Origin of the sequence: Fusibacter ferrireducens (genome assembly GCF_015352425.1) — a bacterium.
In the GTDB taxonomy this organism is placed as follows: domain Bacteria; phylum Bacillota; class Clostridia; order Peptostreptococcales; family Acidaminobacteraceae; genus Fusibacter_A; species Fusibacter_A ferrireducens.
Genome location: NZ_JADKNH010000007.1, coordinates 230,686 through 288,356, shown reverse-complemented (window position 1 = coordinate 288,356; position 57,671 = coordinate 230,686). Strand labels below are relative to the sequence as shown.

General features: G+C 39.0%; 48 protein-coding genes (1 of these 48 running past the window's edge). 39 read left to right on the top strand and 9 right to left on the bottom strand.

Features of this window, described 5'->3' with window-relative positions; all coding sequences use genetic code 11:
* Positions 1-128 precede the first annotated feature (128 nt).
* From ISU02_RS13300 to ISU02_RS13280, 5 genes are all read left to right on the top strand, one after another.
* On the top strand, positions 129-362 hold the full coding sequence (locus ISU02_RS13300; RefSeq protein ID WP_194702323.1) for a hypothetical protein: 234 nt from the start codon (positions 129-131) through the stop codon (positions 360-362).
* A 248-nt stretch (positions 363-610) separates the two neighbouring features.
* Positions 611-1,798, top strand: a complete 1,188-nt coding sequence (locus ISU02_RS13295; protein WP_194702322.1) for a pyridoxal phosphate-dependent aminotransferase — start codon at positions 611-613, stop codon at positions 1,796-1,798.
* Positions 1,799-2,065: 267 nt separating this feature from the next.
* A complete protein-coding gene (gene helD, locus ISU02_RS13290) occupies positions 2,066-4,342 on the top strand; it encodes an RNA polymerase recycling motor HelD (RefSeq protein WP_194702321.1) in 2,277 nt (758 codons plus the stop codon).
* A gap of 298 nt (positions 4,343-4,640) precedes the next feature.
* Complete coding sequence (locus tag ISU02_RS13285; protein ID WP_194702320.1) at positions 4,641-5,717, top strand: MGDG synthase family glycosyltransferase; 1,077 nt, start codon at positions 4,641-4,643, stop codon at positions 5,715-5,717.
* A 12-nt stretch (positions 5,718-5,729) separates the two neighbouring features.
* Complete coding sequence (locus ISU02_RS13280; protein ID WP_194702319.1) at positions 5,730-6,788, top strand: lysylphosphatidylglycerol synthase transmembrane domain-containing protein; 1,059 nt, start codon at positions 5,730-5,732, stop codon at positions 6,786-6,788.
* Between the two features lie 157 nt (positions 6,789-6,945).
* Here the strand turns inward: ISU02_RS13280 and ISU02_RS13275 are convergent, their stop codons facing one another.
* The 4 genes from ISU02_RS13275 to ISU02_RS13260 all read right to left on the bottom strand — a co-directional run bounded on the left by ISU02_RS13275 (position 6,946) and on the right by ISU02_RS13260 (position 11,487).
* On the bottom strand, positions 6,946-8,556 hold the full coding sequence (locus ISU02_RS13275) for a sensor histidine kinase (RefSeq protein ID WP_207736304.1): 1,611 nt from the start codon (positions 8,554-8,556) through the stop codon (positions 6,946-6,948).
* On the bottom strand, positions 8,546-9,226 hold the full coding sequence (locus tag ISU02_RS13270) for a response regulator transcription factor (RefSeq protein WP_194702317.1): 681 nt from the start codon (positions 9,224-9,226) through the stop codon (positions 8,546-8,548). Before ISU02_RS13270 ends, ISU02_RS13275 begins: the two co-directional genes overlap by 11 nt.
* A 133-nt stretch (positions 9,227-9,359) precedes the next feature.
* Positions 9,360-10,460, bottom strand: coding sequence for an MGDG synthase family glycosyltransferase (locus ISU02_RS13265; protein ID WP_194702316.1), 1,101 nt, complete (start codon positions 10,458-10,460; stop codon positions 9,360-9,362).
* Positions 10,461-10,716: 256 nt separating this feature from the next.
* Positions 10,717-11,487, bottom strand: coding sequence for an ECF transporter S component (locus ISU02_RS13260; RefSeq protein ID WP_407646441.1), 771 nt, complete (start codon positions 11,485-11,487; stop codon positions 10,717-10,719).
* A gap of 136 nt (positions 11,488-11,623) precedes the next feature.
* On the opposite strand from ISU02_RS13260, the gene pdxR reads away from it, so the two are divergent.
* Positions 11,624-13,027 carry a MocR-like pyridoxine biosynthesis transcription factor PdxR gene (gene pdxR, locus ISU02_RS13255; RefSeq protein ID WP_194702314.1) on the top strand — a complete coding sequence of 468 codons (1,404 nt, stop codon included), beginning with the start codon at positions 11,624-11,626 and terminating at the stop codon, positions 13,025-13,027.
* Positions 13,028-13,090: 63 nt separating this feature from the next.
* Complete coding sequence (locus tag ISU02_RS13250) at positions 13,091-13,999, top strand: hypothetical protein (RefSeq protein WP_194702313.1); 909 nt, start codon at positions 13,091-13,093, stop codon at positions 13,997-13,999.
* 120 nt (positions 14,000-14,119) lie between these two features.
* On the opposite strand, the gene ISU02_RS13245 is transcribed toward ISU02_RS13250, so the two are convergent.
* The 3 genes from ISU02_RS13245 to ISU02_RS13235 all read right to left on the bottom strand — a co-directional run bounded on the left by ISU02_RS13245 (position 14,120) and on the right by ISU02_RS13235 (position 18,677).
* A complete protein-coding gene (locus ISU02_RS13245) occupies positions 14,120-15,205 on the bottom strand; it encodes an MGDG synthase family glycosyltransferase (protein ID WP_194702312.1) in 1,086 nt (361 codons plus the stop codon).
* 69 nt (positions 15,206-15,274) lie between these two features.
* A complete protein-coding gene (locus ISU02_RS13240) occupies positions 15,275-17,281 on the bottom strand; it encodes a diguanylate cyclase domain-containing protein (RefSeq protein WP_194702311.1) in 2,007 nt (668 codons plus the stop codon).
* 157 nt (positions 17,282-17,438) lie between these two features.
* Positions 17,439-18,677, bottom strand: coding sequence for a uracil-xanthine permease family protein (locus tag ISU02_RS13235; protein ID WP_194702310.1), 1,239 nt, complete (start codon positions 18,675-18,677; stop codon positions 17,439-17,441).
* Positions 18,678-18,941: 264 nt separating this feature from the next.
* Between ISU02_RS13235 and ISU02_RS13230 the strand changes: the two genes are divergently transcribed.
* The 9 genes from ISU02_RS13230 (at position 18,942) to ISU02_RS13190 (ending at position 27,663) form a co-directional block, all read left to right on the top strand.
* Positions 18,942-19,658 carry an acyl-[acyl-carrier-protein] thioesterase gene (locus ISU02_RS13230; RefSeq protein WP_194702309.1) on the top strand — a complete coding sequence of 239 codons (717 nt, stop codon included), beginning with the start codon at positions 18,942-18,944 and terminating at the stop codon, positions 19,656-19,658.
* Positions 19,659-19,775: 117 nt separating this feature from the next.
* On the top strand, positions 19,776-20,753 hold the full coding sequence (locus ISU02_RS13225) for an ABC transporter ATP-binding protein (RefSeq protein WP_194702308.1): 978 nt from the start codon (positions 19,776-19,778) through the stop codon (positions 20,751-20,753).
* A 32-nt stretch (positions 20,754-20,785) separates the two neighbouring features.
* Positions 20,786-21,553, top strand: coding sequence for an ABC transporter permease (locus ISU02_RS13220; RefSeq protein ID WP_228727815.1), 768 nt, complete (start codon positions 20,786-20,788; stop codon positions 21,551-21,553).
* A gap of 1 nt (position 21,554) precedes the next feature.
* Positions 21,555-22,337 carry an ABC transporter permease gene (locus ISU02_RS13215; protein WP_194702306.1) on the top strand — a complete coding sequence of 261 codons (783 nt, stop codon included), beginning with the start codon at positions 21,555-21,557 and terminating at the stop codon, positions 22,335-22,337.
* A 105-nt stretch (positions 22,338-22,442) separates the two neighbouring features.
* Positions 22,443-22,637 carry a hypothetical protein gene (locus ISU02_RS13210; RefSeq protein WP_207736302.1) on the top strand — a complete coding sequence of 65 codons (195 nt, stop codon included), beginning with the start codon at positions 22,443-22,445 and terminating at the stop codon, positions 22,635-22,637.
* 166 nt (positions 22,638-22,803) lie between these two features.
* A complete protein-coding gene (locus ISU02_RS13205; RefSeq protein ID WP_194702304.1) occupies positions 22,804-23,490 on the top strand; it encodes a response regulator transcription factor in 687 nt (228 codons plus the stop codon).
* 9 nt (positions 23,491-23,499) lie between these two features.
* Positions 23,500-24,537, top strand: coding sequence for a sensor histidine kinase (locus tag ISU02_RS13200; RefSeq protein ID WP_194702303.1), 1,038 nt, complete (start codon positions 23,500-23,502; stop codon positions 24,535-24,537).
* Between the two features lie 127 nt (positions 24,538-24,664).
* Complete coding sequence (locus ISU02_RS13195) at positions 24,665-25,348, top strand: ABC transporter ATP-binding protein (protein ID WP_194702302.1); 684 nt, start codon at positions 24,665-24,667, stop codon at positions 25,346-25,348.
* Positions 25,345-27,663, top strand: a complete 2,319-nt coding sequence (locus ISU02_RS13190; protein ID WP_194702301.1) for an FtsX-like permease family protein — start codon at positions 25,345-25,347, stop codon at positions 27,661-27,663. The genes ISU02_RS13195 and ISU02_RS13190 overlap by 4 nt, the downstream gene beginning before the upstream one ends.
* An 85-nt stretch (positions 27,664-27,748) precedes the next feature.
* On the opposite strand, the gene ISU02_RS13185 is transcribed toward ISU02_RS13190, so the two are convergent.
* Complete coding sequence (locus ISU02_RS13185) at positions 27,749-28,441, bottom strand: hypothetical protein (RefSeq protein ID WP_194702300.1); 693 nt, start codon at positions 28,439-28,441, stop codon at positions 27,749-27,751.
* Positions 28,442-29,116: 675 nt separating this feature from the next.
* Between ISU02_RS13185 and ISU02_RS13180 the strand changes: the two genes are divergently transcribed.
* The 16 genes from ISU02_RS13180 (at position 29,117) to ISU02_RS13105 (ending at position 47,684) form a co-directional block, all read left to right on the top strand.
* Positions 29,117-31,111 carry a sigma-54-dependent Fis family transcriptional regulator gene (locus ISU02_RS13180; protein ID WP_194702299.1) on the top strand — a complete coding sequence of 665 codons (1,995 nt, stop codon included), beginning with the start codon at positions 29,117-29,119 and terminating at the stop codon, positions 31,109-31,111.
* Positions 31,112-31,607: 496 nt separating this feature from the next.
* Positions 31,608-32,633, top strand: a complete 1,026-nt coding sequence (locus ISU02_RS13175) for a molybdopterin-binding protein (protein WP_194702298.1) — start codon at positions 31,608-31,610, stop codon at positions 32,631-32,633.
* An 82-nt stretch (positions 32,634-32,715) separates the two neighbouring features.
* A complete protein-coding gene (locus ISU02_RS13170; RefSeq protein ID WP_194702297.1) occupies positions 32,716-35,472 on the top strand; it encodes a molybdopterin-dependent aldehyde oxidoreductase in 2,757 nt (918 codons plus the stop codon).
* Positions 35,473-35,577: 105 nt separating this feature from the next.
* Positions 35,578-37,896, top strand: coding sequence for a pyridine nucleotide-disulfide oxidoreductase/dicluster-binding protein (locus tag ISU02_RS13165; RefSeq protein WP_194702296.1), 2,319 nt, complete (start codon positions 35,578-35,580; stop codon positions 37,894-37,896).
* Positions 37,897-37,906: 10 nt separating this feature from the next.
* Positions 37,907-38,116: a DVU_1557 family redox protein gene (locus ISU02_RS13160; RefSeq protein WP_194702295.1), complete on the top strand. Its 210-nt coding sequence runs from the start codon at positions 37,907-37,909 to the stop codon at positions 38,114-38,116.
* Positions 38,113-38,769 (top strand): DVU_1556 family methyltransferase, encoded by a 657-nt coding sequence (trsM, locus tag ISU02_RS13155; protein ID WP_194702294.1) that lies wholly within the window; start codon positions 38,113-38,115, stop codon positions 38,767-38,769. Before ISU02_RS13160 ends, trsM begins: the two co-directional genes overlap by 4 nt.
* Positions 38,770-38,785: 16 nt before the next feature.
* A complete protein-coding gene (locus ISU02_RS13150; protein WP_194702293.1) occupies positions 38,786-39,241 on the top strand; it encodes a DVU_1555 family C-GCAxxG-C-C protein in 456 nt (151 codons plus the stop codon).
* Positions 39,238-40,281, top strand: coding sequence for an XdhC family aldehyde oxidoreductase maturation factor (locus tag ISU02_RS13145; protein WP_194702292.1), 1,044 nt, complete (start codon positions 39,238-39,240; stop codon positions 40,279-40,281). The genes ISU02_RS13150 and ISU02_RS13145 overlap by 4 nt, the downstream gene beginning before the upstream one ends.
* The gene (locus tag ISU02_RS24350) at positions 40,271-41,437 is read left to right on the top strand and encodes a DVU_1551 family NTP transferase (protein ID WP_194702291.1); all 1,167 of its coding nucleotides are present in this window, start codon (positions 40,271-40,273) and stop codon (positions 41,435-41,437) included. The genes ISU02_RS13145 and ISU02_RS24350 overlap by 11 nt, the downstream gene beginning before the upstream one ends.
* The gene (trsS, locus tag ISU02_RS13135) at positions 41,412-42,767 is read left to right on the top strand and encodes a radical SAM (seleno)protein TrsS (protein ID WP_194702290.1); all 1,356 of its coding nucleotides are present in this window, start codon (positions 41,412-41,414) and stop codon (positions 42,765-42,767) included. The genes ISU02_RS24350 and trsS overlap by 26 nt, the downstream gene beginning before the upstream one ends.
* Before the next feature lie 30 nt (positions 42,768-42,797).
* Entirely contained in the window at positions 42,798-44,126 is a 1,329-nt protein-coding gene (locus ISU02_RS13130) for a DVU_1553 family AMP-dependent CoA ligase (protein ID WP_194702289.1), read from the top strand.
* Between the two features lie 4 nt (positions 44,127-44,130).
* Entirely contained in the window at positions 44,131-44,748 is a 618-nt protein-coding gene (gene cobC, locus ISU02_RS13125) for an alpha-ribazole phosphatase (RefSeq protein WP_194702288.1), read from the top strand.
* 18 nt (positions 44,749-44,766) lie between these two features.
* The gene (locus ISU02_RS13120; protein ID WP_194702287.1) at positions 44,767-44,967 is read left to right on the top strand and encodes a hypothetical protein; all 201 of its coding nucleotides are present in this window, start codon (positions 44,767-44,769) and stop codon (positions 44,965-44,967) included.
* Complete coding sequence (locus ISU02_RS13115; protein ID WP_194702286.1) at positions 44,964-45,287, top strand: hypothetical protein; 324 nt, start codon at positions 44,964-44,966, stop codon at positions 45,285-45,287. The genes ISU02_RS13120 and ISU02_RS13115 overlap by 4 nt, the downstream gene beginning before the upstream one ends.
* A gap of 257 nt (positions 45,288-45,544) precedes the next feature.
* Complete coding sequence (locus ISU02_RS13110; protein WP_194702285.1) at positions 45,545-46,678, top strand: FIST signal transduction protein; 1,134 nt, start codon at positions 45,545-45,547, stop codon at positions 46,676-46,678.
* Positions 46,679-46,682: 4 nt separating this feature from the next.
* Entirely contained in the window at positions 46,683-47,684 is a 1,002-nt protein-coding gene (locus tag ISU02_RS13105; protein ID WP_194702284.1) for a methyl-accepting chemotaxis protein, read from the top strand.
* 141 nt (positions 47,685-47,825) lie between these two features.
* On the opposite strand, the gene ISU02_RS13100 is transcribed toward ISU02_RS13105, so the two are convergent.
* Positions 47,826-49,187, bottom strand: coding sequence for an MATE family efflux transporter (locus ISU02_RS13100; RefSeq protein WP_194702283.1), 1,362 nt, complete (start codon positions 49,185-49,187; stop codon positions 47,826-47,828).
* Positions 49,188-49,347: 160 nt separating this feature from the next.
* On the opposite strand from ISU02_RS13100, the gene ISU02_RS13095 reads away from it, so the two are divergent.
* The 7 genes from ISU02_RS13095 to ISU02_RS13065 all read left to right on the top strand — a co-directional run.
* The gene (locus ISU02_RS13095) at positions 49,348-50,046 is read left to right on the top strand and encodes a response regulator transcription factor (protein WP_194702282.1); all 699 of its coding nucleotides are present in this window, start codon (positions 49,348-49,350) and stop codon (positions 50,044-50,046) included.
* A 44-nt stretch (positions 50,047-50,090) separates the two neighbouring features.
* A complete protein-coding gene (gene pnpS, locus ISU02_RS13090; RefSeq protein ID WP_194702281.1) occupies positions 50,091-51,857 on the top strand; it encodes a two-component system histidine kinase PnpS in 1,767 nt (588 codons plus the stop codon).
* Positions 51,858-52,178: 321 nt separating this feature from the next.
* Complete coding sequence (locus tag ISU02_RS13085; RefSeq protein ID WP_194702280.1) at positions 52,179-53,225, top strand: PstS family phosphate ABC transporter substrate-binding protein; 1,047 nt, start codon at positions 52,179-52,181, stop codon at positions 53,223-53,225.
* A gap of 85 nt (positions 53,226-53,310) precedes the next feature.
* Entirely contained in the window at positions 53,311-54,222 is a 912-nt protein-coding gene (pstC, locus tag ISU02_RS13080; RefSeq protein WP_194702347.1) for a phosphate ABC transporter permease subunit PstC, read from the top strand.
* The gene (gene pstA, locus ISU02_RS13075) at positions 54,222-55,145 is read left to right on the top strand and encodes a phosphate ABC transporter permease PstA (RefSeq protein WP_194702279.1); all 924 of its coding nucleotides are present in this window, start codon (positions 54,222-54,224) and stop codon (positions 55,143-55,145) included. The genes pstC and pstA overlap by 1 nt, the downstream gene beginning before the upstream one ends.
* Before the next feature lie 26 nt (positions 55,146-55,171).
* Positions 55,172-55,951: a phosphate ABC transporter ATP-binding protein PstB gene (gene pstB, locus ISU02_RS13070; RefSeq protein ID WP_407646440.1), complete on the top strand. Its 780-nt coding sequence runs from the start codon at positions 55,172-55,174 to the stop codon at positions 55,949-55,951.
* 32 nt (positions 55,952-55,983) lie between these two features.
* Positions 55,984-57,671, top strand: the 5' portion of a protein-coding gene (locus ISU02_RS13065) for a methyl-accepting chemotaxis protein (protein ID WP_194702277.1). Its footprint extends 454 nt past the window's final position; the window shows 1,688 of its 2,142 coding nt (coding positions 1-1,688); it begins with the start codon at positions 55,984-55,986; the stop codon falls past the right edge of the window.

Sequence of the window (57,671 nt, the reverse complement as noted above, 5' to 3'; positions counted from 1 at the left end):
ATTATAAAAAGTACTTCCCTTTTCTTCAGAGTCTGATATAATGATTTAAATGTCAGATTAATAAAATAAAGTTTTTTAAAGATAAACTTTATAATAATAAGAACATAGTGACTGAAGGAGGGATTGTGATGAATAAAATTAAGAAAGGTGACCTAGTGACTTTATCGACTACTGGTGTTCAATCTTTGGAAAATGATCGTATGTCTATATATGAACGTGTCAACTTAACACGCCTTCAGACAAATGGCGGTCAAGTGATTAGTCTATATGACGATTACGCTAAAATTGGAATATTTGATCAGGAGAGAGCAGAAATTGTGGATCATTGGATTCTTGAACAAACGAGAATTGCACAACTTTAGTGTTATCTCAACCAGATCGTGTTATTAAAAAGCCTTTGGCAGATAGAGTTTATCTGTACAGAGGCTTAATTTTTACAAAAAAAGCGGCATCCTTAAAAATTTTTAGAGTTACAAAATTATTTTAATCTCTACAAAAAAATTGCAAATACAATTCATTCTGATATAATCATATATAGATAATCAAAGTTTATTTATTTTATAGAAATAGCTTATTTATGTGAAAATACATTCAAATAAAGGAGGTAACAATGATTTCAAGAGAAGTGGAAGAAAATTTAAAAAAGTCATCTTGGATTAGAAAAATGTTTGTGGAAGGTGCTGAACTTAAAGCAATTCACGGCGAGAATAATGTGTACGATTATAGTATTGGTAATCCATATTTTGAACCGCCTAAAAAAGTTGTTGCTAAGCTGAGAGAAATTGTTAATTCTGATGAACTCGGGACACATAAGTACATGGACAATGCAGGTTTTCCAGATGTGAGACAAAAAGTTGCAGAAGATATCAATAAAGATATCATTGAACCGATTTCACATGAGCACGTGATGATGACAGTAGGTGCGGCTGGTGGTATGAATGTCGTCATGAGAACGATCTTGGATCCAGGTCAAGAAGTCATCATTATAGCACCTTATTTTGCAGAATATATTTTTTATATTAAAAATAACAACGGTGTTCCTGTTGAAGTTTCCACTGATCCAGCTACTTTTGAACCAGATCTTGAGGCACTAGAAGCAAAGATCACAGATAAAACGAGAGCAATCATCATCAATACACCGAATAATCCAACGGGGGTTATTTATTCAGAGGCAAGCCTTAAAGCATTGGCTGCAATTGTGGCTAAAAAAGAAGCCGAAATTGGACATGAGATTTTTGTGATCTCTGATGAGCCTTACAAGGCAATTATTTATGATAACATGAAGGCACCTAATGTGCACAATATCTTCAAGAATTCTCTGATTGTGAATTCATATTCTAAATCACTTGGACTTGCAGGAGAACGTATTGGCTATATTGCAATGAACAGTAAAATAGAAGATACCAATATGCTCATGAGCGGCTTCTCTTTTGCAAATAGAACTTTGGGATTTGTAAATGCACCTGCACTATGGCAAAGAGTCATAGCGGATTCTTTGGATGATTCTGTTGATATCAAGGAATATGAAAAACGTAGAGACGTGCTTTACAATCATCTTAAAAGTATTGGATTTGAAATGGTAAAACCAGATGGTGCTTTCTATCTTTTTCCAAAGGCAATGATTGAAGATGATGTTGCATTTGTAATGGAAGCTAAAAAGTACAATTTACTTCTAGTACCTGGAAGTGGCTTTGGATATCCGGGTTATTTTAGAATTTCTTACTGTGTAGATATGGAGATGATAGAGCGTTCATTGCCAGCTTTTACAAAACTTGCAGAATCATATAAAAACAAGTAAATAAGCAAGTAAAATTGAAAAATTAGAATTCAATCATAAATAATAGCACTCTCTTATAGTGGGGTGCTATTTTTGTCTTTTTATAGGGCTATATGGAATTGTTTTTGCGTTGGTTTATTTAATTTTTTATTACATAATGATTTTAATTGTTGATTTTTCAAATTTGAAAGGATATGATATAATTCCTGCGTTTGTAGAGACGTGGAACAGGGACAAATTACAATTGAATAGGGCTGACATCACATGGAATCAAAAGGAGGTATCGTAATGAATGCAAAGGAACATCCTGATTACGAACATGAACAAGAGAAACTGGCAATGATTCAAAACATGATCTCGAAAGAGCGTGAAGAATTAATTATTAAGTCTCAAGATTACGGTAGATTAGCTAAAGAGGTCATTGCTGACCCTAACGTACTTGAGCAATTACGGAAGATAGACAGTAACCGTTTGAACATCTTAGAGACGTTAGCGAAGAAACCGTATTTTGGCAGGGTGGATTTTTGCGAACTTGGTAAGGACAAAGAGAGCTATCTCATTGGTAAAACAAGTGTAGATCATCCAAAAACGAAAGCGCTTGTGGTCTTGGATTGGCGTGCACCTCTGGCGGGCATCTACTATAGTGGCGAAATTGGTGAAGTCATGTACAACTCGCCAGAAGGGACTATAATAGGTGATTTGGAATTAAAACGACAGTATGAAATTATTGATGGAGAACTGATCAATATATTTGATAAAGGACTCACACCAATGGATGAATTTTTACAAAAGGCGTTATGGGAAAAGAAAGATAACCGACTTGCGGACATTGTCACCACAATTCAAGATGAGCAAAATCAGATTATCAGAGCTCCAAAAGATGGTATTTTAATTATCCAAGGGGTGGCTGGAAGTGGTAAGACAACCATTGTACTGCACCGAATTGCCTATTTGATGTATACCTATCAAGATCTGTTTCAAGCAGAGAAAATTTTAATGATTGTCCCGAACAGATTGTTTCTAGACTATATAAGTGACGTCCTGCCCGATCTTGGCGTTCATGATATTGAGCAAGTGACTTTTGAAATGTTATTCGAGAAAGCATTTGGAAAGACTTTGCCAACAACAACAGAAATGAATAAGCTCAAAGACCTCATAGATTTGGATCAAAGAGATAAAGGGCGCCAAAATCTTGAATATATTTCTTCGTTTAAAGGCTCCATGAAATTGAAACGCATTATGGATCATTATGTGACTCAACTTTTGGAAGAGGCTTTACCCAAAACGTCTATAGAAGTCTTAGGAAAAACGCTGTATACCTATGAAGAATTGGAGACGCTTTTTAGCACTCAATATGCTTATATGACTTTAGCCAAGAGAAAAGAGAAGCTATACAGATACATTAAGGATACTATTGAAGATAGACTTTTAAAACTCGAGAACAGAATTATAAGTCATTTAGACCGTAAGATTATAAACATCAAATCAGACTCAGAATTAGACGAACAAACACGTCAAAAAATGATTTCTAATATTGCCAGTCAAAAGATAAACTACTTGGGAACACTTAACGAGAGCATCAAAGAGATTCCTAAAGCCTATCTTGCCAAATGGGAGAATTTAAATATTGAAAAACTTCTTTTGAATCTACTGGGCAATGTAACGCTTTTAGAAAAGCATGCTCAGGGGATTCTCTCCAATGACGAAATCCGTACCGTCATCCAATATACTCAGAATGTTGTCAAATCCAAAATAGAATATGAAGATATTCCAGCTTTGCTCTATTTAAAGTTTGCAGTGGAGGGATCAGAACTTCTCAAAAAATACACACACATTATCGTAGATGAGGCACAGGATTTTAATCCTCTTCAGATGCATGTGTTGACCATGATGAGTTCAAATCATTCATTTACAGTTGTTGGGGATGTTGCACAAGGCATTAATGCCTATAGAGGTATTTCCAATTGGAGTGAATTAACACAGCAAGTTTTCAAACCCAAGGCGACGACCTATAAGACCATAAGCATTTGCTATCGTTCCACAAAAGAGATTATAGACTTTGGCAATGCAGTGATCTCTTCATTAAATGACGCACATATTGTATTGGCAAAACCGGCTTTGAGGGCAGGGCGTAAACCCAGTCTGATATCATGTGGTGATGAGGACAGCATGATTGCCGATGTCTGTGAACGCATAATGGCACTAAGACGAAGTGGCTATAAATCTGTTGCAATCATGTGCAAGACAGAATTAAGCAGCAGATCTGTTCATGATAAAATGAGTGCGTTGATGACGGAGGCTATTCAATTGCTCACTGGGCATGAGGAACATTACAAAGGAGGCATCACACTGCTCACCCCTCAGTTGTCCAAGGGACTTGAATTTGATGCAGTGATCATATTGGACTCTCATATGGACCCGTATACAGATGATCCGCTTCACATAAAGCTCTTATATGTGGCTGTTACAAGAGCACTTCATGAATTATTTATATATCATGTAAACAAGCCCACTGAACTGATTGCAAGAATAGATACGCAATTGTATGAAAAAATAGCAATATAATGTACTCAATTTTGCTCAAAATGCATAAATGTCAAAATTTTAATTGAATTCTAATGGAGAGTTGACGTTGTTCTAATATTCATTTTATATGATGAAGTTATAGTAAAACATAACTTCATCTTTTTTTTAAAACAACAAGATTTGAGCCGAAAGCTGTGCTGAGGGATGTTCAACCTCAAACAGCGTCAGCGAAAATCGGTTTGAGGCATCAAAGGATGGCTCAAATGTTGTTTAAACAAACAAGCATACAAATTATTATTGAGTATATAAGAAATATGAGAGCAATTAGGAGGCTCAAATGAACGAGAAAAAAATAGTGATTCTTACTGCAACATTTGGGATGGGACATCACTCGGTTTCAAGGGCTTTAAAATCAGAAATTGAACGTGTTTATCTGGATTATACCATCGAAATTGTAGACATCTTTGATATTATTAAACCTTCATATAAAAAAATTGCGCAAGGTATCTACAATTATTTGACGAGAGAATTTGAAACCCTCTATAATTTCTTTTATAATTATAAGAAGGATAGTCGCAAGAATCTGATTGATGAGTTGCTTTATGCAAGGTATAATCGACGCTTCAAAGAATACATGGATAGAGAGCAACCCTCTATAGTGATCAGTACTTTTCCAATGACTTCTGGGTTTATGTCTAGATATAAGTTGAAAACCAACTGCAACGTGCCTCTAATGACGGTTATTACAGATGTTGTGGATAGTTGGGAATGGGTACATGAAGGTACAGATCAGTATTTTGTGCCCTCTATTGAAGTAAAGGATTTATTGAGACTAAAAGGTATTGATAAAGACTCAATTTTCGTCACTGGAATTCCAGTGGGAGCTGATTTTAAGGTAGAAAAGAGTACCGCATCACATACACAAATGAAGCAAGTACTCATAATGGCCAGTGCCATGGGTAAAATTAAATTTGATGACGTGCTATTGAAACAATTAGAAAGTGTGGAAAACACGAAATTTATAATTGTGACAGGTACAGATTATGAACTTGCAGAAGCCTTATCAGATAAATCTTACAAAAATATTCAAATTCTTGGATATGTCTCTAATATTGCAGAACTTATGGAAGCCTCAGATCTTATTTATACTAAGCCAGGTGGGGTGACACTTTTTGAAGCGATTAACAAAGAAATCCCAATTCTTATTCAGCAGACAACAGTAGGACAAGAACATGCTAATATTGAGTTTGTAAAAAATCGTGAAATCGGTATTATTTTAGATCGTAAAACACACTTTGCAGATGAAATTGAAAATATTATTAATGATGATGTCAAGCTTTTCCAGTTGAAATCCAATATGTATGAGCTCAAAAAAGAATTTAAGGCTGAAGCCATTCTAAGAGCTGTTAGATGAGAGGATCAAAACATGACGAGACAACAAAAGTGGATTAATTTTACCATTATGCTTATATTGATAGGAGTTACGGTTTTAATATTGAAGCGACAAATCAATGTGTCTCAAATGATGCAAGTAGCTCAAACTGTTAAAATCGGCTACATAGCAGGGGCCATTGGCTTGATGTTTGGATTTTGGGGACTGGAGTCTCTAATGATTGGTTTATTACTTGATCATGTGGATGACAAGGTCGATAGAAAGCATATTCCTTGGATAGCAATAAAAACGACTTTAATTGGTCAGTATTATAGCAATATTACACCTTTTGCCAGTGGGGGACAACCGATTCAACTCTTATTGCTTCGTAAGCATAAGGTTTCCACCAGCAACGGGACTGCGGTTTTAGTTGGCAAGTTTCTCGTATTTCAAGTGACTGTTACGCTGTATGCACTTGTACTTTCCATTTTAAATTTCAAATATATTTTTAACGAAATGAGCTTAATTACAGGATTCCTAGCATTGGGACTCGTGATTAACACCATAGGTCTTTCGCTAATTATCTTTTTGGCATTCAAGCCAGATTGGATTAAATATTTAGGTAAAAAAATAAATGCACTGCTCTCACATATCAAATTGATTAAGAGTCGAGAAAAATCTGAAAGTAGATGGGTAGGCTTTGTTGAAGAGTATCAACAGGGAATAGATAAGTTGAAATCAGATCCTAAAAAGACATTTGTTCTTTTTATTTTGAGCATATTACAGGTAACCTTATTCTTTGGGATTACTTATGTAATTTATAGAGCGTTAAATCTTTCCGGTATCAGTCCTTTAAAAGTGATCACACTCCAAGCAATACTATATATGTGCGTTAGTTTTGTGCCGATACCTGGGACTGTAGGTGCTTCAGAAGTAGGCTTTTCAATGGTGCTTGGATCGGTATTTACAACTCATTTTGTAGGCGCTGCAATGTTGCTTTGGCGTCTCATAAGCTATTATTTTGGACTGCTCTTCTGTGGTCTCTTCACGTTAGTCATTTCAATTTATGAACATAAAGTGAAGGCTAAAATACCTGAACATAAGCTCGTCTGATTCCATTGTTGGCGGATTGATTTTCATAAATCAATCCGCTTTATTAATGCAACAAGATTTGAGCCAAAAGCTGTGCTGAGGGATGTTCAACCTCAAACAGCGCCAAGGAAAATCGTTTTGAGACATCGGAAGATGGCTCAAATGTTGTTTAATGTTGCTATTTCATAAATTGATCCTTTGGAAACAATAGAGATATTTTCGTTCCCACATGCTCTTGGCTTTCAATTTGAATTCGACCCCCTTGAACTTTCATTAAGCTTTCGACAATGGCTAGGCCAAGGCCGACACCACCTGTTTTGCGATTTCGGTCTTCATCCACTCTAAAAAATCGGTTCGTCAGATTGGGAATATTTTCTGCTGGAATGCCGCGCCCAGTGTCTTGAATGGCGATTTCATAGTACTTACGAAGTTCTCTTGAAGTGACGGTGATGGTCCCAGGAGGTTCTGTGTACTTAACCGCATTATCCACAAGCGCCCTAAAAATTTGAACGATCAGTTCTTTGTCAACAATGATATCCCCTGTGTAATTGAGTTCAGAATCAAATGTATAATCTTCATAGATGATTCTACATTCATGGATCAGTTTATCTGAAATCTCTTTAACAGAAATACGATCAAAGTTGACTTCAAATGTCCTATTTTCGACTCTGGCGAGCAACAGTAGTTTTTCCACTAAATTTTTCATGTTCTTCGCTTCGGATTCAATCGATTCAATGGACTCATCAAGAAGCTCTCTTTCATCATAGCCCATGGTTTTTAACAGATCGACATAGCCGAGAATAATTGTAAGCGGAATTCTGAGCTCATGAGAAGCATCAGACACGAAACGCTTCTGATAATCAAACGATTTTTCAAGGTTTTGAAGCATGAAATTTAAACTTTTAATAAGGGTATCTACCTCATCATTTGTGCCAATGGATGGAATGCGATAGTCTAGATTTTCATTATTAATGTTTTGAGCAGTGTAAGATAGATTGACAAGTGGTCTCAGGGCACGCCTTGTAAAGTACCTTCCAAAAATAGAGAGCAGGAGAATCCCTATGATTGAAGAGACAAATAAGGCTGAATTTAAACTCATGAGATAATCTTCGTCAAGCGTTGAAGTTAAAAAGAGTGTTATATAGACCTTTTTGCCATCCAGAAAGACGATATTGGACGTGGTGTGCATGACGTCAGTTCCCAAAATCTTTGTGATAAAAACATCAGAGGTAGTCTGATCTAAAGAAAAGGGGATTTGAAGTGAGCCAATAATGGATTGACCATCACTCGCTTGATTGTCATATATTTTTAAGTCCAAAAAAGTACCGTCAGTTGACGTTTCAACTTTTAAAACTGTGGAGAGGTTGCTTGTATCTGTATATTCAGTACCTGTAACAAATCGATCGTAGTAACTTTTATTCAGAAGATAAGAAGTTCGATTGGCATTGTCAGAAACCAAAACCACAAACTTATAGTTTTCAAAAAGATACAGTTTTTTTAAGCGTTCATAGAGATAAGGCACTCTTTGATTATCAGGGGTTTGATAGAGTATATCCGCATCCTCGTTTATAAAGTCTTCAATTTGTGTTTTTTTTGAGATGAGTTCATCTTTGTTTTTATAAAAGAGAAATTGTCTTGTAAGCACGGTTACAAATAGAAAGACAAACAAGATTAAAATGGCAAAGAGAATCACATTGAAGACTGTGATTCTCGTGGTTAATTTGAGCTTTCTAAACGGATCATAGAGTTTATGATATTGTCTTTTAAAGAAATTTTGTTTATTTGACAACGTAGCCACGACCCCTTACCGTTTGGATTATTTTTCGATCGTAATTGCGATCAATTTTATCGCGGAGATATTTGATATAGACATCTACAATATTGAGACTGCCATAATAGTCATATCCCCAAACTTTGTTGAGTATTTGTTCCCTTGTAAGTACGATGCCTTTATTGATGACAAGATGTTTTAAGAGATCAAATTCCGTCTTTGAGAGTTCAATAGGATCTTCTTTTCTTGAAACTTCGTAAGTTACTGTATTTATGAATAGGTCTTCAAATTGAAGAATTTCTTCAGAAAGCGGTGCGACTACAGAAGCTGTTTTGCGCATATTGGCTCTAATACGGGCCAGCAATTCATCAAATATAAATGGCTTCGTCACATAATCATCTGCACCGCTGTCTAAGCCTGTAATGACATCTTGAATGTCGTCTTTTGCTGTGAGCATGATAATTTTATTGTTGGGATCGTGTTTTTTTATTTCTTTACAAGCTGTTAAACCATCCACTTTAGGCATCATTAAGTCCATTAAAATGAGATCGTAATTATTTTTGAGACACTTGTCAATCGCCTCAGCACCATCTTGTGCCAAGTCTGTTTCATAACCAGCGTATTTTAATTGTAATTCAACTATTCGAGCAATCTTTTTTTCATCTTCTACAATAAGAATTTTTTCCATAAAGCCTCCGTGTGCTTTTCATGGTTAGGGTTAATGCGAAACTGACTTTTGCCCCTCTAACCTTTTATTAAATATATCAAAAAAAAGGCCGTTTTACAACGACCTTCCTACAGTAACGACTTTGTGAATCTCACTATGCCATGAGCTCATGACATAAATCTCCGATCTTCGCTACAGAGTAATTGGATGACATTGCTTTCATTTTATTTTTAATGACCATAAGGCGTTCCGGCTCATTGACAAAAGATTCAATTGTAATGGGTAGCGTATGAAGGTTTTCAACATATACTGCAAGCCCCTCGGATGCCAATATCTCTGTGTTTTCGGCCTCTTGACCATGAATGTAAAAAGGAATGACTATGGGAAGTGTTTTATTAATGGCTTCAGTTAAAGTGAGGCCACCGGGCTTGCTAATCAGTAAATCTGCTCGATCCATCAATTCATCTACATTGCTGATGAAGCCATAAGTTTCCAATGAAATATTGGCAGGCAAATCCTGAAAATGCGATTCAATAGCGTGTTTCACGGTTTTGTTGTTGCCACATACCACTTGAATGAGGATGTTATTTCGAACTTTAAGCAGCATTTCCAATATTTTATACAATTTTCTGCTGCCCATACTGCCTCCCATGAGTAGAATGGTGAAAGGTGAAAAGTCCTCTCGGCGAACAGATGAGTTCATGTAAAATTCCTCTTTGACAGGAATACCGTAGTCGTAAATTTTTTCTTGTGAAATACCAAGCGCCTGCAGTTGATCATTGGTTACTTTCGAGCCTGTGATATAGGCATCAATCGAATCATGGACATAAAATCGATGTACACCCAAATCGGTGACAACGGATAGACAAGGGGCATTGGTCAGGCCTTCTCTTTTAAGTTCTGCGATAATATGCACAAAAATAGGATGTGTCGATATGATTACACTCGGGTTATAATGCTTTATGTAAGCTAATATTTTATTTTTGAGCATAACTTTAAAAAATCGCTTAAGCTGTTTATTTGTGGATTTATAACCGCTAAATCTATAAATTTCACCATAGAGCTTTGGGGTGTAATTTGCCAAAAAAGTGTAGCCATCTTCAATCATGGTTTCCAAGAATTTACTGTTTTCTTTAAAGGTATCAATCACATAAAAATCAAGCGTGTGATCCGAAAGCTGTTTTTTTAAAGACTGCGCTGCCTGATTATGTCCACCACCAGTGGATGCGGTAAAGATCAAACCAACTTTTTTCATGAGAATGCCTTCCTTTCAATTCATTTTTATAAAACGTCCATTAACGTACATCATCGTTCACAGAAGTGTTGCTCTATATTCATAATACGGTAAAAATATTAAAATCATATTAAAAATGATTTAAGAATACATAAGCATTAAAAGAAATAGGGTGATTTACTGATTTTATCTCTCTGAATGTGCAATAAAATGTGCAATAAGAGGTATAAAAAAGACGACATCCTCAATGAATATCGTCTTGATTGAAAGTATTTTTTTATTGATGGGAATGGTGTAGGGAAACATAACTCACATTGGCTTTTTTAAGACCTGCTAGGATGATGAAACCAAGGGCGATACCGGTGACAAATTGAATGATATTCCAAGGTAAGCTAAAGATTGGAATGATGAAACTGCCATACATAATGCCTGCTGTCACATAATAGCCAAGTACCATCCATAGTCCTGCAATGATCATTCCAGAAAGCTGGCTGAACGTGATGCCATACTTATCTTTAAGAAGATAAAAAATAACGGTGATCAATGGAATGATAATAGCGACCCCCAATAATTGATAGTTGAGTTTTGAAATGGCGAGCACTACATTTTCAACCCCTGCCAATTCATCCACATTTGAGGCTAGAAAATTGATATCGGCGCCTTTGATAGATAATACAAACCCGATTAAAGCAATGAACCAGATGCTCAGTGTGCCTGCTAAAATATGTTTTTGATTGCGCTTTTCACTGGCAAAATAGCCAACGATGAAGCCCATGACGCCTTTAATAATTAGAGTTGGAATAGCCCAATGAACGTATCCTCCAAGCAAGTCGGCAAACATAGAGCCAACGCCAGCGGCAAATGCACCGTACCAAGGGCCAAGTAGAATACCAGAGATAAATATGCACATATCTCCAGCATGGATATAACCATTTGTAAATGGAATGGGTATTTTAATGATAAAAGTCGTAATAAATACAAAGGCTGTCATTAGAGCCGTGTAAATCATAATTTTAAGATTATTTCTCATAGTGCCCCCTTTAAAGATATAAATTCATAATAATTTCCTGTAATTATATATAAGTCACTTGTAATTATATATGAGTCAATTATAATATAATATAGAATTGGGTTTATCAAAAGAGTCAGATTAGCACAAATTGATAGGGACAGATGGAGGCAATATGATTGGTTTTGTGATCAACTTAGATGAAAAATCAAAAATTCCAAAGTATATTCAATTATATGAGCACATTAAAAATGAGATTCATGAGGGCACATTAAAAGAAGGTACAAAGCTCCCTTCAATAAGAATGGTCTCAGAGGCACTTAAGATCAGTAAGTCCACAGTAGAAAATGCATATAATCAATTGATTGTTGAAGGTTACATAGAAAGTCGATATAAAAGCGGTTATTATGTGATCAATATTGAAATTTATGACTATAATCAATTTGCAAAAGGGAATATTCCAAATTACAAAATGGTTGAGCCGAAAAAATCAATTGACATTCAGAGTAGTGACGAACAGGAAGAAGCCACTTTCAATTTTAGTGAGTGGAAGAAAATGCTCAATAAAGTTTTGGAGTATGACACGAAGGCCCTTTTATCTTCTGGTGATGTCCAAGGTGAGTTTGCCCTTAGAAGAGAAATATCTGATTTTCTATATCAATCACGTGGCGGTAAATGTCATCCTGATCAAATCATTGTTGGTGCTGGGATTCAATACCTCTTTGGATTAATTGCAGCTCTATTTAGAGGTGAGGAGGCGCAGATCGCCTTTGAACACCCTGGATTCTCAAAAGGGATGTATATTTTTGAGGATTATGGGTATCAAACCATTAAGATTCCCGTTGAATCCGATGGGATTAATATTAAAAAACTTGAGGCTTCTCTTGCAAAAATTGTCTACGTATCGCCTTCGCATCAGTATCCTACGGGATCGATTATGCCCATAAAGAAAAGAATTAAGCTCATCAATTGGGCAACTAAAAATCAATCTTTTATTATTGAAGATGATTATGACAGTTTGTTGAGGTATGAGGGGTATCCGATTCCCGCTTTGCAGGGGTTAAATCAAGGCAAAAATGTGATCTATGTAGGTTCCTTTTCCAAACTGCTGATTCCGTCTCTCAGAATTAGCTTTATGGTGCTTCCTGAGACGCTAATTCAGAAATTCAATTTTATTAAGGATAGATATTCGCAAACGGTTTCTAAAATAGAGCAATTGGCGTTAGCCAACTATATGTCCGAAGGCTATTTTGAACGTCACATCAGAAGAATAAAAAAAATATATGGCAGAAAAAATCAACTTTTGATCGATGCCTTTAAAGTACATCAGAATCCCTATTATGAATTAATTGGGAAAGAATCTGGATTGCATGTGATGCTTTCTTTTAGTCCAACGGTCAATAAGGAAAAAGTGGTAAAAGATGCTGAGGCCATTGGATTGAAACTTGAGGGCATTAGCGACTATGAAGGCAGTAATATATTGGTCCTTTCTTATAGTGGACTCTTAGATCAAGAAATTGAACCGGTTATAGGTAAATTAAGTCAAATCGTGTTAGAATCTAATGAAAAATTCACATAATGGACACAACTTTAATGGTATAATTAGGTACAATAGAGGATATGACATAGAATTGGAGGCTATATGCAAAAAAAATGGTTGATCGGTATTGTGTTCGTGATTTCTCTTGTGGGCTGCCAAAAAGAAGTTGAAAAAGAACATCAATTACCACCGATGGTTACGCTACCAGTATTGCAAGCTGATTTAACCGATCCCGTCGACAAAGAGATTGCCAGTGAAGATTTGATTGGTAATTTTAAATACTTAGATCAAAATATTTCTAATATGACAACTGAGGAAGCCACAGAAAGTTTCTATAAAATTGAAGAATCATCCATTAAGAAACAGTTTTATTATGTAGAAGTCATTGCAGTTGATGATCATATACAAACAGAGTTGATGAAATGCTTTGACCCTAAGAAGGGTGCATTTGACTTTGCTAAGTACGATGGCGGCAGTGGTATGGTCATTGATGAAATTTATGCCAGTGGTTATAAGCTTGTGCCCTATGAGGGCGTTGTATACCCAGTGACTGATTATGCAAAGTTTAAGCCTTATGCAAGTTTTATGAGTGATGAAGCCCAAAGCTATATTAACTTAAAATCACTAGAATCTGAGGCGTATACAGGGACGCGATCATCGCTTGAGATTTCTAGGGAAGAACTTGTGGACCGCATTCTTTTGGCAGAAAATCATATTAGAAAATATAAGGATGGGAGAACATATCCAAGGGTGCTTGAAATGTATAAGGCCTATATGTATTACTATATCCCGTCATCGATTATCTTTGAAGCTAAATCAAATGTCAATGAAGAAATCGCTCAATATAAGGCATTTATAGAAGCGCATCCAGATACTATATCGGCTCAGATCATATCTGATTATTTGAATACTTTAGAGGATAACGGTTATGAAGAAAACGATGTTGTAAAAGACTATTTGAAAGACTTCTATAGTTCTATAGAAAACTATATATCAAAAGCTGAAAATTGAAACGGTTTATTAGGTTGCAAGCAAAGAAGGGGCACTATTTTAGAATGATTTTAGAAGCATTCTAAAAATAGTGCCCTTTATAGTATTCTTTATATGCCGCTTGATATTGCGCATGGCTTTCTAGAGAAAACTCTTAATAAGCGCCAGTGTTTTATCCAGTGAGAAAGAAGCTTTAAGTGAAGAAACGTTTTGTCGGATCTGATGGTAATAGCTTGGATCATGGATAAGCTGATCTAATATAAAAGTGAGTTTTTGACCATTTTCAATTTTAAAAGCCGCCCCTGTACCCAGTAAAAAATCTGTATTTTCTTCTTCTTGCCCAGGCATTGCAAAAGGGATTAAGAGGGGGAGCCCCTTAGCGATGGCTTCGGTGGTCGTCAAGCCTCCTGGCTTTGTTATGATGACGTTGGAGACATCCATGAGTTTGTCTACCTGATTTGTAAACCCAAAGATTTCATACAAGCCGCTCTCAATTTCTGCTTGATATCGTTTTTCAAGAGATTTTTTTAATTTTAAATTATTGCCGCAAACCACTTTACAGTGTATTGGATTTGGGTAATATTTTAAGGTTTCGAGGAGTTCATCTGCAAAAGTCAAGCCAATACTGCCGCTCATAATCAATAGCGTAAACTTCTTAGGTGTGACTTCAGATGGTTTATAGTACTGAGGTGTAAGTGGAATGCCGTAATTATAAACTTGTGTACTCTTTATACCGTTTTGGACTAAAGCATTTTTTGTAAATGCAGAGCCTACAATATAAGCGCTCACTTCTGGATTGATATAACTTCTATGAGCATTAAAATCAGTGACCACCGAAATATAGGGCATAGTAATTTGACGATTCGCCTTGAGTTTACAAATAATATTGCTGGCAAGTAGATGTGTACCGATAATCACATCGGGACTAAACACGTTGATATGATTCAAAAGACGTGTTTTCCCAACGATATTAAAAGCGTTAGTCACTCGGTTGTTGACGAGTTTACGATTGCTTATATAGTACAAATGTCCAAAAGTCCTTGGAGATTTTAGAGACATTTGCTTATAACTGTTAACAACCAAATAGTCTAGAGAACGATTAATTTCTTTCATGAAATTACTCACCTGAACAGTGATGCCGTTCTGTTCAAGTAGAATTTTTAAATTTTCAGCAGCTTTATCGTGACCACCACCAGTGGATGCTGTTAATATGAGTATTTTGGCCATTTTATTCCTCCATTGGATTATAACAATATTTATTTTATACGAATTAAGGCATTTATTCAACAGAGGGATTTAAGAATAGTGACGTGTAGCCTTTAACTGGTACATTTTATCATCGGCAACATGTAACAGTGTATCAAATGTAGTGCCCTCTTTGGGAAAAATGGCATATCCAACGGATACAGAAAGCGTTAATTTAATTTCCTCATTAAGATACAGTGGAGCCCTAAAGGCGTCCTCAATTTTTTGGAGATTGGCATGAACTTCTTTAAGGTTTTTACCGTTACAGTGTGAGAGCACTACAAATTCATCGCCGCCAATTCTGGAGATCATTTCTTCCTGATCAAAAATTGTTTTTAAAATAAGAGAAATTTTGACAAGAGCTAGGTCTCCTATGGCATGACCATAGTCATCGTTTATCTGCTTGAAGAAGTCCACATCAAAGTAATAGAGGCATAACCGTTGGTGAGTTGATTTAGCAGATTCTATGGTCTTTTCAGCCAGTTCTAAAAAGCGACCTCTCGCCAATAGATGAGTGAGATGATCATAATAAGCCAAATTAATGATTTTCTCCTCATTTGCCTTATAATTGGTAATGTCATAAATGACGCCAATATAATTGATTGTTTGTCCCACATTGTTTTGTACATCCAATATGGTGAGCCATTCAAGAATCGTTTTATTATTTTTAGTTTTATTCCTGATCTCACCGGACCAATGTCCAGTATTATTCACAGCAAGCCACATGTTTTCATAGAATTCGGCGGAATGCTCTCCGGACCTTAGAATCTTAGGCGTTTGATTTTTAATCTCTTCAAGCGTATATTCTGTAAGCGATAAAAAAGCTTTGTTAGCCCAGATAATGGAGTGATTTGGATTCGTAATGATAACCCCTTCCTTTATGTGATCAAATGTTTTTAAAAAGAGGTCATATAAATGCTTCTGTTTAAGATCTTCTGTAATCTCTTCGTAGATGGCGACAAATTTATGGACCACTTGATCATCCTGAGCAAGTGGATAAGCGGTCATGTGATATGATTTTTTCACATGATCTCTATTTTGTCTGACCACATCGTATTCAATGGTATTACCTTCCAAAACCATATTTAAAAAAAACCATGATTCTTCAGAAAACTCACTTGGGACAATAGCGTCATTTACCGTTTTGAGATAAAGCTCTTCGTTGGTAAATTTAAAATGTGATTCAAATGCAGAATTGATTTTGAGGATTTGAAGAGAATCAGACATAATGATCATGGGCATCGGTGCATGATTAAATAAAAGCAAATAATCGTCATCTTTTAATGACGTTTCTGACAACTTGCTGACAGGCTCAATGGATGAAAACAATAATTTCTTGTTGTTGTATTCAAAGGGGCCGCTGATAACCTTTACATTCCAAATATCATTGTTGGCAAGGCGGTGCTGAAAATTGAAATGATTTCTGGATTCTTCTGAAGCCTTGGTCATTTCCTTTTGGATGGCTTCAGGGGTCAATAAATTGATATCGGAGATTTTCATTTTTTGCATTTGCAAATCAGAGTAGCCATAAAAGTTCAGTGCAAATTGGTTGGCATGAAGGATATATCCGGTTTTGGGATCGATAATGAGCGTGGCATCTCGTGCATTAGTAAGTAAATTATAGAGCGCATCGGAGGTTGCTGCCAATGGCTTGGCAAGACGGCTCAGATCTAAAATAAAGGCGCCATAGTAATTGTTGTATAGATCTTTTTTTAACATGAAAAGCACTATCTCCGCCTGGAAATGATTTTCATGGACATCTTTATGAAGCCACTTAAAACGAACGGGTTCATTAAGAGTGGTGTTGTCAATTTTATGATCATTCAAGTAATCAAAATAGGAAGGATAAGGATGCCTTTTATCAGTGATCATATCGATCTTTTTATGTATAAGTGAGGTTTTAAAAAGCGATTCCGCACTTAAATTGGAAAATAAAATTTCTTGATCTCTTAAAATGATAAAGGGGTCTTGATAGTGGTAAGATAATTTTATAAAATCCATCCCAATGTTTTTAAGCCAAAGCAAAGAGGGATTGTTTTCAATTAGGTGTTTAGGCATAAGAACCTCCAGTGTACAGTCTAGTTTCGATTATCTTATTTATGCCCAAAAAAAAAAGAATCCATCAATTATTAAAAAAAGATGCCTACAAATTTGATTTTATATCAAATCAGTAGACATCTTCAAGATTTTAAGCATCATGTGATAATTCAAGTTACTATTTCTCTAGTTTCGTCCAAACCCCGTTGACAATAACTCCTAAGAGCGCTGCTAAGCTAAGGCCTTTCAAAGCAACTTCTGAGTTTGGAATAGAGATTTGAAGTGCCAATGAAGGGACATATGAAGGTGCAAGACCAACAAAGAGAATCAAGAGCATAATCAGGATATTTTTAACATTGAAAACAACGTTTTGGTTTTTAATGGTTCGGACGCCGATTAAAGCAATCATAGAGAAGAGCATTAAACTGATACCGCCCATTACGGCTGTCGGTATGGAACCCAGTACGCCACCTAGTTTTCCAACAAGGCTTAAGACGATGGCAAACACTGCGGCAATGCGTAAAATAGCGGGATTATAATTTTTAGTGATTGCAAGTACCCCGGTGTTTTCACCATAGGTTGTATTAGCGGGACCACCGAGGAGTCCTGCAAACATGGTTGCAATACCATCACCTAGTAAGGTTCTGTGAAGACCTGGATTTTCAATAAAGTTTTTACCGACAACCGTGCCGTTTGTTGTGATATCACCAACGTGCTCCATAAAAACTGCAAGGACAACAGGTGCCATGATTAAAATGGCCTCTAAACTAAACTTTGGAAGCGTAAAAGCTGGAAGTCCCAAAAGCGAAGCTTGTTGAATACTTGTAAAGTCCACAGCATGCATGGCAAGTGAAAGCGTATAACCGACGACTACTGCGATTAGGATCGATAACTGTTTTAAAAATCCTTTTCCGAGGAAAGTAATAATCAATGCAGTTGCAAGTGTAACACCGGCAAGCAAAAAGTTTGCCTTGGCCATACCGAATGCTGTAGGCACTAAATTTAGACCAATTACAATGATCATTGGGCCCACCACATGAGCTGGTAAAAAGGCTTTAATATGATCCACACCAACTGCTTTGACGAAAAATGATAAAAGCACATAAATAAATCCAGCAACGATTATCCCACCTTGGGCATATGCTAGATCACCTTGATAAAGTTCTTTAATTTGTAGAATTAATGGAATAAATGCAAATGAAGAGCCTAAAAATACAGGTACTTTGCCACTGGTACATGCGTGGAAGATCAAAGTGCCGCAACCAGCTGTGAATAAAGCAACAGATGGATTAAATCCCGTTAAGATTGGAACGAGGACTGTAGCGCCAAACATGGCGATAAGATGCTGAAGTCCTAAGATAAAATTCTTGGGATCAGACAGTGTACTTGGTGATGCCGCATAACTATTTGTTGACATAAAAAACCTCCCCTTTTTTAAAAATGAGTGGGAGAAGACATGAATCTTCTCTTTTTAGCCTCACAGGACCAAATTAAAAAGTGCTATTTAATTCTGAAATGATCACTGAGTTACCTCGATAGTGATGATACCACATAAAGCATTTCTTTTCAAGTGGCATAGTACATATTGTTAAGGAAAAGTTTACAAATGATTTTTTGTCCAGAGGCCAAAAATGGTATAATGGAGGTATCGTCAAATGAGGAAAGCAGAAAGGACCATATCATGAATTCTTATTACGAGAAAGCGTATGAGCTACATAATTTTGATTTTAACGCACATCAACATGTTAAGACCGTCACTTTACTTAATTTTCTACAAGATATTTCCACCTGCCATTACAATTCAGTGGTGGGAGAGAATGATGATAATGCCGTTTGGGTAATCGTTGAATGGGATGTTCAGTTTATTGCGCCTATTACGAAAGTTCAGACTTTAACTGTAAAAACCAAACCAACTTATTTTAGAAAATTTATAGCTTATAGAGCCTATGAAATAGAAGATGCAGAGGGGACCGTCGTCGTAACTGCTGTCAGTAAGTGGGCTTACATCAACTATGAAAGTCGCAAGCAAATGGTGATTCCAAAATCACTCTATGCCATTTTTGGTGTGCAAGAAAATGCGGATAAACCCCCAAAACTTGAAAACATGGATTTTAAGATTGATAGAAAAGGGTTTATGCCCTTTAGAAGTTGTTTTTCAGATATTGATATCAATCAACATGTGAATAATGTTTCATATCTTAGATGGACCATTGATAGTTTGCCCTATGATTTTATTGCACAAAATTCTCCAAAGCGGTTACAGGTCTATTATAGGAAGGAAATTTTTATAAATGATGTCATTCGCGTTTTGACAGATTTAGAGGAGAAAGAAACCAGACAAATTATTCAAAATAGCAACGGTGAAGAATGCGTAAAGATTCGAATGCTTTGGAAGTAGTGTAAATCGTAAAAGTGTCATAAAGATGTCATCACATTGTAGAGGAAATGTGCTTGACATCTTTATTTAGGTTTGATACGATGAAATGCTTCAAAAACTTCATAAAGGAGGGTGATTATGATAGAACTTGAAGGTATTTCAAAGACCTATCGCATCCCAGTGCGTTCGAAAGGCGTCGGTGGAGCGATAAAAGCGCTGTTTAAAAGAGAGTATGAGGTCGTACAGGCACTAAAAGGCATCTCTTTTAAGATAAACCCTGGAGAAATCGTTGGCTATATAGGTCCCAATGGCGCTGGGAAATCCACAACGATCAAAATAATGAGTGGTATTCTCGTACCGGATGACGGCAAATGTCAGATTGGAGGACAGGTACCTTGGCAGGACAGAAAGGCCTATGTTGGTAAGATCGGTGTCGTCTTTGGACAGCGGTCTCAGCTTTGGTGGGACGTCCCAGTTATGGATTCCTTTGAACTCTTAAAAGAGATCTATGACATGACAAACGCACAATATGAACGCTCTTTTAACGAACTTTGTGATGCACTTGAACTTAGATCGTTTTTAGACCATCCTGTGAGGCAGTTGAGTTTAGGACAGCGGATGAGATGTGAAATTGCAGCGGCACTTTTACATGAACCAGAGATTCTTTTCTTGGATGAGCCCACGATTGGGCTGGATGCAGTTTCCAAGATTGCAGTGAGGCAATTTATTCGACACATCAACGCCAAACGCGGCGTCACTGTGATACTCACCACGCACGATATGAGTGATATCGAAGCGCTGGCATCGCGGATCATGATGATTGGAAAAGGAGAAATTCTCTATGATGGTAGCTTGGAATCTTTAAAGAGAACCTACATTAAATCTAAGACCATCACTGTGGATCACCATGATTACAAAGGTGAAGTGCAGATTGAAGGTGTGACGCTTATCAGTCAAGGCAGGGAACGCACCATTTTAAAAGTGGATACGTCAGAGCGTTCCATTGCACATGTCGTTTCGGATCTGACGGATCAACTGAGCCTAAAAGATGTGACTATTGAAAATGAAGCCATTGAGGATATTGTAATAAGGCTTTATCAGGACCATCAGATATGAGAGCCTATATAGCCCTGTTCAGGATGAGACTCATGCTTGAAATGCAATATCGAGCAGCCGCACTTGCAGGTGTGATGACCCAGTTCTTTTGGGGGATGATCAATATCATGATATTTGAAGCTTTTTATAGGAGTAGCGTGTTTAGACCTGCTATGACGATGGCAGAGCTCACCACTTATATTTGGTTGCAACAAGCATTTTTGGTTTTAATTATGCTCTGGATTAGAGACAATACGCTCTTTGAAATGATTAGGTCAGGGAATGTGGCCTATGAACTCTTAAGACCAGTGGAGACTTATTACTTCTGGTATTTTAAACTATTAGCACATCGGATGAGCGGTGCGCTCATGAGATGCCTGCCGATTTTGTTGGTGGCGCTTTTATTGCCCAAGCCTTATAGGTTTGTAATACCTTCGGATATGTTGACATTTGCGTTGTTTGTGGTGACTTTAACTTTAGGGGTTGCCATTACGGTAGCCATATCCATGTTCATTTACATCTCTGTCTTTGTGACCTTATCACCAAGGGGGTCCGTGCTCATCTTTGCTGTTATAGGCGAATTCTTTGCAGGACTAGTCATTCCGATTCCGTTAATGCCAGAATGGCTCAGGAATTTTGTCTACTTATTGCCTTTCAGGTATACAGGGGATTTGCCCTTTAGAATCTTCACAGGCAATATTGGTCATGCAGAAGCTTTTCAAGGTCTTCTGATGCAGTGCTTCTGGATGATTAGCCTTATTGCAGTGGGCCGATTTTTGATGAACCGTGTACTCAATCAGCTTGTGGTTCAGGGAGGTTAGGATGAGAATCTATTTCAAATATATTCAGGTTCTATTTAGGTCAGAGATGGTCTATAAAAAATCGTTTATTTTGCTCTGCATTGGACAGTTCTTTGTACCCTTTTCCATATTTTTTGCTATGTTCTTGCTCTTTGATCAATTTGGGAATTTAGAGGGGTGGGACTTCTATGAAGTGGCACTACTGTTTGGTGTGATTCATCTCTCATTTGCCATAAGTGAGATGTTCTTCAGAGGATTTGATGGCTTTTCAACGCTTGTCGTCAATGGTGAATTTGATCGAATTTTAGTGAGGCCCAGAAGTACGGTCCTTCAAGTGCTCGGATCGAAAATTGATTTTACGAGAATAGCCCGGATACTTCAAGGGCTCTTTGTATTGAGTCTTGCACTTACTCATATTGAGATTCAGTGGACTTTCCTAAAAGGCATGACTGTCTTTTTTATGATCATAGGCGGAATTGCCATCATGTCAGGTTTATTCATCATCTTTGCCAGTATGTGCTTTTGGACAGTTCAAGGTCTTGAAATCGCCAATATTTTCACAGATGGTGGACGAGAAATGACACAATATCCATTGACGATTTATGCAAAGGGGTTTAGAATTTTCTTTACCTTGATCATTCCCTTTGGCATGGTGAATTATGTGCCCATGCAGTTTTTAATGGACCAAACACATCAAGTTTCCATAATATATGCATTTGCGCCACTCTATGGTCTTTTGTTTTTGATTCCAAGTTTGATGATTTGGCGATTTGGCGTTTTAAGATATAAATCGACTGGTTCTTGACCAGTCGATTTTTTAGTTAAAACAACAAGATTTGAGCCAAAAGCTGTGCTGAGGAATGTTCACCCTCAAACAGCGTCAGCGAAAATCGTTTTGAGACATCGAAAGATGGCTCAAATGTTGTTATATGCAAGATTTGAGCCAAAAGCTGTGCTGAGGAATGTTCACCCTCAAACAGCGTCAGCGAAAATCGTTTTGAGACATCGAAAGATGGCTCAAATGTTGATATATGCATACTTCTTCATGGGCATTTCTTATGAAATGGAAGAGAAGAAATTTGTGGAAAATGATTCTATTTTGTGAAAAACTTAGAAAAAGCTTATAGAGTGCCATGCTTGTGTTATTTTATCTCTAGAAATATAATATGAGTATACCTTACACACAGCAGTGAAAATACGACATAATTAGAGGGCAAGGTAGTCTTGGATTTGTTCTAGCTTTCTAACGCTGGATGGACAATGGAGGAAAAATGGATAAACTATTACTTCTTGAAGATGATTTAAGCTTAATTGACGGGCTTTCATGTTTACTGAAAAGACAGGGGTTTGATTTGGACATAGCTCGAACGATAAAAGAAGCCCATGCCATCTGGGTAGACGACAAATACGATTTATTGATTTTGGACGTATCATTGCCAGATGGCTCGGGTTTCGAAGTATGTGAAAAAGTACGCCAGGTTTCCAAAGTCCCCATTATCTTTTTAACCGCATCGGATGAAGAAATAAGTGTCGTTAAGGGGCTTGATATAGGTGGCGATGATTATATCACAAAACCCTTTAAGTTAGGTGTGCTCCTATCACGGATTAACGCTCTACTCCGAAGGGCAAAGCATTTTGCTGAGGCGGATACAGAGATCAAGTCCAATGGTATAAAGGTATTATTGTTACAGGGGCAGGCCTATAAAGGTGAACAGCTTTTGGATTTAACAACATTGGAATACCGATTGCTTTGTCTGTTTATGCAAAATCCCAACCACATACTTTCCAAAGAAAAAATTTTGGATAAGCTGTGGGATGGGGAAGGAAACTATGTGGACGATAATACACTGGCAGTGTATATTCGTAGATTGAGAATGAAAATAGAGCAGAATCCTGGTGAGCCGCAAATGCTTTTGACTGTCAGAGGCATGGGTTATAAGTGGAACGTGATGAGTTGAGGTAACGTAATGAACATTTTTACAAATAGAGATATTCGGAATTTTTTTATATTAATGTCTTGCATCTTGGGTAGTTTTATAGTCCTATCCCAAGTTATCGTATGGTTGTTTTGGGGCGTGCTGAATCTTGCGATTTTCGTACTCTCCCTTTTCATTACCGTATGCGTATTAGGCAGTTGTTTTTTTTATTTTCTGAAGCAGCATCAAACCATAGAAGATGCGATCACGCAAATAAATTCATATCTTTCAGGGGAAACAGATGCGCGTATTGACTGTGATCGCGAGGGGAGCTTGTACAAGCTATTTCATGCGATAAATACACTAGCCACGGCACTTGATGCTCATGCTGCAAAAGAACAAAAGGTAAAAGAATTTTTAAAGAGCACGATTTCGGATATTTCTCATCAGCTGAAGACGCCTCTTGCTGCCATTACAATTTACAATGGACTTTTACAGGACGAAATCGAAGACATGGCAGCCATGCGAGAATTTGCGGTTAAGTCGGAAAAAGAGATTGATCGAATAGAAATACTCGTTCAAAATCTTTTGAAGATCACAAAACTGGATGCAGGGGCGATCATCATAGAGAAATCATTTGAAAATATTGCGGATATAATGAATGACATTTATCATCATTTTGAGTTTCGCGCAAGTCAAGAGCAAAAGACGATCCTCTTGTCTGGGCCCAGCGATGTGTTGCTCTATTGTGATAAAAATTGGATAATAGAAGCCTTCAGCAATATTGTGAAGAATGCCCTGGACCATGCGGACAAAGGGGCTCGTATTGCCATAGAGTGGCAGAAACGGCCCATGATTACACAGGTGACCATAAGAGATAATGGGAGTGGCATTCATCCAGAAGATATACATCATATTTTCAAGCGATTTTATCGTAGTCGCTTTTCAAAAGACACGCAGGGCATAGGTCTTGGATTGCCGCTTGCAAAGGCAATCGTGGAAGCACATGAAGGAAGCATTGCGGTAGACAGCGTTTTAGGTGAAGGCAGTGTATTCGTTATCAATTTTATGAATCTTACTAAATTGTAAGCCAGAATTCATATGAGAGTAAGGCGCAGATGTTAACCTACCTTTATAGAAAGGTGGGATTTATTTTGAATACACTATTTGAGTTGTTTATTAAAAGTGCTCTCAATTTTGAAAGGGATGAGATCAAATGAATTTATTGGAAGTAAATGACGTTTGCAAGACCTATGGAACAGGTGAAACGGCAGTCAACGCCTTGAGAAACGTGAGCTTTTCGGTTTCAAAAGGAGAATTTATTGCAGTTGTCGGGGAATCTGGTTCAGGAAAGAGTACGTTGCTCAATATGATTGGGGCGTTAGATATGCCTACATCGGGCAAAGTGCTCATTGACGGTAAAGACATATTTAAAATGAACGATGAAAAACTCACCATTTTTCGTCGTAGAAACATAGGCTTTATTTTTCAGGCTTTTAACCTGATTCCTGAATTGAATGTGGCGCAAAACATCACATTTCCTGTTTTACTTGACTATAAGAAACCAGATCAGGCTTATGTGGAAGAAATTCTTACAGTGTTGTCTCTAAAAGACAGGCGAAATCATCTACCACGACAGCTCTCCGGTGGACAACAACAACGCGTGGCAATCGGCCGCGCTTTGATCACACGGCCAATGCTGATTCTTGCGGACGAACCGACGGGAAATTTGGACAGCCAAAACAGTAGCGAAGTCATTTCACTGATGAAAACAGCTGCTAAGCGCTATCAGCAAACCATTATCATGATTACGCATAACAGAAGCCTTGCTTCAGCAGCTGACCGCGTGTTACAGGTGTCAGACGGTATCCTCACGGATTTAGGGGGACACGTCGAATGAAAAGTTATCTTGGGCTTGTTTCTGAATATGCAAAAGTACACAAAAAGAAAAATCGACTTACCGTGATCTGTATCGCCATATCCGTCATGTTGGTGACGGCGATTTTCGGCATGGCGGATATGAGTGTAAAGGCTCAAATCAACGCGTATATTCGTCAAAATGGAAACTTTCATGCTATGATCACAGGGTTATCGGATGATATTTCGGAAAAAATTGGACATCGCGATGATGTAAAGGTATCCAGTTTCCTAGGCATTGCCGAGGATACAACGTTTCAAGGGAAGGCATTGTATGTTCAGAGCAGTGAAAAGGATATGGCAAAGCAGATGAATCTAACTGTGGTGACGGGCGCCTATCCCGCTTCTTCTGAGGAGGCTCTTCTTGATCAGCAGGGGCTTGAACAATTCGGTCTTACCCTTGGAGATACAATAGCGGTTGTCTATAGTGATGGTCAGGCACGGCAGTATAAGATTTCTGGAACATATGGCGATTTTTCCAGCTTAAAAGGGCGTGATGCCCACGGCCTTTTCCTGTCTGTGGGTGGTATGCGTGCACTGCCGTCTGATTTATATGAGGAATACTATTATGTACAATTTAAGAGCGGTGTGAAGATTAACCAAGCATTATCAGAAATCAAGGCTGAATACCATTTGACAGACGAGCAGGTTGCCACAAATATCAGACTGCTTGGACTAATGGGACAGAGTGATGATTCATCCATGCAGGGCATCTATTTGACAGGGGGCACTCTTTTTATCCTTGTTGCAATGACGGGCATGTTCATGATTGCCAGCAGTTTTAATATGAGCATATTAGAGCGGACGCAGTTTTTTGGACTTTTGCGTTGCCTTGGTGCAACACAAAGTCAAGTTAAACGCTATATCCGTCTAGAAGGCTTACAGTATTGTCTGAAGGGCATTCCCATTGGGCTTGTTGCTGGATGTGGCGTTCAATGGTCAGCAGTATTCTTTTTAAACACACTGAGTATACAGGATATTCCGCCTATGCCGATGCTTCAGATCAGTTGGGTTGGTGTAATTGCAGGTACAGTGATCGGTTTTCTTGTGGTTATGCTGGCTTCAAAATCACCTGCAAATAGAGCGGCAAAAGTGTCCCCACAGGCTGCGGTAACTGGCAATATTAATCAGAAGAATAATTTGAAAATAAAAAAAGCATCCAATACCAACTTTTTTCATGTGGATATGGCAATGGGATTCCGTCATGCGTTTTCTAATGGCAAAAGCATGATATTGATTGCCGGGTCCTTCGCGATTAGCATTATCCTGTTTCTGTGCTTTACAGTACTGATCACATTTATGAACCATGCCTTAAATCCATTGAAGCCTTATGCACCTGATCTGTCCATTAAGGGCGTTGAGGAGACAACGCTAATAGACCATGCCCTAATTGAAGAACTAGAAGCGATCCCCGATATTCAAAAAGTATACGGTCGTATGTTCTACGATGATATACTGGCAAATGATAGTCGAATATCTGGTGCGGCAATGTTGATTTCTTATGACAATTCACAATTTGAGTGGGCTGATAAAATGATGATTTCAGGGAACATTGACGATGTTAAGAATGGCAATGGTGTTGCAGTCAGCTATAAACAGGCGCAAAATTTGGGTTGGCATGTTGGGGATCCTTTAACATTAAACTTATTAGGAGAGGCACGCCAAATTCAGATTGCATGCATTATTTCTGATGTGCCGTTTGATTCGGGCAATGGTAGTTGGCACATCGTTTGTTCTGAAAAAACATTTACTGGATTGACCGATATTTCGGATTATACCATTATTGATATGCAAGTTGGGGCGGATGTTTCTACGCAGATTCGAAATTTGCTCACATCTGAAATGATGCTGTTAGACAAACAGCAGCGGAATAACGAAGTTCAGCTAGGCTACTACACTATGGCGGTATTTGTCTATGGCTTTTTGATAGTCATTGCGCTGGTTGCTTTAATTAACATCATCAATACTGTAAATGCAAGTGTTTCCAGCAGAATGAGCAACTATGGCGTCATGCGCGCGGTGGGGATGTCTGGCAAGCAGCTCAAAAAAGTGGTTGGAGCTGAAGCAGCCACTTATGCAATAACAGGAAGCATTGCAGGAGGTGTTTTAGGGTTATATTTTCACCGACTCTTCTTCTTAAGGCTGATTACATCAAATTGGGGAGAACTTTGGGAGCCGCCGTTAACGGTTTTGACCGTCACGATAGCGGCTGCAATTCTGACAACTTTTATTGCGATTATCTTACCGGCAAAAAAAATTGAAAGTATGAGCATTGTCAATGTGGTGAATGCCCAATGATGAAATTGGCGCACATGAGACTGCTGTGATCAATGACATATTGGGGTTGGAAGCTAAAATATCAAACAAAATGATGTGGTTCAATCTATTGGATAGGCTCGGCTTGTGGAAAGCTGAGTTCATCCTTTTTAATCCAAAATTCAAAGCCACCTGGTGTTGATAAGTAACAATGCCCGCTATCTTCTTTGATGATACGGCCATAGACATCATGTTCTAAAATTTCTGACTCAGCCGATTCGTCAATGTTACCTTCATTCCAAAGAACGTTTATGCTTGCGCCTTTTTTCACATAAACAGGTGCTTTGATTTCATTGATATTGGTTTTATCTAATTCAATAACTTGATCAACTCTGATCCAGCCCTTTACATTAACGGGAGAATCCAAAACGGGTATCTTCACATAATACCATTCTTCATCATTGGAATAGACTAAATCCAAAACTGTCACTGCAGTTAAAGGTTCTATGCTTCTAAGATTTGGCGCTTTCTCTAGTGGCAATGCCAAAGCCTGTAAAGCTTCATCGGAAAATACGAATCTTACCTTGTTTTCAATATAGGTCATCGAAATGTCATCAAGGCTTATATTTTCAGTGATTTTTGAATTATCAGTTGGATCAATTATTAAGTGGTGACTATTTTCGATTGTATGCCTCATCTCTATCAAAGTTTTATTGAGTGCGGCATTTTCTTTTCTGAGGCCATTGGCATACCATAAAACTGCTATTAAAGATATGCCTAGAATGAATAAGAGTGTGCCAATTTTTTTAGAATTTTTCATATTCACCTCTTAACCTTTTCCGTTTGTATTGTTTCAAAAAATTGAAGAAAACGTAAAATTACCTTTTTTCGTGTACGATGACATCATGCTAACATTATAAAATTACTTAGTCAAGAAAAAATAGAATATTATTACATTTGATCATTATTAGACTAAAATTGCCACTATGTTATATTCTGCGTTTTGTATTGGATTACTTGATTTCAATTCAAAGCAGTAGAAGCAAATTGATGAAACTGCTGTGTACTAACTGTGAAATAAGTGTTACACTATTGTGTAATAGGTGACACTTATTTCACAGTTTTTCGCATAATGGAAACACTTTTGTTTCACTTGTGTGGCGTATTACATATAAACTTGAAAACAATAACGCAGTCTATTCAAAGGATGGGACAGAATTTAGCTCTGATCAAAGTTATTGTTTTGGGAATCTGATGGATTTGGCACATTCTTTGCGATTAATAGATTACAGTTGGAATATCAAAGGTCAGTTTCGCATAAATTATCCACTCTATGCTGTATCACGCCACTTCCTATAAATAGCATTGTTGTGTAAAAAGGTGCCTAATTTTTGACTTTTGATATTTTAACTCATATTCGTGAGCATCAATAATTGCAATAGGTAATAAACTGTAATAAAGGCGTATCCAAGGTGTTGTTTTGTGAGGAGTTTACATGATTAAAAAAAGTGAGATGCTACTTGAGAACTGGGAATCTTTTGTGGGCAAAGGACAATTAAAATCAAATGGTGTGAAGGATGAAATTTATAAGTCATGGCTTAGATGCAAAGATTATGGCGTTGAGCCAACGGATGATTCTAGACATGTATCACTGAGCAAAGAAGCATTTGATGAGTCCTTAAAGGAAAAGGCGTATTTGATCAAAATTGCACATCCCTTTATGTTGAAACTTTACAAATTTGTAAGGGGAACCGGGTTTGTGGTGGTTCTCGTCAATGAAGAAGGTTATCTGTTAGAGCTTTTTGCAGATGAGGATGTTTGGCAAAATCCTGTGACTAAGAATTTTTTCCTAGGGGCCAGTTGGCAAGAAGAAGTCGCTGGAACCAATGCCATTGGCACAGCCATGTATGAGCAAGCACCTGTTCAAGTCTCTGGCGCAGAACATTACTGTAAAAAGCATCATGGACTCACTTGCTCGGCAGCGCCTATTTTCGATGTGAACGGGGATTTGCTCGGTATTGTGGATATTTCGGGTCCATTTGAAGCGTCACATGGTCACACGCTGGGGATGGTTGTGGCCACTGCTGAGGCCATTATGGCACAACTCCGAATAGAAAATAAAAACAGACAATTGGCACTTGCAAATAAAAAATTACTGAACTTCTTCAACATGGTTTCAGATGGGGTTTTAATCGTAGGTGAAGATGGCTCGATTTCTGAGATGAACCCTGCAGCAGAGGTGATCCTAAGAAGGGAGAAGAAAGATGCGATAGGCATGCTGATTCAAAATATGGTGAGTCCTAGACATCGCTCACTTGGCAGTGGTTGCTTTTACTTGAAACCGTGTTCATATATTGAGGGGATTATTCATACGTCCAATGGACCGTTTGATTGCATCATCTCTTCTGAGCCTATTTATAATGAAAAAGAGGCGCTGGTAGGGAGCTTCATTACGCTAAAACAAGTTAAACAAGTTCAGAAACTTTTAGACCGGTTTGGCGGCTATACCGCTTCACTTCAGTTTGAAGATATTATTGGCAGCAGTTTTGAAATCAGAGAATCTATCCGCCTTGCGAATCTCACAGCCATTAACAATTCCAATGTGCTGCTCACTGGTGAGAGCGGCACTGGAAAAGAGATATTTGCTCAGGCTATTCACAATAAAAGCTCTCAGTGCAATGCCCCATTTGTTTCCCTTAATTGCGGTGCAATTCCCAGAGAACTCATTGGCAGTGAATTATTCGGTTATGAGGAAGGCGCTTTTACAGGTGCTAAAAGAGGTGGGAAACCCGGGAAATTTGAATTGGCAGCAGGCGGCACGCTCTTTTTAGATGAAATCGGCGACATGCCTTTAGAACATCAAACGGTGCTTCTAAGAGTGATTCAAGAAAAGCAGATTGTCCGCATAGGCGGTGACAAGATGATCTCTGTCAATGCACGTTTGATTTGTGCAACCAATAAAAATTTATTCGAAGAAGTGGAAAAGGGGACTTTCAGAAGAGATCTTTTTTATAGACTCAATGTTATGGCGATTATGATCCCGCCGCTTCGAAATCGTGTAGAGGATATTCCATTGCTGTTTAGACACTTCTTGAACAAACTGTGTAATGACAGGGAACGCACTGTGCGAGTGGATCGCTCCGTTTACGAGTATTTAAAAAGGTACTCATGGCTTGGCAATGTGAGAGAGCTTCAAAATGTGGTTGAACGCGCTGTCAATCTTGCTGAAAATGGCATCATTTTCCCTCAACACCTTCCAGAGCGCATTCGAAATTTTCAAGAGACGCCTTCTAAAGAGGAGCACGTTGTCGGTGAAAGCTTAATGGCCTGTCGTGTCCTCACTAAAGAGGCCGCCAAAGAAACAGAAAAAAATAGGATTATAGAGCTCTTAAATCGACATGCGGGAAATGTCAGCCGCGTGGCACTTGAAATGGGCCTCTCGCGTAAAACGATTTACAATAAAATGAAGCTTCATGAGATTTATAAGTGAAAAGAATGATAAATGTGGACAGTGGATATGAAACATGCAAGTGATCATTGCCATGAGCAATGAAAGTGAAACCAGTGTTACCCATATGAGTAAAAAAGTGTTACCTTACACGCAGAGGTAACACTTTTTTTATGAAAAAAAAGCAAATATTGCCTTTAAATGGACGCCAATTGACGAAAATTCTAAATTTTCTTTAGATGATTCAAGGGGGGAAACAACTGCGTTATGATCAAAAAATAGGTAAATCTTGTTGCGAAAGGACAAAAGAATTGAGTGGTCATTCTTGCTTTGGCATACCTCTTGCGTATATAAGAGGTGACAGTGAAGTTTTGAATCTTTATTTTGAAATCTCAGAGATGAATCTGTTTCGTTAACTGTGTTGCGCAGTTATTACGGTAAAAAAGGCATAAGGAAATTAACACTCTCAAGCAGAGCGCTGGATTCCTTTCCTGCGCTCTTTTTTTAATTTTGAAGACATTCTTAATGGAGGTAGCTGATGAAGTTTGTACCAGTGGAACAAGCAATAAACATGGTGTTGTGCCATGATATTACAGAGATTATCCCAGAAAAAAGAAAGGGACCTGCCTTTAAAAAAGGCCATGTGATTTCGGTAGAAGACATTCCAAAACTGTTGAGCTTGGGGAAAGAAAATATCTATATTTGGGAAATCAACGAAGATACTTGCCATGAGAATGAGGCCGCAGAGAGAATTTCAAGCGCCATCACAGGCAGTGGTATTGAACTTACAGCGCCATCAGAAGGGAAAGTTGAACTTAAGGCGACCACAAAGGGACTTTTAAAGATTAAATTGGACCCATTTGTTGAAATAAATTCAATTGATGAAATGGTTTTAGCATCTATTCACTCCAATCAGGTGGTGGAAATAGGACAGACACTTGCTGGCTGTAGAGTCGTACCGCTGGTGATCTCAAAAGATAAAATTGTTGAAGTGGAAAAGATAGCAAGCGATCACTATCCTGTGGTGGAAGTACTCCCGATTCACAAGAAAAAAATTGGCGTCGTCACCACTGGGAGTGAGGTATATAAGGGCCGAATTGTAGATAAGTTTGGACCTGTGGTAAAGGCAAAAATTGAGAAACTCGGCAGTGAAGTGATTAGACAGATCATCTCAGATGATGACATCGATATGATTGCAACTGCCATCCATACACTTATTGAAGAAGGTGCGGAGGTCATCGTCACAACAGGAGGCATGTCTGTTGATCCGGACGATGTGACCCCTTCGGGGATCAGAAAAGCGGGTGGCACAGTGATTACCTATGGGGCACCAGTACTCCCAGGCGCGATGTTCATGCTTGCAGACATCAAGGGCATTCCAGTGATGGGCTTGCCAGGCTGTGTTATGTATGCCAAGAGCACAATCTTTGATCTTGTGCTTCCAAGAGTTCTTGCAGGTGAAAAACTGACAAAGCGTGACATTGTAACTTATGGTCACGGAGGGCTATGTACAAGATGTGAAACGTGCAGATTCCCGAACTGTTCGTTTGGAAAAGGGTTTTAATAAAACAAAATGGCGATGTGAGGAGGGTCGTGTAAGGTAGTGTTGTTTTTTACTATAAAAAAATTCATTTAGGAGATGTAACATGGAGAAAAAAGTTCTTATTGTAAACGGATTGCCAAGAACCATGATTGTTGATTCAGATGTAACATTGGCATCAGTACTTCGTGAGCAATTATTGCTTACAGGGTGTAAAGTAGGGTGTAACCAAGGACAATGTGGCACATGCTCCATTATTATGGACGGTAAAGTGGTGAGGTCATGTATCGTTAAAATGAAGCGTGTACCGAATGAAGCGAAGATTACGACGATTGAAGGTATTGGTACGCCTGAAAATCTCCATCCACTTCAAGTGGCATGGATGGCATATGGCTGTGCACAGTGCGGTTTCTGTAGCCCAGGCTTTATCTTGTCAGCGAAAGTCTTATTAGAAGGCAATCCAGATCCAACTCGAGAAGAAATCAGGGCTTGGTTCCAAAAAAATAGAAATGCGTGTCGTTGTACGGGTTATAAACCACTTGTGGATGCCGTTATGGCAGCTGCTAAAGTATTAAGAGGTGAAATGCGTAAGGAAGATTTACTCTTCAGCCCAACTGGGAACAAAATTTATGGGACAACATATCATAGACCATCTGCACTGAGCAAAGTTACAGGTACTTGGGATTTTGGTGCTGATGTGGCATTGCAGATGCCTCCTGGAACACTGCGGATGGCACTCGTACAGGCAGAAGTTTCACATGCCAATATCTTAGGCATAGACACTTCAGAAGCAGAAAAGATGGAAGGTGTCTACCAAGTTATTACGCATAAAGATGTCAAAGGTAAAAATAGAATTACAGGTTTGATCACATTCCCAACGAATAAAGGGGATGGCTGGGATAGACCAATCTTATGCGACAAAAAAGTATTCCAATTTGGAGATGCCATTGCAATTGTTTGTGCGGATACAGAAGAACATGCCCAAGCAGCAGCAAAAGCGGTAAAAGTGGATCTTGAAGTTTTACCGGCGTATATGAGTGCGCCAGCGGCTATGGCTGATGATGCCATAGAGATTCACGAAGGCACGCCAAATGTTTACTTTGAGCAAGGTATTGTAAAAGGTGAAGAGATAGAGCCTTATTTTGATCAAGCAGCAGCAATCGTTGAAGTAAATACTTATTGTAGTCGTCAGCCACATTTACCACTTGAACCAGATTGTGGGAGTGCATACTTCGATGAAGAAGGCAGACTTACAATTCATTCCAAGTCAATTGCACTACATCTTCATCATGCAATGATTTGTCCAGGAATTGGCATTGAACCAGACAAGTTGAGATTAGTGGCAAATCCAACAGGGGCGACTTTCGGTTATAAATTCAGTCCAACAAATGAAGCGCTTTTAGGTGTTGCTTGTTTGGCAACGGGGAAACCTGTATCCCTTAATTTCAATATGTTCCAAAACATCACTTACACGGGTAAGAGATCACCAGGTTTTGTCACTTGTAAACTTGCGGCAGATAAAGACGGTAAATTATTGGCAATGGAAACAGATTGGACAATCGATCACGGTCCATATTCAGAGTTCGGTGATTTATTGACCCTTCGCCAAGCACAGTTCACAGGTGCGGGCTACGACATTCCAAATATTCGAGGCAAAGGGCGTACAGTTTGTACCAACCATGCTTGGGGTTCTGCATTCAGAGGGTATGGCTCGCCACAGGCATTCTTGGCTTCTGAGATTGCAATGGATGAACTCGCTGAAAAATTGGGCATGGACCCGCTTGAATTGAGATATAAAAACGTTTATAGACCAGGGGCAACCACACCAACACAACAGATTCCAGAAGTGTTCTGCTTCGAAGAAATGCTCGATAAACTTAGACCACTTTGGAAAGAGGCTAAGCAAAGATGTGCAGAATATGATGTTCCAGGTAAAAAACGAGGCGTTGGCCTTTCTCTAGGCATTTACGGCTGTGGCCTTGATGGACCAGACAGCTCTGAAGCTTGGGTGGAAATGACACCTGAAGGCGTTACTGTGGGCAGTTCTTGGCAAGATCATGGTCAAGGGGCAGATCTTGGGACATTGACGCATGCACATGAGACGTTACGACATGCTGGCTATCGACCAGAGCAGCTTAAGCTGGTTATGAACGACACGGCATTTACGCCTAACAGTGGCCCATCCGGCGGCAGTAGACAAAATGTCGTCACAGGAAATGCCATTCGCGTTGCCAGCGAAATGCTTTTAAATGCCATGAGAAAATCCGGCAATAAAGAAAATGGCGAGTACAGAACTTATGAAGAAATGGTTGCCGAAAACATTCCACTTCGCTATGACGGTAAATGGGCGGCTTCAATGTGTACAGACTGTGCACCAGATACAGGTAAAGGCGATCCGTTCTCTAACTATATGTATGAATTGTTTATGCCGGAAGTTGAGGTTGATCTTGAAACCGGCAAGGCGACTGTGGTTAAGTTCACAACAATTGCAGACATTGGGACGATCTCCAATAAAGCTACTTGTGATGGACAAATCTACGGTGGATTAGCTCAGGGAATCGGCCTTGCGCTCACAGAAGATTTCGAAGATCTCACGAAACACACTACACTTGCAAAATGTGGTCTGCCATATGTTCAAGATGTGCCAGACGACATGCAAATCATCTATAACATTTCACCACGTGCAAGCGGCCCATATGGTGCTTCAGGCGTTGGTGAAGGTCCACTGACCGCACCACATCCAGCGATACTAAATGCGATCTACAATGCATGCGGTGTGAGAATTTATGCGATTCCTGCTTTGCCAGCCAAAATTAAAGCGGGTCTTGAAGCGCAAAAATCATCTTGCGGTTGCTGTGATTAATAAAATTTAGAAATACAACCATGCTAAATAACCTCTTAATAATTCAGGGCGGTAATCTGAAAAGTGCCGTCCTGAATTTTCAATGATTAAAAAAGAAGGTGTGATATGGACCAGATTTTACTTAGAGAACGTGAAGGGCTTTGCACACAGGAAAATCCCCCCAGATGTACAGCAGAGTGCCCTCTACATGTGGATGTCAAAGGCATTGTTCGCGCCATCCAGAAAAAGGACTATAAGGGGGCCTATAAATTATACAGTAGATCCGTACCATTTCCCAACATCCTCAGCCATATATGCGAAGCACCCTGTATGCATAAATGTTTGAGAAATGAACTCGACGAATCGATTCTCATCGGAGAACTTGAAAAATATATTGTACTCAACGGGAGGCCCTCAGGACCTTCTAAAATACTTTTACCCCCTGAAAAGCAACAAAGCGTCGCTGTAGTCGGTGCAGGACTCAGTGGACTGACTGTTGCAAAAATTTTAAGACTCAAAGGCTATAAAGTAACTGTCTTTGAAAAATCCAAAAGTCTTGGTGGGCGACTAAACCAGTATAAAGAAGAAGTTCTACCCGCTGCACTGCGAGATAAAGCGTTTGAAAACTTGAAAAAGATGGGGATAGAGATCAATCTGGAACATGCCATAGGCGTTCAAGGTAACTTATCATTGGAAGCACTTAGAGAGCGGTATACGGCAGTCTACATAGATGTTGCCACTGCAGAGCTTGATGCGGTAGTCGGAGAGCAGGCGAAACCTTTAATGATCGATCCACTCACTTATGAGATTATAGAGGGTGGTGTTTTTGCAGGGGGATCTCTATGCGGGGATCGAGAAGCCTATCTTCCTGTGCGCTCAATCTCTGATGGCAAGAGGGCAGCGAACTCCATTGACCGCTATTTTCAAAGGGTGTCTCTAACCGCTAATCGAGTAGGTGAAGGTTGCGTAGAGACTCAGCTCTTCACCAATATAGAAGATGAAACGATTGTGCAAGCAATTTATCCAAGCGATTCTATAAAGGGGTACACACAAGAGGAGGCAGAGGCAGAGGCAGAGCGTTGCTTACTGTGCGAGTGTCTTGAATGTGTAAAAGCCTGTGAATACATGAAGCATTATAAGGGGTATCCGAAGCGTTACTTTAGGGAAGTATACAACAATCTCTCCATCGTCATGGGTATACACCATGCGAACAAGATGATCAATACTTGCAGTCAGTGTGGACAATGCGCTCAGATTTGTCCGAATGGTGCAGATATGGGCTTGGTTTGCAAGGAAGCGAGAAACCAAATGGTTGAGAAAGGTAAAATGCCACCTTCTGCACATGATTTTGCCCTTAGGGACATGGCGTTTAGCGTGAGTGATCATTTTGCTATGATGAAGAAACCCCCACATCAAACTGAAATAAAAACACTTTTTTTCCCAGGATGTCAGTTGTCGGCATCAGCACCTGAGCATGTTGAAAAAATATACCCGTGGCTTTGTGAAAATTTATCTGGTGGCACGGGTTTAATGCTCGATTGTTGTGGTGCGCCAGCACTTTGGGCAGGTCGAAAAGATCTGTTTGATGAACGCATGACGCACATTAAGGAGACATGGCTCGCAGAAGACAAGCCTAAAATCATTACCGCCTGTCCAAGTTGCTTCTCGGTCTTTAAAGAACACTTGCCAGAGATAGAGGTGGAAATGCTCTATACGCTGTTGGATCAAAAGAATTTTGTGGGGATGAGTGGCCAAGGGATTGAACCTCAAAGGCTTGCAGTTCACGACAGCTGTAGTACCCGGCTTGAGAGAGGCCTTCAGGAGAGTGTCAGAAATCTCTTGAAAAGAGCAGGACATGAGATTGTAGAGCTTAAGTACTCAAAAGACAAGACCACATGCTGTGGTTATGGCGGTCTTATGATGTTTGCAAATAGAGAGGTGGCAAAAGCGGTAATTGAAGCCAGAGTCAATGAGTGCTCGGAAGATTATGTGGTCTATTGTGCCATGTGCAGGGACAACTTTACTGGACAGAACAAGAGAACTTATCACTTGTTAGACCTACTCTTTGCGGAGAAATCGACATCTTATCCTGTGGCAAAAGGACCGGATTTTTCAGAGCGACATGAAAATAGAAGCAGACTTAAAAGAACACTGCTTAAAACCATATGGGGAGAGTGTCAAGAGGAGGTTGAAAGCAAAGTGAATCTAATCATAAAAGATGATGTGAGAGCCATCATGGCAGAACGCAATATTTTAATTGAGGATTTGACCAAAGTATTAGAGCATGTGGAAGAAACGGGGCAAAAAATGTGGAATGCCACGAAAGAGACTTATGTGGCTTACTACAGACCTGTGTCGGTGACATATTGGGTTGAATTCACACGCTCAGATGAGGGCTATCATATCTTAAACACTTACAGTCATAGATTGGAAATAGAAGTATAGGAGGTTATCCATGTCGGCGTATACCAGTGATGATCATTCGGAAATTATTTGTTCCGTATGTGGCGAAAAGATGAAGCTTGGGAAGTTGACCTTATCTTATTTGGGGAGTAACTTTCCTGTGGAGCTCAGCAAATGTGAAAAATGTGGACTTGTGTACATCCCAGAAGATTTAGCACTGGGCAAGATGGAGCAAGTTGAAAAGGCGTTGGAAGACAAATGAAAAATAGTTACGAAACCTATCCTTTTTCTGAAAACAGTGTGAGAGTCATGAGGCCAGGTGGTCTGGCGCTAACTGACGAACTGATATTGGCGTGCGGTTTAGATGAATCCTCTAAGGTATTGGATGTGGGCTGTGGCATGGGGACAGCGGTGCAATACTTGAGGGCACATTATAAATATGATGCCACAGGCGTTGACTGCTCTTCTATCATAATTCAGGCAGGTCTTTCAAGTATGCCTGAACTGCCCATAGAAGTGGCAAATGCCGAAAAATTACCCTATCCAAATGAAAGTAGGGATTGTATTTTAATGGAATGTACTCTATCTGTATTTCAGGATGCACAACAAGTTTTAAAAGAGGCTTACAGGGTGTTGAAGCCAGGGGCAAAACTTGCCATTTCAGATGTCTATTTGAAGGCAAATTCTGACTCATCCTCTCTTAAAACGCAGAATGAAGTGGAACAGTTGATTACAAATCAAGGCTTCAAAATTTCAAAATGGTTGGAAAAAACAACCCTTTTACACAGTTATATAGCGGAAATGATTTGGAATCAATCTGGAGAATATGAGGACGGTTTTCTTTCGGCGTTTTGTGCTCTTAAAGGGGTGTCTGGATTAAAGCTCGGTTATTTTGGCTTAATTGCTGAGAAATGAGAGGGAGGAGATAGCAATGAGTAGTGATATGATGCGGATTTTGGAACTTTCACAGAGTGGATTTTGTTGCAGTCAAATTTTATTGATGATGGGGCTTGAAGAAAAGAAGATAGAAAATAAGGATTTGATCAGAGCAATGGGGGGGCTATGTGGCGGCGTAGGTGGTTCTGCAAATAACTGCGGCGCACTCACTGGAGGCGCCTGCCTGCTTTCGCTCTATACTGGCCGGGGCGCTGAGGGCGAAGTCGAGATGCCTTTTGCAAAAGTTATGATGGATCAATTGATACAGTGGTTTAATGAAGAGATTGGTGCTCTATATGGTGGGATCAATTGCATTCAAATATTGGAGAACAACCCCATGAATCGCATGGAGAGATGTCCCGCGCTCATAGAACAGGTCTATGATAAGGTGGAGGAAATTCTTGAAGCATACGATCACACACTATCTGAGATCAGGGAGGATATTCTATGAATTCTATTTGGCATGCATTAAAAAAGATTTTAGAGGCAAATGAAGATTGTGTTTTTGCGACGATCATCGACAAATCCGGTTCTGCGCCAAGATCCTTTGGGGCTCATATGATTATATGTGAAAACGGGCGGATCATCGGCACCATAGGTGGGGGCAAACTAGAAGCAGTGACTATGGAAACCGCTCAAATCGTATTTGGAGAAAAGCGGTCGCGCATACAGAGTTTTTCACTTACAGGTGAGGAAGCGTCAGAGACGGATATGATCTGTGGTGGTACAGGCGAAATTTTATTGGACTATATTTCAGCCAATGAATCCAGCAACTTAGAAGTTGTAACAGCTTTACTTGCATGCCTTGCACATCGGGAAAAAGCTTGGCTCTGCACTATTATCAACCATGACGGAGATAGGCAGCAGTGCCTAGTAGAATCAAATGGGAGCGTCAGAGGTGAACTCAAAGGAGAAGGTGAATTCTATAAGCGGATGATTTCAAATCCTGCTAAGGTAATACTGCATTCAGAGCGCTTTGAATGTAAAAGGATTGTCATAGAACCCATATTGAGTGGTGGTCATCTGTATGTTTTCGGTGCAGGACATGTTTCACAAAAATTGGTGGAAGCTGCTGGGAAAGTTGGATTCGATCCAATCGTCATAGATGATCGTTCGGAGTTTGTAAATGCAGAACGCTTTCCGAATGCAAATCTGATCTTATTGCCGTCTCTAGAAGGTGCATTGCCTAAACTGCCCTATGATAGAGACAGTTATATCGTCATTGTCACAAGAGGTCACATGCATGATAAAACCATTCTTGATCAAGTGCTTAAAACACCTGTTGGCTATATCGGCATGATTGGCAGCCGGCGCAAGAGAGATTTGATTTACAAAGAGCTCATAGAACAAAAAGGCTATACACAGGAAGATTTCTCAACGGTTCATTGCCCCATTGGGTTGGAAATCTTGGCGGAAACACCAGAAGAAATTGCTGTCAGCATTGTGGCTGAGCTCATCAAAGTAAGAGCTCAAAATACAAGTGAGCGTTGAAAAAATCTCAGCACTTATACTTGCAGCAGGGCAATCTTCAAGAATGGGTGCTTTGAAACCAAAGCTTGAAATAGAGCATAAAGCGGCTATTTTGTGGGTAATAGAAGCCTTCCAGAAGGCCGGTGTAAAAGACATCAGAGTGATTGTGGGTTACCACTCAAATGAGGTTAGACAGATTTTGGTGCACAAGCACGTCCAAATCGTTGAAAATATGGCACCTGAAAGAGGTATGTTTTCTTCGGTTAAGGTGGGAGTAGCTTCACTGGAAAGCAATGTTGAAGGATTTTTTCTGATACCGGCGGATATTCCCATGATTAGACATCAAACCATAGAAAAAATTTTAAAAGCGCATAAGGCCAATCCCGATAAAATTATTTTCCCAAGTTTTTTGGGTCAGAGAGGACATCCACCTTTTATTCATCGGAATTGCTTCAAAACAATCCTTGAATCAGATGAGAACATGAATTTGAGGCGTGTTTTGGACATATTTAAGGCGAATTGGATAGAATTGCCATGTGCAGATAATGGCATCTTAATGGACATGGATACCCCTGCAGATTACGAGAAGATATTGACTTATTCGGCCATGCGATCAATACCAAATTTGGACGAATGCCAAGCGCTACTGAATTTGTTTCAGGTTTCATCAAGAGTGAGAAGACATAGTCAGGCGGTTTCAGTGTTGGCCTGTAGAATTGCAAGGGATCTCAACGACAAAGAAGGGCCTTTCATATCGGAGCAGATTTTAAAGAAAGCGGGACTGTTGCACGATGTGGGGAGAGGACAGCCAAACCATGCGTTTTTAGGGGCAAAGATGATTTCAGAAGAAGGGTTTTATGGTCTTGAAGAGATCATTTCTTGCCACATGGATATAGAGTTGCCTCCCAATGGGCTTAAAATTACTGAGAAAGAATTGCTCTATCTATCTGACAAATTGACTGAGGAAGATCAGTATATCTCTTTGGAAACACGATTTGAAAACACGCGAAAAAAGTATCCTAAAGTTGATGGCAATATCATATTTCTTCGGTTTTATAATGCCAAACGCATCAAAGACAAAATAGAAAGTATCCTCATGATAGAGAATTTATACGACTTTTTTCATGAAAAAAGTTTGGAGGTTATCAATAATGAATGCAAAAAAAATCTATTCTAAAACAGAAAGTGTTTGCCCAGTTTGTTTAAAAAGAGTCGATGCTGAAATTGTTCGGGAGCATGATCGCAGTTACCTTGTGAAATCGTGTTCAGAGCATGGTCTTTTTTCAACCCTTATTTGGGAGGGTGCGCCTGAAATTGAAAATTGGTGCGGTGACCGCAATGCTTTTGAGAAGGCGGCTCAGCCAGTTGACAGCAAAGGATGTCCCTATGAGTGCGGCATCTGTGCAGAGCATCAGCAACAATCATGTTGCGTCTTGCTTGAAATAACCCAACGCTGTAATTTAAAATGTCCCGTATGCTTTGCAGAGGCAGGAAGTGAACACAGTATGGACCCTACTATGTCTCAAATTGAAGCTTGGTACGAAATGTTACTTTTAAAAGGAGGACCGTTTAATATTCAACTCTCTGGGGGAGAACCGACTATGAGAGATGATCTGCCAGAGATCATAGACCTTGGAAAGCGTATGGGATTCAATTTTTTTCAACTCAATACAAACGGCATTCGACTGGCAGAGGACTATGATTATTGTGAAAGAGTAGCCCGTGCAGGTCTTAACTGTGCATTTTTGCAATTCGATGGGCTCAGTGATCCCATATATAAAGCATTAAGGGGGCGAGCGCTTTTAGAGCAGAAGATCAGAGCCATAGAAAACTGCAAGCAAGCAGGGATTGGCGTTGTTTTAGTCCCAACGGTGGTAAAAGGGGTTAATGACTTAGAGCTTGGAGCGATCATTGATTTTGCGGCGCATAATATGCCCATTGTTCGTGGTGTTCACTTTCAGCCTGTGAGCTACTTTGGCAGATATCCAGAGTCCTTTTCGGAGGATCGGATGACCATACCAGCGCTTTTAAGGGGCATTGAGCATCAAACACATGGTGAGATTAAGGTATCTGCTTTTGTGCCACCTTCAAGCGAGCATCCGCTTTGTTCTTTTAATGGTAAATTCGCACTTCAGAAAGATGGTCATTTTAAGAGCGTTTCTGAATTTGGTAAATCTAAATCATGTTGTTGCAGTGTGGAAACCCCGGCTGAAGCGGCAATGAAATATGTGGCAAGACAGTGGTCTGCCCCAAAAGGCAATACACTTGAAGTGGTTCAGCCTGAGCAAAACATCTCGATGGTTCCAGATTTGACAAGTCTAGATGCATTTTTGGAACAAGCCAAAATGACGTTGGCGATATCGGGAATGGCGTTTCAAGATGCATGGACACTGGATTTAAAACGCCTCAAAAGTTGTCACATTCATGTAGTGAGTCAGACAGGTGATTTGATTCCGTTTTGCGCTTATAATCTCACCAGCAGGGATGGAAAAAGCCTTTACAGATGAACAAAATGCATCAATTAGGGAGGTTTTGCGGTGTTTGAAAATACAGTAAAATCCGTTTTAGATTTATGGGCGGCAAAGCAAATGGACTCAGATCTTCGGGTATTCGCGAGAGATCTTTCGGATAGCCAAGGCGAACTGAGATCTCAAATATTAACTTATGCAACCTCTAAAAGTGTTTTTTACAGAGAGCATATGGCGCAAATAATGGATGGCGCACAAGGCGGGGGGCAGTTGGTAAGAGACTGGCAGTCTGTGCCCTTTACAACTGCCGAAGACATTAAAACGAGAGGGCGTGAGATGCTTTGTTGTTCTCAAGACGTCATCAAGCGTGTGGTCACTCTGGAAACTTCGGGAACCACAGGAACACCGAAACGTTTATACTTCACGGCAAACGATCAAAAGCGCACTATTGACTACTTTAGAGTAGGGATGGATACCTTTACAAAGGCAGGGGATAAAGTGCTTGTTCTATTGCCTTGTGAAAGAGAGGGAAGCATAGGGAAACTCTTAGGAGAGGCACTTAAATTGGGTGGTAAAACCCCCATTTTGAAAGGTGTCGTCAAGGATTTGGTGGCAACTTTTGAAGCGATTGAGACGACTGAGCCCGATGTTATTGTGGGCATTCCCTTCCAAGTGCTTGCGCTTGTGAAATACGGCGTGTTCATGAATAGACCTATTACAACGGTGAAAAAAATGCTTTTGAGCACAGATTTTGTCTCTGAAACTGCTTTAAAAACAATAGAACAGTATTGGCATTGTGAAGTTTTTAGATATTATGGCATGACAGAGACGGGGTTTGGCGGGGGCATTGAGTGTTCGTGCCATGAAGGATACCATTTGTATGAACCCGACTTTTATATAGAAATAGTTGATCCCGATACAGGCATATGTTTGCCAGAGGGCGCGCTTGGCGAGGTTGTGATAACGACATTAAAGAGAGAGGGCATGCCCTTAATACGATATAGAACTGGGGACCAATCTCGTATGATTTCAGAATATTGTAGTTGTGGCTCTGTACTGAAACGGCTGGATGCTATTAGAACGCGTTTAGAGGGAAGCGTTAAGCTCCGTGGCGGTCATGAGCTCACTAAGGGCGCAGTAGACGATGTGCTTTTGGATATTCAAGCACTATTGGATTACAAAATACAATTTAAGAGGCATAAGACACGAGATGCCCTATATTTACAGCTCTACTATTTAGCAGACATCGTGGATGAACAGCTGATTATAGAACGGTTAAAAAACATTGTAACCATCCAAAGCGCTCTTGAACAAAATGAACTTGAAATTGGCGTGAATTCAATAATTGTAAGCACAGAATATTGTCCTCACCCAGCAAAGAGAAAAATAGAGGAGTGAAGACATGTCAAAGAAGACCATATATCTAATTCGTCACAGCAGACCAGTGCTTGCAGATGCACAACGACGCTTTATTGGACAAACGAATTTACCTCTAAGTGAAGAAGGCATGATTCAAGCAAAGGCACTGGGACGATTTTTTAAGGACAAAAATATTGAGGCCATATACTGTAGTGATCTACTGAGATCACACGACACTGCTATGGAAATTGGTGCTCAGAATAATATCCGTGTGCAGATCATCTCAGCTTTTAGGGAGATCGATTTGGGACGATGGGAAGGGGAGACTTTTAGTGAAATCGCAAGGTGTTATCCCGATGAATTTAAGGCACGTGGACAAGATATAGGTTATTTTAGACCCCCAGGCGGCGAGAGTTTTATAGATTTAAGCAAAAGGGTTTTACCGATCTTTGAAAAGATCATAAGATTAGAGCATCAATCTGTTGTCATTGTTGGACACGCAGGGGTTAACAGAATGATCCTTTGCAATCTTTTAAATATTCAGATGAAAAATATGTTTAAAATCAATCAAAATTACGGCGGCATTAACATCATACAGGGTAAAATAAGCGATTTGAGACTGAAGACTCTGAATATGTTATTAGAGACAGTTAAAGAATGAAATGATGGAGGTAAGGCAGTGGAAAATTCTATAAACAAGTGCCAGAGATGTGGCAATGAGATTCTCAATCAAGTGATTTACAAATGCGTCAGATGTTTTACAGAATACTGTGTTTCATGTGAGGATTCAAATGAGGGGCGTTGTTGTCCAACCTGCGGTATGGGCGCAAGGATGATCTTAGATCAGACACCTGATAAAAAAAAGGAGGTAGCATTATGAAAAGTCAAATAGAGTCAGAAGTTTTGCCAGAAAAGATCGAGGCGGAAGTTGTAACCATTGAAGTCAAAGATACAAAAACTGGGAAAATATACAAAAGGGAAGTGCCGCTTCTATACAAAGAAAATGACAATGGCATTATCTTATGTGGCGAAGATTCAAAAGGACAAAAAAGTGAAATCGTATTTCTGTCAGATGTTGCAATTGAAAAAATGATGAATTTTATGGGGAAGGGGCCAGATCATTCACATCATGATCATTCAGAACATGATCATTCAGAACATGATCGTTTGGAATCTGATCCTCCAGAACATGTGCTATAAAGTTATGTCGAATGTGTATTTATGACAATATATTAGATTTGACGCCTTTAAAACGACTGGATATGAAAGCTTTATATTGAGTCGTTTTTTTATGCAAACCGCTGACTGTAATAACTTGTGAGCAAACTCTATAGTTGACAATAGAGTTTGCGGCAACACTGTGATATAATAAATATTACATAAATTTAACATTTGGTTTGATTAAGGAGATTATGGGTAAAGAGTAGATCAAAAATAAAGCAGTATAGGAGTGGGCTATGTTGAAAATTTTGCAAGGATTTAGTTCGAAAAAAACAACGCGAGAAGCCATTGATGAGAATTATGAACAGATTAAGCAATCCAATGTAAAATACGTCATGTTTTTTGCTTCAAATCAATATGACTTTGATGAGATTGCTATAGGGTTAAAGCGTTATTTCCCCAACAATGACGTGGTGGGGTGTACCACTGCTGGTGAAATCTCTAACCACTGTTTAACCGAGCATTCTTTAGTGAGTTTTTCAATTGCATCAGATGACTTTAATGTGGCGTCTGTCTTGTTAGAAAACATTTCTGAGTATCCCATCTTATATCATGAACGCATCACAGAAGCTTTAAAAACATTAAAAATTGACCCCGAGAGGGTTTCGAGGCAAAAGGATTTGTTTGGCATCACGCTTATGGATGGCTTGTCTGCAGGTGAAGAAAAGGCATTATCGGTAATCAATGCGGTTTTAGGGGATAACAATATGCCGCTCGTTGGTGCTTCTGCAGGGGATGGGTTGGATTTTAAAGCAACAAAAATAGCACTTAACGGTGTTGTGTATAGCAATGTTGCGCTAATTTCATTTGTTAAGACAGGTCACCAATTTTATATTTATAAAGAAAATATATTCAAGCCCATGGGCAAGCAAATGGTGGTCACAAAAGCAGATGTTGCCAAAAGAACTGTTTACGAGCTTGACAATAAGCCTGCAGCTAAATGTTATGCTGAAAAATTAAATATAAGAGAAGATCAGTTGAGTCAGTACTTCACAAGAAATCCACTTGGCAGAAGGCTGGATGAAAAAATATGGATTACATCGCCTTTTAATATTAATCCAGACCAATCCATTGAATTTTATTGTAGAGTGCTCACCAATTCCGTTCTCGAAATTTTGGAGCCCAATAATCCCTTAGAGGTAATTCGAGAAACTCAAAGTGCTATAAGGGAAAATGTACGTTCTATTAAAGGGATGCTCGTCTTCAATTGTATTCTGAGACGTCTTCAATTTGATAAAGAAAATATTGGAAAGCAAATCATCGGGCCGCTTTGCGAACTGGGACCCGTTACAGGCTTTTCGAGTTATGGGGAGCAATTAGACAGCACACATCTAAACCAGACGATGGTCATATTAACTTTAGGGGAGTGAAATTATGGGGAAATGGTTCGATAAAGAAAAGTATAAGGCAGTTGCTGACAAAGGTAACGCAGTTGAAGATTCAAGCAAGATCTTAGTAGATAGAGCGCTCTTTGTGAAAGTACACAAGACCCTTGTTTTTGTCAACCAGTTATTAAATCAACGTGTGGAAAAAGTGTTGAGTAATGAGGGGGATATTACAAAACGCTTTGATGATATGCTTCATTCTGTAGTGAGCAATAATGACAGTGTGGAAAAGATGGGACAGAACATGCTTAATCTGAAAAGTAACTTTGAAAAGGAAAAGGAACAAATGACTCAAGTTATCGACGGCATTAAACTCACCACTGAGGAAACTTCAAAAGGTGGTCAAGACATCCACGCGTTATCAGAACAGGTGGACTTGATTATTAAGCTCTTTGGGGAATTTAGTGAGGCGTTTGAAGAACTCAAGATTTATTATACTCGAATTCAAGGCTTTACAAATAGTATAAAGAGCATCTCAAGCCAAACCAATCTGCTGGCTTTAAATGCCTCTATTGAAGCGGCAAGAGCTGGAGATCAAGGAAAGGGATTTGCAGTTGTCGCAGGAGAGGTTAGGAAACTATCAGAAGAGACAGAGAAGGCGTCTTCTGAAATTGAATCTAATATCATGCTCATTCAAAAGGCCATGGATACTTTAGGCGCAAAAAATGAACTTGCGACCAAAGAGGTGATCACAGGTAAGACGTTGACTCATAAAACCAAAAGTGTATTGGATGAAATCCTAATTTTGCAAGAGGATTTGTCAAAGCATGTAAAAGAAGTCAACACGACAGTGGCACATAATACTAACAACATTGAAAACATCACAAAAGAGGTTATGGCAATCAGTGATTTTATAAGAGTAGATGAACAGACTATGAAAAAATTGATGAATGAAACAGAAGAAAAAACGTATATTTTTGGAGATATTATTTCATATATTGAACAGACCAAAGCGCTTTTGGAGAAAATAGGACTTAAAAATGAGTTGTAAATATTAATTTAAATTGGATCAAATCGGCGTCATATGCAAAAAGTGCTCATACCCTTATTAAGGGAACAAGCACTTTTTATATTTAGGTTGCATTTCATGTTATTAAGCATATGATTGCATCTCATGATATTACGCCTATGGTTACATCACGATTCTTTTAGCCCATTTCTTAGAGATTACACGCGGTGTACCCAAGATCACTTTGGTTACTTCTTCAAGTGAGACCATGGCAACCACAAAATACACGGGATACTTTAAAACAAAACCGCCTAAAAAGGCAAGTGGCACTCCTATGAGCCAGACGCAACTCACTTCTAAAAGCATTGAAAATAACGTGTCGCCACCACTTCTGAAAGTGCCTATTATGATGATTGTGCTATAAAATTTAAACGGCATGAAGAGTGCCATAACGCGCATGGTGTTAATCGTAATTCGACTCACTTCAGGTGTTAATTTGAAAAACGTGTGAATCATTAAAGGGGCAAGGAGTATGATCAAAATGCCGATTGTGATGCCAAGTAGGGCGGATAGTACTAAGAAACGTGTATTGTATTCAATTGCATCATCAATCTGATTCGCGCCTAGGAGATTTCCAAGCATCACAGAGGAAGCATTTCCAAGGCCAAAACTCGCCACCATGAAGAGACTGTTGATAATATTGGAAATTTGTACAGAAGCCATGGCATCTGTGCCAATATGAGCATAGACAAAAGCATATGTGGTCATGCCCAGTGCCCAGAAAGTCTCATTCAAAATCACAGGAAAAGCGGTTTTAAAAACTTGCTTGACAGTGGCCCGTTTGACATCAAAAAAGTCCTTTATCTTCACGGCCAACACAGGAGAGTTTGAGTATATGTTGAATAAAATAATGCTGAGTTCCACGATTCTAGCGATTAAAGTTGCTGTGGCAGCACCTTCAATGCCGTAAGCTTTAAAGCCGAAATGTCCAAAGATGAGTGCGTAGTTTAAAACGGTGTTGAGTATTAATGAGATTGCACTGGCATACATGGGTAATTTTGCTCGCCCAATACTTCTTGAGGAAAAACCATATGCAAAACTTAGAGCTGTTAAAATGTAACTCATGCTCACAATTTTAAGATATTTTGAACCTAAAGAAATGACCAGAGGATCGTTTGAAAATAGATCGAGTATGCCATTTGAATTGAAAAAAGAAAACCCAAAAAAGAGACTTGAAACCAATGTGCCAAACGTGATGCCAATAACCATCACGTGTTTTATTTTACCAAGTTCTCTGTTGCCCCAGTATTGAGCGATATAGATGCTGACACCGCTATAAGTACCAAACAGTATCAAGGTCATCAAAAAAAATACTTGATTGGCAAGGCCGACAGCAGCGATGTTACTTGCCCCCAATTGTCCAATCATAACATTGTCGACAAGATTGAGCGATGCGGAGATCATTTGCTGCAAGACAATTGGAATTGCAATGGCAAAGAGTGTTTTATAGAAAGTGATATTTTTTTTGTAGCCAAGTGAAATCATATGTCCTCCTGAATATTAGTAACCCTAAAGATATTATACAATTTGTTAGGCGGAAGATAAAGAATTATAAATTTCCTTGTGTTTGGTTTAAGTTCTATTATACAATGGTGGTGTATAATGATTCATGTAGGAGTGGACAATATTATATAGAGGTGATTAGATGAAAAAGAATAAGATTTTGATAGTAGATGATGAAATTCACATTTTAGAATTGCTAAGGTACAATTTAGAAGGCAATGGTTACGAGGTGATCCAAGCGGAATCGGGCGAAGAAGCTATGGAAATCCTTGAAAAGCAGACTTTAGACGGTGTTATTTTAGATTTAATGCTACCTGGAATGGATGGTATAGAAGTACTTCGTAAAATACGACAATCTGAACATGCCAGATTGCCAGTGATCATGTTGACTGCTAAAAATGAAGAAATTGATGCGGTTATTGGACTTGAGATGGGGGCGGATGATTATATTGGGAAGCCTTTCAGAACAAGAGAACTCATTTCAAGGGTAAAAGCAGTGCTCAGAAGGGCTGAACTCAGGGAGAAACCTACAAGTTCCAATGTGTTAATCAACAAAGAAGGTCTTTCGATCAATACAGAGACACATCAGATTTTCAAAGACAGTGTTGAACTCATTTTGACGCTTAAAGAATTTGAACTGCTCGAAAAATTGATGAAATCTCCTGGGCGTGTTTATACGAGAGAAGAGCTTTTAGAGTCTATATGGGGCTATGATTATGTGGGCGAAACGAGAACTGTGGATGTCCATATCAGACAACTCCGTAAAAAAGTTGAAGAAGATGATAAAAATCCTGAGTTGATTATAACTGTTCGAGGTATTGGCTACAAATTTAAACCGTGATGATGCGAAGTTCCTTTGAACTTCATAAGTATAAGGAGTTTTAAATGAGAAAAAAGATTTTGGGCACTTTTATCATTGTCATTACGATATTGACGGTTTCATTTGTGGTGATTACCAATAATTCGTTAATAAGTGCAATGCTTATTCAACATGAAACCAATTTGACAAATGAAGTTAAAATGACAGAAAATTTATTGAAAAAGTCTTACCATGATGCCTTTGACTTTCAAGGGTTCTGTGAAGAAATAAAGCAGAGTGTCAATGCCAGAGTGACCATTATAAACAGAGAAGGCGTTGTCTTGGCAGATTCAGATGAAGCGCCAGAAGTGATGAATAATCACCTCAATAGAGAAGAAATTATTGAGACAGATGAAACAGGTCAGCCTGCCATTGCCAAGAGATTTAGCAACACCCTTAAAACAGACTACCTATATGTTGCACAGAAAATAACAATAGGAGACCATAAATATTTTATACGGATCTCTAAACCGCTTATAGATATCGATGCCATTACTAAGGCTGTAAGAAGCTATTCTATTGGAGCGATTATCTTTGCAGCTCTGATGACCATCTTAATTTCCTTTATAGTGACACGTAGAATAACAGGACCTCTCTATCAGTTAACAGAAGCGGCAAATTTAATTGCAAATGGTGAATATGGCAAAAAAATTTATAACCAGTCTAAAGATCAAATTGGCCTTTTGACGGATTCCTTTAATCTGATGAGTAAAAATCTAGAAAAATCCATCAGCGAGATCACCAATAGAAACAGCGAGCTGGAATCCATACTCAACAGTATGATCAATGGGATCATCGCCATTGACAAGAGCAAAAATATCTTGATGATCAATAAAATCAGCTTTGAAATTTTAAATTTACCAGAAGATTACGTCGTTGAAAATGAATCGATGTATAAGATTATCAGAAATGATGAAGTTGCAGAAATGGTTGAAGTTTCAATAAATCAGGGTGTTTCACAAATTAAGGAACTTCAATATGTACACTTGGATAAGATTCTTAGGATCTATATCAATCCGATTCGAACAGCTAATAATGAAACCATAGGCAGTATCGTGGTGATACAAGATGTCACGCAGATTCGAAAATTGGAGCAGATGAGAAGTGATTTTGTATCCAATGTGTCTCATGAGCTCAAAACCCCACTTACGTCTATAAAGGGTTTTGTGGATACTCTAAAGCAAGGTGCGATTAATGATCAAAATGCGGCAATGCGTTTTTTGGATATCATAGAGATTGAATCGGATCGATTGCATCGATTAATCACGGACATTTTACTGCTTTCTGAAATTGAGAGCATGGATAGAGACAGTGAATACGCTGAAGCAAATTTAAAAGCTGTTTTGGAAGAAGTCCTTGAGATGCTTAAGCCCAAAGCTGATGAAAAGCATATTGCTCTAAAGTTCAGTGTGGAAAAGGATTATGTCATATCTGCCAATAGAGATCGAATTAAACAGATGTTTATCAATCTCATTGACAATGGGATAAAGTATACTGAAAAGGGTCAAGTACAGGTTCTGATTAATGAAAAGAATCCTTGGATTCAAATCTTAGTCAAAGATACAGGCATTGGATTTTCTGAAGTACACAAGGAAAGATTGTTTGAACGCTTCTATAGAGTGGACAAGGGCAGAAGTCGATCACAAGGTGGGACAGGTCTTGGGTTGTCCATTGTAAAGCATATTGTCTTACTCTACAAAGGGAAGATTTCAGTGACAAGTACTCCAGGTCAAGGCACAACCTTCGAAATCCTATTGCCGAATAAGACGATTATGGAGAAATTGAGTAAGTAAAGGCGAACCTAAAGCACAACTTAGCGTGGCAATAAAGTGTAGCAAAAATAGATCCATCATAGAACAACATATTATAGAACAGCATTTAGAACGTTATATTGAGCTGTCTCAAAGAGATTGAAAAATCATTTTGAGACGGCTCTTTTGTTTTGTCCCCCGAATAAATATGATTTAATGCAAGGGACACTTAACATCCATTTAACACTAGATTTATTTCCCTATAACATAGGCGTGCTAAAGTGTATTTGAGGTTGATCATGAAACATTTGAGGTTGATCATTGAACAAAAAATTAAACAATATATTTGGAGGAAGTATTATAATGAAGAATTTAAAGGTTTTAGGCGTATTAATGCTTGTATCTATGATGATGTTATCTTTAACGGCGTGTGGTTCGAAAACGGAAGCAGCACCAGCGGCAGAACCGGCACCAGCACCAGCGGCGGCAGCACCGGCAGCAGAGCCAGCGGCACCAGCTGAAGAAACAACAAAACTTGAAGGACAAGTTATTATTGATGGTTCAGGTACAGTGTATCCTTTAATGGCAAATATCGCAGAAGATTATATGGTGAATGTTCAGCCAGATGTCAGCGTACAAGTTGGTAGAGCTGGCTCAAGTGCAGGATTTAAAAAATTCATTCCAGGCGAAACAGATTTTTCCGATGCTTCAAGAGCAATTAAAGATAAAGAAGTTGAAGGTTTAAAAGAACAAGGTTATGAGTTTGGCAAGGATGTCTATGAATTTAAACTTGCATATGATGGCGTGACTATGGTAATCAACAAAGATAACGATTGGGCAACTGAAATGACTAAGGATGAAATTGTCAACATGTACTTAGCTGGCAAATTCAAAGAAGATGACAAGGTTTTATGGTCAGACATTAGACCTGAGTGGCCAGCAGAAGAAATTAAATTCTACGGACCAAACGAAAACCACGGTACTTATGAGTTCTTCTTCGAGAAAATTTTAGATGAACAACCTATGGTAAAAACAGCAAGCTTACAACAAGAATATTCAACTTTAGTTGACCTCGTTTCTAAAGATAAAAATGCAATTGCATACTTTGGCTACGGCTACTATGCAAGCAACAAAGATAAATTGACAGCAGTTAAAGTAGATTTTGGTAACGGACCTGTTGAACCAACACTTGATACAATAGGTGAAGAATTAGATTATGCTGGTTTCACAAGACCCGTATTCACATACCTCAATGTGAAATATGCTCTAGAAAAACCACAAGTTCTTGACTATGCTAAATATGTTGTGTCTCCAGAAGGTGCAGCAAGATTAGCTGGAGCGAATGGATTTGCACCAATGCCAAAAAGTGTTTACGAAGGTTATGCGAAACAGTTAGACGCACTTAAATAATAAAAATGTAGGTCATATTAAGATGAGGGGGATTTACTTCTCATCTTAATATGTGTTATGAGGAGTGAGCCACTTGGAACAGAGAATGAATGTTAGGGCAACGATTAAAGACAACTTTGCAAAGAAAAAACAGACCACAGATAAGGCAATGCCAATTTTCTTTTTCGTATGTGCATCTGTGTCTGTTATAACGACAATCGGCATTGTATTGACACTTATTACAGATGCATATAAATTTTTTCAAAAGGTAGCGCTTTCTGATTTTTTCAGTACGAATTTAGCACCACTTAGTACAGAACCGCATTTCGGTATTTTGCCATTGATCAATGGCACTATATTGACTTCACTTATTGCAATGGCAGTAGCGGTACCGTTGGGATTGACAGCTGCTATGTATCTCAGTGAATTTGCATCTGATAGAGTGAGACGATTGCTAAAACCAATGATGGAACTTTTAGCAGGTGTTCCGACAATTGTATATGGCTTTTTCGCCTATTCATTTGTAACACCATTGCTCATGAAAATTATTCCAACGCTTGAAGCTAAAAATGCGCTTAGCCCTGGTATTGTTATGGGGATCATGATATTGCCACTTGTAACTTCATTGTCAGAGGATGCCATGAGATCTGTCCCGGCAGCCATGAGAGAAGGTGCTTATGGTCTCGGATCCACTAAGCTCGAAGTCACTGTAAAAGTGGTTATACCAGCTGCGATTTCAGGGATTATGGCCTCTTTTGTACTAGCCATCTCCAGAGCGATTGGCGAAACAATGATTGTGACCATTGCAAGTGGTAGCTCAAAGAACTTTACTTTTGACATCACCCAGTCTATGCAAACCATGACTGCATATATCGTGGAATTTACAAGTGGTGACGCCGGCAGTGGCACTACGGGCTACTATAGCCTTTATGCAGTGGGCTTGATGCTCTTCTTGTTTACCTTGGTTTTAAATCTTGCAGCTCAATATATCTCTAAAAAGTTTAGGGAGGAATACTAATGATAAATTATGAGCTTAAACTCAATCCAACAGAAGCAGAAAAAGAATATAAAATCGATATCAATAAACGCAGAATAGATCGACGGATTTTACTCAACAATATTTTAAAAAAAGTTTTTTTCCTATCTATGGTCTTTGCACTAGCTGTACTGGGTTTGTTGCTTTACCGAATTGGCATTCAAAGCATTGGTTGGCTAGACGTACAGTTTCTAACTGGAAAGCTTTCTATTTTTCCAGAAAAGGCAGGGATATGGGGTGCGATTATCGGGTCTATAGGGTTGATCTGTGTTGTCATTCCGGTGACACTTGTCATTGGCGTTTCCACAGCGATCTATCTTGAAGAGTACGCGACGCAGGGTAAAATTGCTTCTTTTATTAAAGTCAATTTATCCAATCTGGCAAGTGTACCATCGGTGATCTTTGGATTGTTGGGACTTTCATTATTTGGAAGACTCTTTCATCTTGGGTCTAGCATACTCGCCGGAGGCCTTACATTGTCGCTTTTGGTACTTCCAATTGTGGTAGTATCCAGCCAAGAGGCAATTAAATCCGTTCCAAATTTTTTAAGAGAAGCTTCATATGGCATGGGTGCAGATAAGTGGACAACGATTCGAAAGGTCGTTTTACCCGTGGCGCTTCCAGGCATTTTAACTGGCGCTATATTGTCTATTTCAAGGGCGATAGGCGAAACTGCTCCACTTGTTGTACTTGGAATTCCAACGCTTATTATGAAAATTCCAAAATCATTCATGGACGATTTTACCGCTCTACCTATTCAAATATACTACTGGACATTAGACACCGTTTTGACGCCAGAGTATGCAAACCTTGCAGCAGCAACGATTATCGTCTTGCTAGTCACTTTATTTCTTATGAACTCGGTCGCTATTTTTATTAGAAACAAATATCAACGTGGATTTTAAACGTGGATTTTATGGAGGATATTAAATTGTCAAAAAAAATCATAACAGCGGATGATTATGTGTATGATGTACAGGGCTTGGACCTTTGGTATGGAAATGATCAAGCACTGAAAGACATCAGCATGAAGATCAATAAAAATGAAGTAACAGCCATTATTGGGCCTTCTGGTTGTGGAAAATCAACTTTCATCAAAACCTTGAATCGAATGATTGAGAACATACCCATTGTGAGAACCTCTGGGGAGATTCTATATCATGGTAAAAACATCTTTGATAAGTCTGTGAGAGTAGAAGAACTCAGGACCACTGTGGGGATGGTATTCCAGAAGCCAAACCCCTTCCCAAAGTCTATTTATGAAAATGTCGTTTATGGTCCTAAAATTCACGGCATTAAGGATAAAAATCTACTTCTTGAAATTTGTGAAACGAGTCTCAAAAGTGCCGCACTCTGGGATGAAGTCAAAGATCGTTTACACGATAATGCCTATGGCCTTTCTGGAGGGCAGCAACAGAGATTGTGTATTGCAAGGTGTCTTGCGGTTCAACCAGATGTCATATTGATGGATGAACCCACTTCAGCACTTGATCCTATTGCAACGGCAAAAATTGAAGAACTTATCAATCACCTTAAAACGGAGTATACCATCGCCATTGTGACGCATTCCATGCAACAAGCTGGGCGTATTTCAGATAAAACAGCGTTTTTCCTGATGGGAGAATTAATTGAATACGATAGTACAGAAGTCATCTTTTCAAATCCAAGAGATAAACGTACTGAGGATTATATCACAGGCAGATTTGGTTGATCCATTAAGAAAAGGATGGCAGGAGAAAGCGCATGTTATTAAAGCCAAGGCTCTCTAGAGATAGAATAAGCATAAAAAAGTTTGGGTTTTCGAAGGTTAGATTTTCGAATTTAAAAATACAGACGAAACTGATTTTTATGGTTTTACTCACAAGTTTAGTTCCATTGATTGTATTAGGATTTATCAGTGTTCATAAATCCAGTCTTGAGGTTGAACATGAGATTTTCAGACAAAATCAATTGTTCACCAAGTTATCTCAGGAGCGCCTTAAAACATATTTTTCAAGTAGAGAAGGGGATTCAATGCTCTTGGCAGAATCCAAAATTATTCGTGATGGCATTGAACAACTCAATACTTTCAGTGCCACAGATGCCGAAAAGGCGGTTATAGAAAAAGATTTTGAACATATTTTACAGACAGCACTTGACCAATATGCTTATACAGATATATTTTTAACCAACCAATACAACGAAGTCGTTTACTCCAAAAATTATGAAAAATTGGATATGGCACCGTTGGTTGTGGCAGGTGATTACTGCAAAAAAGCGTTGGAAGGCACTCAGAATTGGTCTCATATCTTCAGGAATAGTTTTATTGATGATAATATCATGATACTGTCCACACCTGTTTTCGGTTATAGTGGTTCAAGCAATGAAGCGATTGGTACGTTAAACATCGTTTTAAATCAAGGCGCTATAGATGAGATTGTCCAGAGTGGCGTTGAAAAAATTGGTGCATCTTCAGAAGCTTATTTAGTAGATGCAACGGGACTGTTGCTTACAGACAGAGATCAAGATGGCTATGAGGCTTTGGAGAGCTCTATAGAAACTCAAGGGATTGTGGCTTTAAAAGCGGCTATAGAAAATCAGATCACAGATTTCGAAGAGACGATGATATACGATAATCAGGAAGGTGAACCTGTTATCGGTACATTGTCAGTGAATCAAATTGGCGATTGGCTTGTGGGATTTATCACTGAAGTGCCAGAGCAAGAAGCTCTAGTAGAAGTTGTGGATCTCAAAACGCATTTGATGATCATATCTTCAGTAATCATATTGCTTTGTATTTTGATTGCAATGATTATAGCCAATACGATTCGAAAACCGCTTTATCAAGTGATTCAGCTGACGCATCAGATTGCAGAATATGATCTCAGTATGGTGTTAGATGCAGAAACAAACCATCACAAAGACGAAATAAGTGATCTAAAACGGGCGATCTCTCAGATTGTTTCCAATTTCAAAAATATTATACAAGAAGTGGACCGTTCATCTAAAATGGTATCTGAGGCCGCTAAGACTTTAAATAAAGACGCTTTAACTTCACTTGGAGTGACTGAAGAAGTCACCGCCGCTGTTCAGGAAATTGCGTTAGGTTCTGGTATGCAAGCTAAGCATGCACTTCAAAGTTTTGAAAAGACAGAAGAACTCAGCGGGATATTGAAACAGGATCAAATAGAAGTTAAGGATATTGCAAATGCCATTGTTGAGGTAGATGTCCTAGCGGATCAAGGTCTGGAAGTTATCAAACAATTGATAGCAGTTAATGAGGCGTCGACCAAGGCCAATAGAGAGGTCCACAGTAGCATTAGCAAATCGGCTGAGGATTCTAAAAAAATTGAACAAGCCAGCACAATGATCAGATCCATTGCCGATCAGACAAATCTTTTGGCACTTAACGCCGCCATTGAAGCGGCAAGAGCAGGAGAACACGGTAGAGG

Excerpts from the sequence above, each read along its gene's own strand:
- ISU02_RS13300 (WP_194702323.1), top strand. The coding sequence starts at position 129 with ATGAATAAAATTAAGAAAGGTGACCTAGTGACTTTATCGACTACTGGT.
- ISU02_RS13295 (WP_194702322.1), top strand. The coding sequence starts at position 611 with ATGATTTCAAGAGAAGTGGAAGAAAATTTAAAAAAGTCATCTTGGATT.
- helD (WP_194702321.1), top strand. The coding sequence starts at position 2,066 with ATGAATGCAAAGGAACATCCTGATTACGAACATGAACAAGAGAAACTG.
- ISU02_RS13285 (WP_194702320.1), top strand. The coding sequence starts at position 4,641 with ATGAACGAGAAAAAAATAGTGATTCTTACTGCAACATTTGGGATGGGA.
- ISU02_RS13280 (WP_194702319.1), top strand. The coding sequence starts at position 5,730 with ATGACGAGACAACAAAAGTGGATTAATTTTACCATTATGCTTATATTG.
- ISU02_RS13270 (WP_194702317.1), bottom strand. The coding sequence starts at position 9,226 with ATGGAAAAAATTCTTATTGTAGAAGATGAAAAAAAGATTGCTCGAATA.
- ISU02_RS13265 (WP_194702316.1), bottom strand. The coding sequence starts at position 10,460 with ATGAAAAAAGTTGGTTTGATCTTTACCGCATCCACTGGTGGTGGACAT.
- pdxR (WP_194702314.1), top strand. The coding sequence starts at position 11,624 with ATGATTGGTTTTGTGATCAACTTAGATGAAAAATCAAAAATTCCAAAG.
- ISU02_RS13250 (WP_194702313.1), top strand. The coding sequence starts at position 13,091 with ATGCAAAAAAAATGGTTGATCGGTATTGTGTTCGTGATTTCTCTTGTG.
- ISU02_RS13245 (WP_194702312.1), bottom strand. The coding sequence starts at position 15,205 with ATGGCCAAAATACTCATATTAACAGCATCCACTGGTGGTGGTCACGAT.
- ISU02_RS13240 (WP_194702311.1), bottom strand. The coding sequence starts at position 17,281 with ATGCCTAAACACCTAATTGAAAACAATCCCTCTTTGCTTTGGCTTAAA.
- ISU02_RS13235 (WP_194702310.1), bottom strand. The coding sequence starts at position 18,677 with ATGTCAACAAATAGTTATGCGGCATCACCAAGTACACTGTCTGATCCC.
- ISU02_RS13230 (WP_194702309.1), top strand. The coding sequence starts at position 18,942 with ATGAATTCTTATTACGAGAAAGCGTATGAGCTACATAATTTTGATTTT.
- ISU02_RS13225 (WP_194702308.1), top strand. The coding sequence starts at position 19,776 with ATGATAGAACTTGAAGGTATTTCAAAGACCTATCGCATCCCAGTGCGT.
- ISU02_RS13220 (WP_228727815.1), top strand. The coding sequence starts at position 20,786 with ATGCTTGAAATGCAATATCGAGCAGCCGCACTTGCAGGTGTGATGACC.
- ISU02_RS13215 (WP_194702306.1), top strand. The coding sequence starts at position 21,555 with ATGAGAATCTATTTCAAATATATTCAGGTTCTATTTAGGTCAGAGATG.
- ISU02_RS13210 (WP_207736302.1), top strand. The coding sequence starts at position 22,443 with ATGGCTCAAATGTTGTTATATGCAAGATTTGAGCCAAAAGCTGTGCTG.
- ISU02_RS13205 (WP_194702304.1), top strand. The coding sequence starts at position 22,804 with ATGGATAAACTATTACTTCTTGAAGATGATTTAAGCTTAATTGACGGG.
- ISU02_RS13200 (WP_194702303.1), top strand. The coding sequence starts at position 23,500 with ATGAACATTTTTACAAATAGAGATATTCGGAATTTTTTTATATTAATG.
- ISU02_RS13195 (WP_194702302.1), top strand. The coding sequence starts at position 24,665 with ATGAATTTATTGGAAGTAAATGACGTTTGCAAGACCTATGGAACAGGT.
- ISU02_RS13190 (WP_194702301.1), top strand. The coding sequence starts at position 25,345 with ATGAAAAGTTATCTTGGGCTTGTTTCTGAATATGCAAAAGTACACAAA.
- ISU02_RS13185 (WP_194702300.1), bottom strand. The coding sequence starts at position 28,441 with ATGAAAAATTCTAAAAAAATTGGCACACTCTTATTCATTCTAGGCATA.
- ISU02_RS13180 (WP_194702299.1), top strand. The coding sequence starts at position 29,117 with ATGATTAAAAAAAGTGAGATGCTACTTGAGAACTGGGAATCTTTTGTG.
- ISU02_RS13175 (WP_194702298.1), top strand. The coding sequence starts at position 31,608 with ATGAAGTTTGTACCAGTGGAACAAGCAATAAACATGGTGTTGTGCCAT.
- ISU02_RS13170 (WP_194702297.1), top strand. The coding sequence starts at position 32,716 with ATGGAGAAAAAAGTTCTTATTGTAAACGGATTGCCAAGAACCATGATT.
- ISU02_RS13165 (WP_194702296.1), top strand. The coding sequence starts at position 35,578 with ATGGACCAGATTTTACTTAGAGAACGTGAAGGGCTTTGCACACAGGAA.
- ISU02_RS13160 (WP_194702295.1), top strand. The coding sequence starts at position 37,907 with ATGTCGGCGTATACCAGTGATGATCATTCGGAAATTATTTGTTCCGTA.
- trsM (WP_194702294.1), top strand. The coding sequence starts at position 38,113 with ATGAAAAATAGTTACGAAACCTATCCTTTTTCTGAAAACAGTGTGAGA.
- ISU02_RS13150 (WP_194702293.1), top strand. The coding sequence starts at position 38,786 with ATGAGTAGTGATATGATGCGGATTTTGGAACTTTCACAGAGTGGATTT.
- ISU02_RS13145 (WP_194702292.1), top strand. The coding sequence starts at position 39,238 with ATGAATTCTATTTGGCATGCATTAAAAAAGATTTTAGAGGCAAATGAA.
- trsS (WP_194702290.1), top strand. The coding sequence starts at position 41,412 with ATGAATGCAAAAAAAATCTATTCTAAAACAGAAAGTGTTTGCCCAGTT.
- cobC (WP_194702288.1), top strand. The coding sequence starts at position 44,131 with ATGTCAAAGAAGACCATATATCTAATTCGTCACAGCAGACCAGTGCTT.
- ISU02_RS13115 (WP_194702286.1), top strand. The coding sequence starts at position 44,964 with ATGAAAAGTCAAATAGAGTCAGAAGTTTTGCCAGAAAAGATCGAGGCG.
- ISU02_RS13110 (WP_194702285.1), top strand. The coding sequence starts at position 45,545 with ATGTTGAAAATTTTGCAAGGATTTAGTTCGAAAAAAACAACGCGAGAA.
- ISU02_RS13105 (WP_194702284.1), top strand. The coding sequence starts at position 46,683 with ATGGGGAAATGGTTCGATAAAGAAAAGTATAAGGCAGTTGCTGACAAA.
- ISU02_RS13100 (WP_194702283.1), bottom strand. The coding sequence starts at position 49,187 with ATGATTTCACTTGGCTACAAAAAAAATATCACTTTCTATAAAACACTC.
- ISU02_RS13095 (WP_194702282.1), top strand. The coding sequence starts at position 49,348 with ATGAAAAAGAATAAGATTTTGATAGTAGATGATGAAATTCACATTTTA.
- pnpS (WP_194702281.1), top strand. The coding sequence starts at position 50,091 with ATGAGAAAAAAGATTTTGGGCACTTTTATCATTGTCATTACGATATTG.
- ISU02_RS13085 (WP_194702280.1), top strand. The coding sequence starts at position 52,179 with ATGAAGAATTTAAAGGTTTTAGGCGTATTAATGCTTGTATCTATGATG.
- pstC (WP_194702347.1), top strand. The coding sequence starts at position 53,311 with ATGAATGTTAGGGCAACGATTAAAGACAACTTTGCAAAGAAAAAACAG.
- pstA (WP_194702279.1), top strand. The coding sequence starts at position 54,222 with ATGATAAATTATGAGCTTAAACTCAATCCAACAGAAGCAGAAAAAGAA.